Source organism: Leptolyngbya sp. CCY15150, from assembly GCF_016888135.1.
In the GTDB taxonomy this organism is placed as follows: Bacteria; Cyanobacteriota; Cyanobacteriia; order RECH01; family RECH01; genus RECH01.
The window spans coordinates 57672-115342 of sequence record NZ_JACSWB010000147.1; the positions used below are offsets into that span (position 1 = coordinate 57672).

A 57671-nucleotide genomic window follows, 5' to 3' on the forward strand; every position below is an offset into this window, starting at 1 on the left:
CGATGGCCGTACCTTGGCCAGCGGCGGCGATGACTGCACCATTAAGCTTTGGGATCTAAAAACTGGGCGGCTGCGCCATACCTTAGCGGGCTACTGTCATGGTCATCAAAAGGGCGTCAATGCCCTAGCGTTTAGCCGCGATAATCGTACCTTGATCAGCGGTAGTGGCGATCGCACCATCAAAATCTGGCGCTATCAGTAGGCGATTTCAGCAACCGATCTGAATTCCCTAGTTTCGCGGTTGTAGTCTTGAGGAGATATCGATATTGTGAGTCCGTTGAGATCTTGCCTATCATGACCATTGAAGCGTTTTACGTCCAGCTTGCAGACTTGCGCATTCCCATTGCCGTGCTGGTGTTTGCGGCCCCCTGGATCACCTATTTACTCTGCGTGGCGATTCCAGGTAAGACAGAAGAGCCTCTGCTGCTCAGCATCAATCTAGGGTTAGCGATCGCTGGCTTTTTATTGTTGATTGGCTATTTATCCTACGCGGTCAATATAGGCGGCTGGCGGCTGGTGGTGACGACGGCGGATCTGCTGCTCTTAGTGTTGCCGCTCTACCACATGCTGGTATCCCTATGGCTGTCGCGACGGCGCTTGCCCCTGCACCTCATCCCAGCCTTTCGTACCTTCCAGGGGTTGATCATGATGGCGGCAGCCTTTTTGTTCTTATCCTGGCTAGGAGCACGGATAAGAATTATCTTTTTCTCCTTTGTGCCATTTTCCACCTTCCTGGTTTTGCTAGCTATTGTGGTGGGCATTGGCTATGCTGGATATCGCAAAATCACCGACTAATATCAAGTCTTCAAAATGTTGCTTCTTCTAAATGTCGCTACATCGTTTAAGACGCCTCCAAGTCCCTCGCTCTCTGGAAGAGGGATTTAGGGTGAAGGTAACATGTAGCGGGCTATCCAAGAATTGCTATAACTTGCAGGGTACTGAGATCAATCTATGGTGACGGCGGCCTATTGCTATGGCGATCCCTATCTAGACTCGGCAGAGCAGCCCGATTGGCCCTGCCCCATTGATCGTCTCTATCAAGACTGGGGCGATCGCCTGCAGCTTGATCAATTATTCACCGATTGCCGCGCCGGTTTAATCACGTCAATTCTGGTGCGCCGTTTGGGAGAGTTAGGGGATTCTTTATCTGAAGTGAGCGATCGCCTCGTTGTGCTAGAACAGTTGGGGATTCCCCTCACGCCCCTAGACGATGATCAGCCTCATCCGGATAGCCTAGAGCGATCGCAGATGATCGACCTCTTTCGTCAGCTCCAGCAGCAGCAGCGTGGGCGAACGATTCAGCGGGGTCATGCCAAAAATCGGGTGAATGCCCTGCCGCCGCCTGGAAAAGCTCCCTATGGCTACCGGCGCGGCAAGGATCGCTACGTCATTGATCGCAGCACAGCTCCCATTGTCAAAGCCTTGGTGGAACACTTTTTGCTCTACGGCACCCTGCGGGGCAGTGTCCGTCAGATTAATCAACAGTTTGGTAAGAAATTTTCGGTATCCACCGGCCGCCGCTGGCTCACCAGTCCGATCTATCGCGGCGATTTGCAGTACCACACCGGGGATGTAATCTCCGATACCCACGCGCCGCTGATCTCCCGCGATGAAGCAGCCCAAATTGATCGCCTCATGCGTCGCAATCGCCGTTTGCCGCCCAAAACCGCCAGCGCCCCTCGTTCTCTGGCGGGCTTGGTGACCTGTCAGACCTGTCAGTCGGGAATGACCGTGACCCGCGTCAATCGGCGACAGAGCGCTACGGAATACCTCTATCTGCGCCCCATGGCTTGCCCGCGGCTATCGCTCAAGTGCAGCGCCATCGCCTACGGGGAGGTGTTAGACCAGGCTATTCAGCGGATTTGTCAGGATTTACCCAAGGCGATCGCTGCCCTAGAGTTGCCGGATATCGACGGACTGCAGCAGGCGATCGGTGGACAGATTGCCGTGAAGCAAGACATTCTACAGCGCCTACCCACCTTGGTGGAGCAGGGCATTCTTGATGACCAAACCGCTAGTCTGCGCAGCTATACGCTCAAAACCGAACTGTCGGCCCTGCGCGATCGCCAGGCCCAACTGCCGCCTGCCAATCTGAAGGCGATCGCCCAAACCCTGTCGATTCCCCAATTTTGGCATGATCTATCGGAGTCGGAGCGGCGGGTTTATTTTCGAGAGTTCATTGACCAAATCCACCTGATTCGCTCAGAAGAGGATCCCCAATCCTGGAGCCTGGATCTCGACTTCATTTTTCAGTCGCTGTATGGCGATCGCCCTCCTTCTTAGTCCGGACGGCTGTGGATCGTGACGGGTTGCGCTATGGGATCGGCCAGCTCAGCCCGAGCGGTAATCACCCCGTTCTTGCCCAACTCCCCCATAATGAAAACAGAGACAAACCAGGTGGAGAAAACGGCATGGATCGCTCAAAACTAGTTGCGATCGCCACGGGAGCGGTCGCTGTTTTGCTGAGTGTGGCCTATTTATTGATTGTGCAACTGCTCGATTTTCGGGGCGAGATGAAACCCGCCCCGATTACAGAAGAGTCCACCACGCCGGTGGCGATCGTTAGGCTGCCCCTAGTCTCGAATGCGCTCCAGCAGCACCCCTTGGCTATCCTTTAGCTCAAAAAGGCGCAGTTCGTCGGGGTCGCTGTCGTCGAGTTCTAGCCCTGGTGTAGCCAGAGCAATGCGCCATTCGCTGAGATCAAGCTGTAGCCAGTCGCCCAGGGTGACGTCAATAGGTTTGCCGCCCATATGGGTGACCAGCGCCACCTGCTCTAGCTCGTCATCACAGTCTGCACAGGTGCGCAGACCATAGAATACCGTGCGTTGTTTATCGCTAATTCGATTAAAGCGATCGCTGCCGCCGAGGTTTTCCGCTAGCCAGGGATGCTGATGCCGATAGTGTCGCACCTGCAGCCCAAAATGGGTTAAAACCGGATCGACGTCATCCATGTAATGTTTGATATTACAGATGTCGTGGGCATCTTCCATGAAGCCCATGGCGAAGGATTTAAGGGCAGGGACATCCACATGGTTGAGGAAGGGGGCGCGATCGGGATGTTGCAGATCATACATCGCCGATACTTCGCAGTAGTCGGGATTGTCGCCTAGGCAACGTTGACACATGCGCGCCACCGCGTCGAGGTCATAGTCTGTTTTCAGCAAGGCTTCGCTGAGGGCCGTGCAAAAGGTTTTCAGGGCTTTAAGATCCCTAAATCCTAGTGCCTTGAGCCGCAGGAAGGCCCAGGGTTGGTCATACAACTCGGGTTCAATCTGCCAATCCAAAAAGCCCACTTCCTCGGCTGCTACCTTGACGCCGTAGCGATCGTCGGTATTGCGGAAAAACAGCCAGGGAGCCCACATCATGGCGTTGATGAAATCCATGGGCAGCCCTGGACTAAAGCCATAGACCCAGAGTTTCACCGCTGGATTATCGTAGGCATTGCGCAGCACCTGGGGCAGGGTTTTGCCAAGATTCCAGTTGATCTTGGCATCCAGGAGAATTTGGTTACCGCGCCGCACGGTGTCGTGGTTGGCGCAGCCGGTAATCCAATGATCGCCTTGAATTAACACCTCACTCACCCGCTGCCATTTCTTATCCCAAAAGCCTTCTAGGGCTGGGGTATTGTGGGCAAAAATTAAGGGCCCCCATTGATAAGAGGCGGGCTGGAGTTCGATTAAGTCGCGGTAGGTGGAGGTTTCTTCCCACCCTTCTTGGGGCCAAGGACGACCATCTTCAAAAATGGTGAACATCAGGCGCTGACAGCCGTTGATTTCTTGCACCACATCGCTCATGGCTAGGAGATAAGCATCATCCTGTTCCACTAAGCCGGTGAGGGGATTGAACCAACGGAAATCCTGCCCGCCATCCACGCGAATACCGTCGGCTCCGGTGTTAATCTTGCGGCGCTGCATTTCCAGCAAAATAGCCCGTACGGTAGGAAGCTGGTGGTTCAGGTCTTGCCCGTACATATTGGGCCCTTTGAGAAACTGGCGGTTGAGCAATTCCTCGCCTTGGTTGTCGGCATGACCATAGACCAAGTCGTAGATCACCTGAATGGGCCCGGTGGAAAAGGTGTGTAGGGTGGTGATGAAGTCGATCATCTCGTCGGGGCGCAGGCTGCTGAGCAGGGCAGGATTAGTGGCTGCTGAGCCGAGGATGGGAACGTCATAGCCCCAGTTATGGGTGTTGGGTTTGCGCAGGGTGACTTGGCGCTGTTCTTGATCCTTGAAAATGGGATGCTGATCGGTGATCACCTGATCGGAGGTGAGGTCGATGGTCAGGTCGGGTTCATCGGAGTTGGTATTGGAGGCGATCGCAAAAAATTCGTGGGTGAAGTTATCGCCTTCAATACGGTATTCGATGGTAGGTTCGACGGGCAAAAGCTGCACGGCGTCGTAGCCAATGTAGTTCTCTTCTGCGCCGGTGAGCGGTAGCCCTTGGTCTAGCTTGTCGGAAATCTGACGATACAAGTCCGTCAACCCTGCTAGATAGCCGGTGGGGGAGGCGGTGGTGATGTGTAGTTGCAGGATATTACGGGGCGCTGGAACGCGGGGAATGGTGCCTTCTTCGTCACACTGAGAGGTGCGGCGCAGGTAGTCGAGATCGGCGCGCTGCTGCTGGATGGAATCCATGTCGTAGAGTTCCGCAGGCGCAAAGACACCGTAGGGCATGGAAACGGCCAGGGGATCGCGAATAATCCGCAGGTAGTGGTGGGGACTGAGGGCCCGTAGCCAGTAGAACGAGCCGGCCCGATCGCGCCGTCCAGGCTGCATTCCCGCCAACACGCCCCAAATGTATTCTCCCTGCTGCATCAGCGGGATGCGATCGCACTGGAAGCGTACGGTCTGTTCGGGGGCCTGAAAGTCGATGGCATCTAGGGGGGTGAATATTTCTAGAAAAATATCCCGTTCCGACTGGATGACTTCACTGGCGAGTCGCGGTGTCCAGAAGCCAATTTCGGTGAGACCGTCTGGTCGGTAATGGGCTCCCAGTCGCCGTGCCAACTGTTGACTTTTATGAAAATAGGTTTCATCCGAATCGTTAACGGCGATCGCCCAGTCGAGGAGGGCTTGGGTTTCGTCTTCAACTAAAGCAATCTGAGTGGCAGTGGTGACCATGAAGCAAAGTTCTGAAGAATGCGGGTAGCAACGTCTAAAAACTTGGAGCAGCCAATGCCCTTGCCCTGGCACTTCCTAAGTCTAGAACGTTGCTCTTGAGTGTACCCTGCTTGCTCCTATTTGCCCTCTATCCCGTGGGAGATGGTGTTCAGGAATTGTGCAAGGTGTGCAGATGCCACTGGGGTAATGTTGGTGACATGGGAGCCAAGAACCTCTCCCTGGGATGATGACAGGATGCGAAAGCGATCGGATGATACTGTTACGTCATCTGGTGCAAAAAAACGCTGAGGGGATACCAGATGAAACCGGTGTATCAGTTATCCATGTTCCGTTATGGTGCAGTCCAACCTAAGACCGGTTGACTACAATGACCCCCAAGAGTATCCGCTGGACGTCTGTTCGACGTCTATCGCTCGTGACTCTAGCAGCTTGACCATTTAGGAGAGAACTCCATGAAATCCTCCCTTGTGATTCTGTATCATCGTGAACCCTATGATGAGGTTTATGAGAATGGAACACTCCATTACCGCGAGAAGAAAAGCCCTAATGGCATTGTTCCTACCCTAAAAAGTTTCTTTGCCAACGCAGAGCGCAGCACTTGGGTTGCATGGAAGCAGGTCAACCCTCGCAAAAAAGAACCGTTTCAAGCTGAAATTAGCCCAGACGGAGCCAGCGATAGCTGTGTGGTGCGGCGGATTCCTCTGACGCCCGATCAGGTGAAAAACTTTTACCACATCACCTCGAAGGAAGCGTTTTGGCCGATTCTCCACTCCTTCCCCTGGCAGTTCACCTACGACTCATCGGATTGGGAGAACTTCCAGCACATTAACAAGCTTTTTGCCGATGCTGCCTGTGAAGACGCAGCAGAAGATGCCCTAATTTGGATCCACGACTATAACCTGTGGCTCACGCCGTACTACATTCGGCAGAAGATGCCCCACGCTAAGATTGCCTTCTTCCACCACACTCCCTTCCCTGCTGCGGATATTTTCAACATTCTGCCTTGGCGAGAAGCGATCGTCGATAGCCTGCTGTGCTGCGACCTGTGCGGCTTCCACATTCCTCGCTATGTCGAAAACTTTGTCAGCGCGGCCCGCAGTTTGCGTCCGGTTGAAATTACCCGCAGAGTGCCGGTGGATCAAGCCTTTACGCCCTTTGGCACAGCTCTGGCTGAACCCGAGGTGACGACTCAAGTTCGCTATGGCGATCGCTTGGTGAACTTAGATGCCTTCCCGGTGGGCACTAACCCGCAACTGATTCAGTCCATTTTACAAAAGCCAGAGACGGCTGAGCGAATTGCCAACATCCGCCGTGAGGTGGGCAATAACAAGCTGATTATGTCCGCAGGGCGGGTAGACTACGTGAAAGGTACCCGAGAAATGCTCTGGGCCTACGAACGACTGCTAGAGCGGCGATCGGATCTGCACGGCAAAATTAATCTGATCACCACGGCGGTGCAGCCTAACCAAGGAATGCGGGTGTACAAAACTGCCCAGGGACAGATTGAGCAGTTGGTGGGTAAGATTAACGGTCGGTTTGCCAAACTCAACTGGACGCCGATTATCCTGTTTACCACACCCATTCCCTTTGAAGAACTGATTGCCTATTTCAAGGCGGCGGATATTGCCTGGATTACGCCGCTGCGGGATGGTTTGAACCTGGTGGCCAAGGAATATGTGGTGGCCCATGAAGGCCAGGATGGTGTCTTGGTGCTGTCGGAGTTTACCGGTTCGGCGGTGGAACTACCTGACGCTGTTCTCACTAATCCCTACGCTTCTAGCCGCATGGATGAGTCGATTAACGAAGCGTTGGCGATGTCACCGGAGGAACAGAAGGTGCGCATGGGACGCATGTATCAGGCGATTAAACGCTACGACGTGCAGCAGTGGGCCAATCACCTATTCCGGGAAGCCCGAGCCACGGCGATTTTGGGTGAAGAGCCGGCGGAGCAAGAAGAGCCAGCTTTGGTCTAAAACCAATCTCTGAAGAGGCAAGGGTGGGCATTGTCCTGACATAGCCCACCCAGCGATATCGGTGACCAGGGCTGGGAGATCCGGTTACAGCGATTTAGACAGCCGGCATGGCTGAATCGATAGATGATTTGCCCTCATCCCCACCCCTTCTCCCTGGGGAGAAGGGGGCTAGAACTCTTGTCCCCTCTCCCTAGGGCTAGGGCTAGGGAGAGGGCGGACTGAGCCATTCATCCTTGTATTCAGCAACGCCAGATATCCCTTAATGCCATCAAAATACTCCTCTCAGTAGAGGACATTATAAAGTTAACGAGGTATGCTCAAGGGGCGGGACGCTAGAGTAGTGGATCCTATTCATTGCCAGAGTAAGGGTTGAGTAAACTCCCAGTTACGGGTCAATTGAATCAAGTATCATGCGCGATTTTCAAGCCATTCAGACTACAGCCTACGATATCGTCATCATTGGCGGCGGAATTAATGGAGCGGGTACGGCCCGAGATGCTGCCCTCCGGGGTCTCAAGCCGCTCCTGATTGAAAAAAATGACTTTGCTGGCGGCACCACCAGTTGGTCTACTCGGTTGGTGCATGGTGGATTAAGGTACTTAGAATATTTTGAGTTTCACCTAGTACGCGAATCGCTGCGGGAACGAGAAATCTTGCTGCAGGCGGCTCCCCACTTGGTGAAACCGATTCAAATGACCATTCCCATTTACCGTGATGGTTCGCGGCGCTACTGGGAAATTCAGGCGGGTATGTTACTCTATGACATTCTTAGTTTCGATAAGACACTGCTGTCCCATCGAATGTTATCTGCCACCAAGTTTCAGCAGCATTTTCGCACCGCCAGCTCCGATCAGCTAACGGGTGCGGCTCAATATTATGATGGGCAAGCTGAATATGCGGAGCGTCTTTGCTTAGAAAATATCCGTTCTGCAGCGGCAGCCGGTGCGACGGTGTTGAACTATGTCGCGGTGACGGCTATTCCCTGCAAGGGCGATCGCATTTCTGCCTTGACCTGTGAGGATCAGCTCACCGGCGAAACCTTTGATGTGCCCATTGGCCCGAAGACCGTGGTGGTGAATACCTCTGGGCCCTGGGTGGATCAGGTCTGTCAACTAGGTCGTCAGGGCGATCGCCCCCGACCGATGACCAAAGCACGCAAAATTGGCGGAACGAAGGGTAGCCATATTGTGGTTGATGCCTTTCCTGGCGCTCCAGATACGGCTTTTTATGTGGAAGCAAGGACGGATGGTCGTCCCTTCTTCATTGTGCCCTGGCTGGGAATGTATCTGATTGGTACGACCGATCTGCGCTATGAAGGTAATCTCGATCGGGTTAAAGCAGATAATGATGAAATTGATTATTTGCTTAACGAAACCAATCGAATTTTCCCCGTGGCTGATCTGTGTCGTGATGATGTGAAGTTCACCTACTCCGGTGTGCGTCCTTTACCTTATAAGGAAAGCAGCAAGGCGGGTAGCATCACGCGGGATCACATTTTATTCGATCACCAGGTCGATGGCATTCAGAATCTAATTTCCCTGATCGGCGGCAAGCTCACCACCTATCGCCAAGTGGGTGAAGAAATGGTGGATAAAGCCTGCCGTAAGCTACAGCGCAGCATTCCGCCTTCGCCCGCCCGCACGGTGCCCCTGCCGGGAGCTATCCGACCTCAGGATTCACGCATCGGCGAAGCGATCGCTCACTATGAAGCCTATGTATCCCGTGAGTCGATCCACCATCTCTTTAAGGTCTACGGCGCTTTGGCAACAGAGGTGCTAGCTCTGATCGATGATGCGCCAGATTTAGCTGAGCGCTTGATTCCCGAACTACCCGACATCCGTGCCCAGGCTGTCTATTCGGTGCAGGCTGAATATGCCCATACCCTGGTCGATATCTGCCGCCGTCGTACCACCTTGGCCATGCGCCACAACTACGGGTTTGATGTGTTGCCTGCCATAGTGGAAACCTTGATGACCCACTGCGGTTGGGATGATGATCGGTGTAATCAAGAGTTGGCCGACTATGCCACCTACATGACCGACAACTGCATTCCCGACTACGCGATCGCTGCCTCGGATCAGGCCCAGCTCCTCCCTTCACTGTCCATGGCTGACCGATCCTAGCTGCAGGTTAACCCAAGGGGTCACCATGAACCCCGCCTGACCTATTGAGTTCTAGAGGATAATTATCTATGAGTCACGAACCAACTTCGACTCACGCCGACGGTTTAGCCCACGAAGCACATCAGAAAATTAAGACCATGATCACAACGAAACCTGCTACGCTGACAGTCTTGGGAGCAGGAGCATGGGGATCGGCTTTGGCAACCCTGGCTCGCGAAAATGGCCATCAGGTTCGAGTTTGGTCACGGAGTTTAGACATCAGCTTAGAGGATGCGATCGCTGGCGCTGATATTATTCTCTCCGCCATCTCTATGAAGGGTGTGCCGACGATGATTGAGCGCTTAAAAGCGATGCAGTTGCCGGCCCATGTGGTGTTGGTGAGTGCGACGAAGGGGCTCGATCCCTCCACAACCCGTACCCCATCTCAACTGTTCCAAGATGCCTTTCCCCAGCATTCCATCGTCGTGCTGTCGGGGCCCAATCTGTCTAAGGAAATTGACGCAGGTCTACCGGCGGCCACTGTGGTCGCCAGTTCTGACACCGCAGCGGCGGAGCGGGCGCAGCAGCTCTTTTCCTCCGATCGCTTCCGGGTCTATACCAACAACGACCCGATTGGTACGGAGCTGGGCGGTACCCTGAAAAACGTGATTGCGATCGCGGTTGGGGTTTGTGATGGTTTGAACCTAGGCACCAATGCCAAGTCTGCCCTGATTACCCGCGCCTTGACCGAGGTGATTCGGGTGGGTACGCACCTAGGCGCACAGCCGGAAACCTTCTTTGGTCTCGCCGGCTTGGGCGATATGCTAGCCACCTGCTCTAGCCCCCTCAGCCGTAACTACCGCGTGGGTTATGGTCTCGCTGAAGGCAAAGCCCTAGAGCAAATTCTAGACGACTTGCACAGCACCGCAGAAGGGGTGAATACCACCAACGTGCTGATCGACCTAGCCAACCGCGAGATGATCCCAGTCCCCATTTCCCGGCAGGTCTATCGCCTGCTGAACGGGAAGATTACGCCCCAGCAAGCCGTGGAAGCGCTCATGGAGCGAGATCTGAAACCGGAAAGCTGCGATACCCTAGTCAATGCTTAGGCGATCGCTCCTCTCGTAGCCCGTCTAGGTGGAGATGGGTTGGCGATCAGAGCGGCGGGTGCTGGGCTGATCGCCGTATCGCTGCATGATGGTATCGTTTGTGTCTCAGTCTAATCGTCTCAATTTCTGGCAACTGTGGAATATGAGCGTTGGCTTCTTTGGCATCCAGTTCGGCTGGGGGCTACAGATGGCCAACACTAGCGCTATTTTTGAATACTTGGGAGCCAATGCTCACCAAATTCCCATCCTATGGTTGGCAGCTCCCCTCACGGGGCTGATTGTCCAGCCGATTATCGGCAACCTCAGCGACAATACCTGGTGCGCCCTAGGACGGCGACGCCCCTATTTTTTGGTGGGAGCCATTTTTAGCTCCATCGCCTTGATCGGGATGCCCAATGCATCCAGTCTGTGGATAGCAGCGGGAATGCTCTGGCTCTTGGATACGGCATCCAATGTCAGTATGGAACCGTTTCGGGCTTTTGTGGGGGATCTTTTGCCTGCCGATCAGCGTACCCAAGGCTTTGCGATGCAGAGTTTGTTTGTGGGGCTAGGAGCGGTGACGGCGTCGGCGTTGCCCTGGGTGTTGAGCCACGGGCTGCAGGTGATCAGTCCTCCAGAAAATCACGCCATTCCTCCCTCGGTGACCCTGTCGTTTTACATTGGGTCAGCAGTATTTTTGGGAACAGTGCTGTGGACGGTGTGCAGCACCACCGAGAAGCCACCGGTGGACATGGAAGCCTTTCAGCGTCAGCAGAAGCGCCGTCTTGGCGTCCTAAAAACCCTAATTTCCATCAAACGAGCGATCGCCCATATGCCCCAAACCATGCGCCAATTGGCCTGGGTGCAGTGCTTTAGCTGGTTGGGGATGTACTGCCTATTTCTCTACTTTCCGCCCGCCGTCGCCCACAATATTTTCGGCGCAGTAGACGAAGACTCGCTGCGCTATGCCGAAGGCATTGAATGGGCAGGGCTTTGTATGGCTGCCTACAATGCGGTGTGTGTGGGTATATCCTTTGCCCTACCTAAGATTGCTCGACAGATTGGTCGTCGCTTCACCCACGCCCTCTGTCTGCTCTGCGGGGCGATTGGTCTATTGTCGTTGATGTTCATTCACGATCAATATCTCCTACTGGCCTCGATGGTCGGCGTGGGCATTGCCTGGGCCAGTATGCTAGCCATGCCCTACGCCATGCTGGTGGGTTCCCTGCCGCCGCGTAAGGGGGGAATTTACATGGGAATTTTCAACTTTTTTATTGTCTTACCGGAAGTAGTAGCATCCCTAGGCTTTGGCTGGGTGATGGTCAATCTGCTCCACGAAAACCGCCTGTGGGCCGTTGTTGTCGGCGGTGGCTCGATGCTGATGGCGGCACTCTTGACCCTACGCGTCAAGGAAGAGCAGGCCCAGGAGCGATCGCCCCAGTCTTCTGAGCCTGCTAGTTCCTCGGCGCTGCGCCCTGCCAATATTGAATAACTCCAGGTTGACTGGAAGCCTTAGGACACGGCCATAGGCTGATAGCAAATGCCAGCGGCGGCAAAGCGATCGAGGGCTTCCTGAAGGCGATCGCACTCGGCGATGAGACTAATGCGCACATAGCCTTCTCCACCTTTACCAAAGGCATTCCCCGGCGTGACGACTACACCGGTTTGCTGCAGCACAGACAGGGCAAAATCGGTGGAGCTAATTCCCGGCGGGCAGGGTACCCAGAGGTACATGGTGCCTTTGGTTTTGGGGACTGACCAGCCTAGTTTTCCCAGACCTGCAATGAGGAAGTCGCGGCGGGTGCGGTAGCGGGTTTGCACCTCTTCTAGGTAGATATCCGGCAGTTGCAGGGCAGTTTCGGCAGCCCGCTGCAGGGCCGCAAAAATGCCGTAGTCTAGGTTGGTCTTGAGGGTGCGCAGCCCTTGGATGACGTGGCGGTTGCCGACGACAAAGCCGACCCGCCAGCCGGCCATGTTGTAGGTTTTGGAGAGGGTGTGGAACTCGACGCCGAGGTCTTTCGCACCGGGAATTTCTAGCAGGCTGGTGGGTTGATAGCCATCAAAGGCCAGCTCGGCATAGCAGAGGTCATGCACCAGCAGAATTTCGTAGTGGCGAGCAAAGGCGACGATCTCTTCAAAGAATTCGCGGGGGGCGGTTGCGGCTGTGGGGTTGCTGGGGTAGTTGAAATACAGAATCTTGGCCTGTCTGGCCACGTCTTCGGGAATAGCGGAGATATCGATCAGCCAATCCTTTTCGGCGGAGAGCATCAGGCTATGGATTTTGCCGCCAGCAATCAGGGGGCCGCGAAAGTGGGCGGGGTAGGCGGGGCTGGGCACCAGCACCAGGTCTCCAGGATTCACATAGGCGATCGCTAGGTGGGTTAACCCTTCTTTGGAACCCAGCAACGGCAAGGCCTCCCCATCGGGATCCAGCTCGACGTTGTAGCGGCGGTAGTACCAGTCTGTGATGGCGCGGCGAAAGCTGGCGGTGCCTTCAAAGGGAGGGTAGCCGTGATTGCTAACGTCTTGTAGGGCTGCCATGGCGGCTTCGACTACGGGCTGCGGTGTGGGGCCATCGGGGTTGCCCATCCCCAGATCAATCAAATCGAGACCCTGTTCCCGCGCCTTGGCTTTCAGCTCATCCAGTCGGGCAAATACGTAGGGCGGTAATGCACTGAGGCGATCGGCCTGATGAATCCAGTCTAAACCCACAACTGTCCCTCCTGCTCCGTATAACGTGGTTGATCTGTGGTGGGGCGATCGCCCTCTGGATGACGTACTTCCGAGATGGGCGTGGTGGTAGACACCATGGCCGCCATCAGTTGATCGGGGGTGACCGTAAACGGCAAGTGATGGATGTCAGACGCCTCAGCACAGGCCACCTCGGCTGCTTGGCGCAGGTCGGCAATGGTGATGGATTCTAGACCTAGGTCGTCCAAGGTTTGGGGGAGCCCGAGGGTGCTATAAAACTGCTGAAGCTGCTGGCGGGCTGAAGCTGCTAGGCGACTGCCCTGCACTAATTCCTCAAGGCGTAGCTGCACGAGGATGCCAAAGGCTACCTTCTCGCCGTGGAGGGTGCCGTGGCTTTGCAGGAGATGGGTAAGACCGTTGTGGACGGCATGGGCCGCCACGGTGCGACATTGGGCTCCGCCAATGCCACCGATGACGCCTGCCAGGAGAACCGTCGCATCCACCACGTCGCGCCACTCTTCACCGCCTGGATTCTCTAGGGCAGCGGCGGATTTTTGGAACAGCAGGTCGCGCAAGACCCGAGCTTGCTGCACCGCTGCCACAATCAAGGTTTGTTGGGAATGACCGCTGCTCACCGAGGCTTCATACCATTTGGCGATCGCATCCCCAATGCCGGCAACCAGGGTACGGCGCGGCGCAGTTTGCACCAGGTCGTAGTCCAGCAGCAGCAGATCGGGGCAGCGATCGAGGCTGACGTCGTAGAGAAATGCGCCTTGGTCAGAATAGACGTTGGACAGCGCTGTCCAAGCGGCACAGGTGGCGGCTGAGGTGGGAATCGTGACCACGGGTAAGCGGGCCTGATGGGCGACGAGTTTAGCGGCATCTAGGGCTTTGCCGCCGCCCACACCCAGAATCACATCGGCTTGATGCTGCTCACGGGCCTGGTGTAGATGGGCTAGGGCCGATTCGCTACAGTCGTCGCCATAGGCCGCCTCGGCGATCGCCAACCCCTGTTGGACGAGGCTTGGGTGTAGATCTGGAGCGACTAGGGCCAGGGTGCGATCGCCGCCAATGATCAGCGGCCGTTGACCGATCTGGGCCAGGATGGAGCCTGCCTCAGCCAAAAGACCTGCCCCACGCATAATACGGGCTGGGGCCACCATCAGGCTAGGAAAGATGGCTGGAGAAGAAGCGGATTGAGGCGATAGACGAGTCATAGACGGGATGGGGTCGTAGGAGACGGCTAAGATACCCTGCAGTGTGGGAGAGCGATGTCTCCCGCCAGGCTAGGGCGATCGCAATCAATGAAGGCAAGACTATCCATGGGGCGATGGATCCAGCGCAGGTTTGTGTACTGGATGACATCAGTCTCAAGTAAAGACCAATTTACTATACTCAATGGTTACTTGCGGAGACTTTCTTGGATTGGCAGCAAGGTTCAGCGGAATCGCTTAGGAGTCGGTGTTGGGTGCTGGCGGAATGGCGGCGAGGCGATCGCTGTAGATGGTGACGTCTAGGTTCTCATCGGTACGATCTCGGAGCGATCGCTTGATTTGTCCTAACACCAGCGGCTGGGAAACGCCTTCCTCAGGATGGAGCACCGTGCGGGCGAGGATGGTGAGCTGGCGATCGCCGCCGCGACCGAGGCGACCGGGGGAGAATAGGTTGCTGGCGGCCTGTTTGAGGGTGGCGTCCAGTTCCGTCTCGGTGATGGTGGCGGGAACAACAATCACCGCTTGGGTTGCACCGGAATCAAACACGGTGACGTAGCGCACCGCACCGGGCACGCTAGTCGGCACAATCGGCCCCAAACTGAGGGCGAAAAGCCCCCCCGTGAGAACGCCCATAAAGCCCGTAACCCCCACAAGACGAAAGCGAAACCCCCACTTGAAGGCAAAGCTCAAGAGCATCAAGCCTGCAAAGGCCAGGGTCGTGATGCCAAACCATTTCGCAATCACCAAAAAATCAGCCGTACTTAACATAAATCCTCACCCTATCCCACTAAAACTAATTGTTGATGGCGTTATTGCTCATGGCGCGATCGCCCCTAGAAGGTTCACCTACAGGTCAATACGGCCTGGAGCACCTTAAAGATCTTCGTTGCTGACAAACTCAACTGCCTCGGTCTGTCCTGCCTGTTCGAGGGCGGCCTTCAGGGTATGCCAACCCAGATTGGCGCATTTGATCCGCACTGGAAATTGCGCCACCCCCTGCATGACATTCAGCTTGCGCAACTCTTTTGGGAACTCCGCATCGCCTTTCATCATGGCTTGAAACGTTTGCACCATCTCCAGCGCTTCCTCACAGCTTTTGCCCCGCAGCGCCTCGGCCATGAGATCTACCGACGCCATGGAAATAGCGCAGCCTTCGCCCTCAAATTTCACATCGTCGATGGAGCCATCGGCCTCGTTGAGCTTAAGGCTGAGTTCGATGGTGTCGCCACAGGAGGGATTATGCCCGCGCTGGTGGCGATCGACGGGGCTGGTGGTGCCGCGATTGCGGGGTTTTTTGTACCGTTCCAAAATCACGGTTTGGTATAGATCCCGGAGATCATTCAATGCCATGGTTGCCTTGGGGGTGCTAGGATACCTGCTCTGATCCTATCAGGGTTACGAGCATTCGGGGGCCGGGGCGATCGCTCTCGGGGCGACTAATTGCCCTGCTGGGTAGGGCGCAGGAGAATATCGTGCACCTGCACATGGGGCGGCTGGGTGAGCAGATACTCTAGGGCATTGGCGATGTCGTTGGGGCTGAGCACTGGAAACTGGTCGTAGGTGGTTTGGGCTTTCTGAGCATCTTGGTAATACTTGGCCGCAAACTCCGTTTCCACATAGCCAGGGCTGATGGACGAGATGCGGATTGATGATCCGGCAGCCCGCAGTTCCTGCCGCAGACCCTCGGTGAGCGATCGCACCGCAAACTTGGTACCGGAATAGAGCCCGCTAATGCTGGGCACGCGATAGCCAGACATGGAGCTGATGTGGACAATATGGCCGCGATCGCCCCTGGCTTGCATATCCTGCAGGGCTTCCCGAGTGCAGATGCAGAGGGCCAGCACATTCACCTCCAGCATCTCTCGCCAGGCCTCGGTGTCGCCGGTCATCAAGGGCGCATTGTGCCCCAGACCAGCATTGTTCACCAAAATATCGACACCGCCCCACTGGCGGCGCAGACTGGCAAACATCTGGAGAATGTCCGACTCTTGGCGCAGGTCAACGGTCTGGGCTAACACCTCTGCTCCACCCTGCCGCAAGTCGCTTGCCAACTCATCTAAGCGATCGCTGCGCCGGGCACAGATCGCTACCCGACAGCCGGCCGCCGCCAACCGCCTTGCCAGCGCTGCGCCGATGCCGCTAGATGCACCGGTGACCAACGCCACTTGTCCTGCTAGAGATGACCCCATCCTGAACCTCCGATCCCACAAACCGGTATGGTAACAGGTTCATGGTTATCTGCGAATCCGCTAAGCGATCGCCACTCGGGTAATCCAAGACTCATACTGGGGATCCCGCCCTTCGGTGATGGCGGTGAGCTTGTCGCGCAGGAGGGTGGTGATGGGGCGATCGCTCGACAGCTCATAGTTTTCAATCCGGCGCACCGGGGTGACCTTGGCCGCCGTACCGCTGAGGAAGACTTCATCGGCAATCAGCAACTCGGTTTTATCGATTGCCCGTTCAATCACCGGAATGCCCAGATCCTGCGCCACCGTGAGCACGCTATCGCGGGTGATGCCTTCCAAAATATCTTGATCAAAGCCGGGGGTGATCAGCTTGCCCTGACGCACCATGAAAATATTCATCCCCGAGGCTTCACAGACCTTCCCCTGGGTGTTCATCAAAATGGCTTCGTCAAACCCTGCCGACACCGCTTCCGTTTTGGCCATAGACGAGGTGATGTAAGCGCCGCTAATTTTACCCCGTAGCGGCAGGCTGCGATCTTCCTGGCGATACCAGGAACTAATCCGGCAAGCCACCCCCTCCGGTGAGAGATAATCCCCCAGCTCTAGCCCATAGATAAAGAAGTCTTTTTCGACGTTATGCAGCCGAGGCGCAATACCGAGATCCGAGGTGTAGACAAAGGGGCGAATGTAGAAAGATGTGCCAGGCTGATTTTTTTGCACAAACTCCACGATGGTGGCGGCAATCTTGCTGGCGGGCAGGTCGTATTGCAGGAAACGGGCGCTATCGCTGAGGCGCTGGGCATGGCGATCCAGCCGGAATAGTAAGGCATGGCCGGGATGTTGAGGATCGGGGATGCCCCGCAGTCCGCCAAATGCCCCAGTTCCGTAGTGCAGCGCATGGGTGGCGATCGATAGGTTGGCGTCCGCAAAGGGAACAAACTCATTTTTAAAGTAGGCAACGGGCAGAAAGGTGTGCATGGCAACGACTATCCTCTAAACGATGGGCGAATGATCGACGGACATCGGTCAGCCGAAGCGCCGATCATTCTAGGAGCGATCGCTCTAAACTCCTTGGCTAGACACCCTGGGGCCGTGCAGCATGGAGACGGTCTCCGGAGCGACCAATGATGCAATTCTCTAACTAATCCTATCCTGAATCGTTGACTGGCAAGACTTGCGGTAGTGAGTATCTTATGAAGGAGATTCCGGTTAGCAGGGTCTAGGATGGAATTCCTTTGTGCCACCCCCAAAGGTTGTCTGTTGAGCCAGGGGTGATCCCAGGCGATCGCTCATCATGGAGAGAACCGGTTGGATCGGTGACTTGGATTCGGTGACTTGGATTCGGTGACTTAGATCAGTGACCCTGCCGAGTCTTCGGTGACCCTGCCGAGTCTCATGCCAAACCTCAAACGTTCTTAACATGTCCCACGACGGTTGACTCCTATGGCTTCCCTCGACTCTTCCTTAACGCTGCGTGATGGCTTGGAACGCTACTACCTCGCCAATCCGGATGTGCCCCGTGGCCAAGATATTCAAGTGGGCTGGCTGCATATTCCCTGGCAAGACCTGCAAAAGCACGACATCATGCATGTGGTTACCGGCTACAGTACGGCGCTCAAGGATGAGCTGCAGTTGATTGGCTTCTTGCTCACGGCGCTGACCTGGAAACGGCCTTGGTATTTCTACCTGCAAAGCTTGGGGGTATTTGCGGAACTGTTGGGGCGATCGCTCTTGGGGCGGCGCTATGGGGCAGATTACTACTGGCCCTGGCACGTCTGTCGTTACTACAGGCTGGGCATTCAGCAGGGGCTGAGGGTACGCAAAAAGATTGATGCTTACCTCGATCCGGATCTGATGATGGATCACAGTCTGGGTTCGTTGCGGCAGGAATATGGTATTCGCAATGCCGGAGCTTGGGACTAATCAACCAGCCGTCTTATGTTGACGATGTTGACGGGTAGCTTGTCCAATCTGCGCAACTCTGGATGGGAACGAGCTGCTCTAATAAGACGTGGTTGACCCTGTTTTCAACCAGCTTGGGCAAGATCTCCATCCTGAAAATGGCTGCTTATCAGCGCCATCCTACCCGTCGGGACAAAATCTCGGTACAATGCTGAGACTGAAAATTTTGCCGCCCATGCGGTGAACTGCCCCAAGGAAAGGGTCTATGCCGAATGCAGATGTGATTGGCTTGGGAAAATCAGGACTAGCGGCGGCGCGCTTGCTGGCTCGCCAAGGCTGGACGGTGACGCTCAGCGATGCCAAAACTTCCGATGCGCTGGAACAAACGCGATCGCTCCTCGCGGCGGAGGGCATCACGGTGCGCCTCAATCACCGTTTGGATCCCAGTCAATCCCAGAGCGATCGCATTGTCGTGAGTCCCGGTGTGCCCTGGGATCTGCCAATGCTCCAGCAGGCCAGGGATATGGGGATTGAAACCATGGGGGAGATGGAGCTAGCTTGGCGATCGCTCTCCGACCGTCCTTGGGTGGGCATCACGGGCACCAATGGTAAAACCACCACCACGGCGCTGGTGGCGGCGATTTTTCAAGCGGCGGGGTTCCATGCTCCAGCCTGCGGCAACATTGGCTATGCGGCCTGTGAGCTGGCTCTAGCGGAGAAACCGCCGGACTGGGTGATTGCGGAGGTGAGCAGCTATCAGATCGAATCCTCCCAAACCCTCGCCCCCCACATCGGCGTATGGACAACCTTCACCCCCGATCACCTCAGCCGCCACCATACGTTGGCCAACTACGACGCCATTAAAGCCAAGCTGCTGCACCAGTCCCATCATCAGGTGCTCAACGGCGATGATCCTTACCTACGACGCACCGGGGGCGATCGCTTTCCGTCGGCCTGTTGGACGAGTGTGCAGGGCAAGGCGCAGGTGGTCGCCCATCCCGAACGGGGAGTGTATCTAGATGACGGCTGGGTGATGGCTGGGGGGCAGCCCATCGTCCAAGCTAGCGATCTGCGCATGGTGGGATCCCATAATCTTCAGAATTTGCTGATGGCGGTGGCGGTGGCCTGGTTGGCGGAGATTGACCGGGAAGCGATCGCCCATGCCATCCAAACCTTCCCCGGTGTGCCCCATCGCTTGGAGCATATTGCGACCTGGCAGGGCATTGACTTTATCAATGACAGCAAAGCCACCAACTACGACGCAGCGGAGGTGGGCTTAGCGGCGGTGGCGGCTCCGGTGGTGTTGATTGCCGGTGGGGAGGCTAAGGCGGGGGAGGATGGCGCTTGGCTCCAGCGCATTCAGGACAAGGCCATTGCGGTGTTGCTGATTGGCGATGCGGCTCCGTCCTTTGCCGATCGCCTGCAGCAGGTGGGCTATGGTGCCTATGAGGTGGTGGGAACGATGGAGGCAGCGATCGCCCGGGCCAAGATCCTCGCGCCCCAAAGCGCGGCAAACACCGTACTGCTCTCCCCCGCCTGCGCCAGTTTTGACCAATATCCTAACTTTGAAGCCCGAGGCGATCACTTCCGCCAGCTCTGCCAGACCCATTTGTAGGTACGAACCCAGCGTCCTAACCAGTTAGCGATCGGGTGCGAACGATTGGAGATCTGACGGATCAGATCCATCCCGGAGTTCGGCTTTCCCTCCACCCTAGCTATTAGCACTCGCGACCCTAGAGTGCTAAATTCTACAGTGGAGAGCTACGAAAGAAATCACGTATGGTTAAGCTGGTTAAATTTAATGAAGCATCTCGTCAAGCCCTAGAACGAGGCGTAAATGCCTTGGCTGACGCAGTGCGGATTACCCTAGGGCCCAAGGGTCGCAATGTTGTATTAGAAAAACAGTACGGCGCACCCCAGATTGTCAATGATGGGATTACCATCGCGAAGGAAATTGAACTGGAGGACCCCTACGAAAATACCGGCGCTCGGCTGATTCGTGAGGTGGCCTCTAAAACCAAAGACTTGGCAGGAGACGGCACCACGACAGCGACGGTTCTAGCCCAAGCGATGATTCGCGAAGGTCTGCGCAATGTGGCAGCGGGCAGCAATCCTGTCAGCCTACGCCGGGGGATCGAGAAAACGGTCAACCACTTGGTGGCGGAAATTAGCAAAATCGCTAAACCCGTGGAAGGGAATGCGATCGCTCAAGTGGCTACGGTGTCGTCGGGAAGCGATGAAGAAATTGGTCGCATGATCGCTGACGCCATGGATAAAGTGGGTCGCGATGGTGTAATTACCGTCGAAGAATCGAAGTCTCTGGCCACGGAGATGGAAGTGGTGGAAGGGATGCAAATCGATCGCGGTTACATCTCCCCCTACTTCGTCACCGACCAAGAGCGGATGATCTGCGACATGGAAAATGTCCGCATCTTGATCACCGACAAGAAAATCAGCTCGATCCAAGACCTCGTCCCCATCCTGGAACGCATTGCCCGCGAAGGCAATCCTTTCTTGATCATTGCGGAAGATGTGGATGGAGAAGCGCTGGCGACCTTGGTGGTCAACCGTCTACGCGGCGTGCTCAACGGTGCTGCCATCAAAGCACCGGGCTTTGGCGAACGCCGGAAGGCCATGCTCCAAGATATCGCCATCCTCACCGGTGGTCAGATGATCTCCGAGGAGATTGGTCTGAGTCTTGATATGGCGTCGATGGAAATGCTGGGCGTGGCCCGTAAGGTGACCATCACCAAAGACACCACCACCATCGTGTCGGATGCCGGGAATGCATCGGATATTGAGAAGCGGGTGGGCCAACTGCGCAAGGAAATGGAGCTGGCCGACTCCGACTACGACAAAGAAAAGCTGCAGGAACGCTTGGCGAAACTCGCTGGCGGTGTGGCTGTGATCAAGGTGGGTGCGGCGACTGAAACCGAACTTAAGGATCGGAAGCTGCGCATTGAAGATGCGTTGAATGCAACCAAGGCTGCGGTGGAAGAAGGGATTGTTCCCGGTGGCGGCATTGTCCTGATTCACCTAGCTCAGCAACTCGGTGCCTTCAAGGCAACCCTCTCGGAAGATGAGCAGCTCGGTGCAGATATCGTTTGCCGCGCCCTAGAAGCTCCCCTGCGTCAGATTGCCGACAATGCGGGTGCAGAAGGCTCGGTGGTGGTTGAAAAGGCCAAGGAAACCGAGTTCAACGTGGGCTACAACGCCCTCACCGGTGTGTTTGAAGACCTCATCCAAGCAGGGATCGTGGATCCGGCGAAGGTGGTGCGCTCTGCTCTGCAGGATGCGGCTTCCATCGCGGGTATGGTGATCACCACGGAAGTGTTGATTGTTGAAAAACCTGAACCGGCTGCAGCAGCTCCCGATGGCGGCATGGGCGGCATGGGTGGCATGGGCGGCATGGGCGGTATGGGCATGGGCGGCATGGGCGGCATGGGCATGATGTAGTCCATGGCGGTCGAGTGACCCAGCAAGCGGAGGGGCGATCGCCCCTCCGTTTTGTGCTATCTACCCTTTTGCGGTATCTACAATCTGACAAGGCTTGATTACAATGGAAGCAGCACCCTATCAGAATGACTAAGCTCTTCTCGGGGCATTTCATTGCCCTGACCCTTGTCCATGCTATTGAAATTTCTCTAGGTCTATGACAGCTCAAATACTAGTTGAAAAAACAAAATTAGAAACGCCACCCCTGACCTTGCACTATCTGGGCGATCGCGTTCTGCGGCAGCCAGCCAAGCGGATTGCTAAGGTGGATGACTCTGTACGGCAATTGATCAAAGAGATGTTGCAGACCATGTACAGCGAAGATGGCATTGGTCTAGCGGCTCCTCAAGTGGGGGTGCATAAGCAACTGATTGTCGTGGATTGCGATCCAGAAAATGCAGCTTCGCCTCCCCTAGTGCTCATCAACCCGGTGATCAAGTCTTCATCCCCCGAAACCTGTGCCTACGAGGAAGGTTGTTTGAGTATTCCCGGTGTGTACCTCGGGGTGACGCGCCCGGAGGTGATCGAGGTGGCCTATAAAGATGAGAATGGTCGTCCTCAGCGGTTAAAAGCAAAAGGACTGCTGTCCCGCGCAATTCAACATGAAATCGATCACCTCAACGGTGTCATGTTTGTGGATCGGGTAGACAATGGTATTGCTTTGACCCAAGCTCTGGATAAGCAGGGTTTCTCGATCCAGGCAGTTCAGGCCATTTCGGCGTAGTTCCTGATGGTGGGTTGATACCTGAGTTGTCGCCTGAGTTGTCGTTGGTTGTTATATAAGGACAAGATCTGTTGTGACTCCAAAAAGTGGTGCGTTTTTAGCGGTATCCTGCGTGGCGGCGATCGCTGCGGTAGGTTCTGTGTTTGAACTATCGTCGGGTACTCCCCAACTAGGGGCTGCACCCACCTCGATTATCCTCGCCCTGAGCATTCCGCTAACCGTCGTTATGTTCTTGGCGGCCGTGCGCGACGCGAAAGCGAACCAGGGTTAGAACGCTAGTTGTCCCTAGACTAGGAGCCGACTAGGGTACCGACCAGTAAACCCATGACTGCCCCCGCTGGTACGAGCTGCCATGCGGGGGTTTTAAAGCGCAATAGGGCCACCAGGGCGGCGATCGCGATCGCGATGGTGATCCCGGACAGCACCACCGTGTCTTGGGTAAAGGCTGTTTGGGCTAAGGGCACCGATGCGGCGGCCACGGCCCCAATCACAGCGCTGGTCACTCCCCGCAAAAAGGCCCGCACCCAGGGACTGCGGCGGATGCGAGACAGGATGGGTGAAGCCAGCATAATGAAGGCGAAGGATGGCGTAAAGATGGCGATCGTGGCGATCAGGGCTCCCACAACCCCCGCCACTTTATAGCCCACAAAGGCTGCGGTGATCACCACGGGGCCGGGCGTAAGCTGACCAAGGGCAACACCGTTGATAAATTCAGTACGGGTGAGCCAATGGAGGTGATCCACCACCTCAGCTTCTAAGAGCGGAATGATCACGAGGCCGCCGCCAAAGATGAAGCTGCCCACCTGCAAGAAAAAGCTGGCTAGTGGCAGGGCATAGTCCTGCAAGCGCTCCAGACCCCAGAAACTAGATAGGGCTAAGACTTCCCCCGGAACGCCTACGGTTGCTAGGGTCAACGACATGGTGGGCAGGAGCGGCAGCAGCCAGGCCGAGTTGACGGGAGGATTGGGCGGTGTGCTCATTCTCGGGCCGTAGATCACCAATCCCAAAATGCCAGCGATGATGAACGTCAGCAGCACATTGATGGACAGGGCCAGCATAACCACGATGGTCGCGATCGCGATCGCCCCTCCTATCCAGTCCCGTAGGGTACGTTTGGCCAACTTCCAGCAAAAGCCGACGATGATGGCCACGACGACCGGGGAGATGCCTAAGAACAGATATTCTAGCTGGGGCAGGCTTTGAAACCGAAAGTACATCCAAGACAAAAACACCAGAATTAGAAACGCTGGCGTGATGAAGCATAGCCCGGCAATCAAGGCACCAAGCTGTCCGGCACGGACATAGCCGATGTAAATGCCTAGTTGGGTAGAGGCTGGCCCCGGCAGCATTTCACAAATCGCTAGCCCTTCCGAGAATTGCTCCGTCGTCAACCACTGCCGCTGCACTACCACTTCATCAAGCTGCATGGCGATGTGGGCTTGGGGGCCGCCAAACCCGGCTGCGCCCAAGCGCAGAAAGAGTTGAGCCAGGTCTCGGAGGCGATCGCGTTTCGTGTTCATGAAGTTTGTCGATAGGAAGATGGGGAATGCCGAGGTGATCATACCAGGGGTAGTTGTCCATGGCGGATCGTTAGCAATACAGTTGACTAAGAACTGGAATGGATGAGATAGCGCGTCGCCCTCTCGGCATGTTGCCGATGAACCCGCAATCTTTTGTCATCTAAATATCAACACATAGTCTTGATTCAGCGTTGCTCTTGATCATGACCCTAAAAGCCAGGATTGCCATGAGATGGGGCGATCGCGCTGATAGTTGATGGAGATCGCAGCAGATCCTGTCTGGAATCATCGTGAACCTTGTTGTAGATCACACTCAAGGCACCCTGAATCCCAGACAATGAAAATAGATTCATGTGGTAGCAATTGTAACGGTTAGCTTACAAATTACGGTTATATACCGAATGCGGATGCTAACAGCAAGCGCGATCGCCCCATGAAGCTAAGAGATTCAGGACTCTACACCCTCGTAGGAACCATCCAGTTCTCGCATTCTCGCTTCCTTGATTGCTCTCTTCATTCTGAGGCTGTCTCCGAAGCTCCCAGTTCGATAGGTTTAGGCTCTGAGGAGGATCCACCATGCATTCATCCACCCGTTCCATGCAAGCACCCGCTCCATTTCGCCGCATTCAAACTGCTCTACTGACAGCCGCTGTTAGTCTTGGGCTTGGAAGTGTGCTAGTAGGCCTTGCATCAAGTTCAAGCCATGCATCCGACCTGGTTCCATCCCAAGCCTTGGCGCAGGCGGGTGAGACGATTGTAGATGATGGCATTTATTTGTATGGACAGTCTGCAGAACCAGAGCAAGCAGGAGCTGCCTACATGGTCTTTGAGTCGCGCAGCGATCGCGTGGTGGGTGCTTTTTATATGCCCCATTCGTCCTTTGACTGTTTTTATGGCAGTGCAGAACCAGATCAGCTTGCCTTGATGGTTGTGAATAGCTACGAACAAGATGCAGCCTATCCCTTTGATGTGGCGTTACAGGGTAACAGCGATGTTGCCAGCAGTGTCGGTGGGGCGATCGCTCCCATCACCCTAGAAGGATTCCAACCGATCGCCACCCTCAGCGAGAATGATTATCGTATCTTAGAGGTCTGCCAATCCCAATATGGGGATCAAATTTAAGCTGTCTAGAACTGGAGCTTGGAGACTGCATAGGTTATTTTTGAGTCTGATTAGGTACCTTAGCTAACCCTTTCATGGCTCCTGTACCCATTTTTGCAGTTCCTCATCAGGTTCATTGAAGGCGCGATCTTTGACTAGATAGTTCGCGATCGCGCAGCAGATCCAGAGCTTTGATATGGACAGAATAGGTAGCCTTTCGAGGTATTTCTCTGCCCATCGCTGTTACCAATCATTTAGTACACATCGTCATGGGAACCAAGATTTAATAGCAGAATGGATTGCTCTTGCGTCTCTACGTCATTCACAAACTCAAACAAGACTCTCAGTTTGTAATCAATTGAAGCTGACCAAATTCCAGCCAAATCGCCTGTTAGTTTATGGGTTTGTAAGCTGGGATGAAACGGGTTCTCGGAAAGTTGATTCAGCGTTTGTTCAATTGCAGAGCGTAAATCTGGGTTACGTTTTACTAGACGCTTAAAAGCTCTCAACGATTTGGGAGTCCAGCCAATTTGTCTCATTGATCTAGCTCGGCCATAAAATCGGCAACAGAACCAAATTGCACTTGTCCCTGAGCATATTCTTGACGAACTTCAGCAATCTCACGCATTAGTATTTTTCGTCGCTGCTCGATGAGGCGCTTCTGAAGAAGTTCGAGTAGAGCTTCCTGATCATTTAGTGATAAGGTTTCGATTGTTTCAATTGCTCTCTGAAAAGTAGAAGATTGTTCCGTCATCGCGATACTCCAAAGTGGACTAAAGATTTTTACTGAATTGTATCTGAATCCTTACGATTTTTCCATTTGACTAACTGTTCCTGTGCCCATTCTCGCAATTGCTCATCGGGGTCATTGAGGGCGCGATCGTGTAACAGCCGCTCAGTTGTTTGCAAATTCATAGGATAGTGTGTAATCAAGGTCTCTATCGCCGTTAAAAGTATTAAACCTCTATAGTACCTATCCATCTCATCAGTCTGAGGAACTGGTATCTTCTCCTGTACAACTTCACACATAAAACGGAAGGTTTCAGGATGAGTTGGGAAACTCTCAGCAATTGTTTGTACAACTACAGACTTCATGAAAGCTTCAAAACACTCGCTTTGCTGGTGTTTGTAAAACTGTCCTCTAATAATGGAAAATATTTCAGGTGTGTTACTGTAAAACTTTCCCATAACTTCTAGAGCACGGCACTGTGCTTCTATCCACTCATCTTCTAGATTGCGCTGAAACCAGAATAATGTGTCGGGATTATCTCGATAATATTTTGCAATTACATGGTATGAAACCTGCAGAGTATCCTCACTATCTTGAGCATGTTTCTTTAACCAATCAATTGTGTCTGGGTGATCATGGAATCTGTGAGCAACTTCAGATATTACTGTTTGTGGAACAAGAGGGTAATCACTATTTACCTGAGATTTAAGCCATTCTAAAGTGCCTGGATCAGAATAAAAATTCTTGGAAATCGTTAATATAGCTGACATTGGTACATAACATAGTTTTTGTCCATAAATCTCTTTGAAGAGATCGTTTTTTTGAGGGTATTCTTCTTCGAGCGAGACTACCTCTGTCCAATCTAGTAATTCTTTGAGCCATGAGAGGCTATCAGAATAGTTTTTTCCAATTCGATGCAAGACTGCTTCTGCTGCATCCTGACTTAGTGGAGCATAAGGCTTTAGTATCGCACTCTTCATTCTCTGTAGTAAGTCTTGGCGTAATTCTTTCAATTCAGTATTTTTAGAAACTTCGGAGAGACAATCACAGGCTAAGGTCAAGTATCGTAAGTCATGAACTTTGACTTCTGATGCCTGTATACGCTCCGGCTTTTGAGTAAGTAAAAACTCAATTAGCTGCTTAGAGGAATTTGGATCAATTATGCTACACACTAAACGTAATGGCTCATCCCAGCTTTCATCTTGCCAGTGCTGCCCAAAAAACTTATCTCGAAGTTGCTCAAAGGTGAGGATGCCTTGTTTCTCAAAGCGATGAACAATTTCAACGGCACAAAAATACTCTAAAAAGGTGCGATGCATGAAGCCATAGGTGTCGGCTCCACGGTCGCAGAGGATGAAGTTGCGATCGCGCAGTTGTTGAATCAACCGATTAGCTTTTTCGCGGGGTTCACTGAAGCCCTGATCGCGCAAATAGTCGGTCAAAATGCGGGTGAGGCGATCGGCACTGATGAGATTTCCCCTCAGTCCGTCTTCTCCTGCCTGCATCTCATAGGCAATCAGGCGCAACATCTCCTGCTTTTCCCGTCGTCCGATCGCATCCATCGGAATCGGCAACCGCTTGTGATCCACATCCCAGTGGTAGAGCAATACTCGCGAAGCCTGGTCATAGAGGTCGGCGCGATCGCGGGGTAACTCCTGCCGCCGATTTAAAATTGCCATCATGGTCAGCAATAGCGGATTGTCTGCTAGGTTAGCGATCGCCCTAGAATTAGCAATAGCATCCTTCAATCGCTGTTTCAGCCGCACTTTGTCAGGATCGCTGCCCATCGACAGGTCATACCAGCGATCGATAAACTTGTGGACTTCGTCGGTATCTAGGGATTGAATTGTGAAGTGACGGAACTCGCTGTGCCGGAGGCGATCGGGGTTATAGCCGATGATGCGAGACGTGACTAACACCTGTGCGTTGGGATATTGCTGGGAAAAGCGAATGATGTCGTCGATGACGGTTGCTTGAGAGGTGCGATCAAATACCTCGTCCAGACCATTAAACATCACCAGCGTTGGGTTTTCTAACAAATGCTGATGCAGTTGATGTTGATCAAACTGCCAATCTACGCCCCGACCGCTATGGAGGAATTCAAGGAAGTCGGTCGATGGATTGAGGGCGAATTCTCGTAACTCGATCAATAGTGGCAATTTTTCGGTTTTGCCCTCGACCCATTCCAGGGCGAGATAGTGCAATAGGCTGGACTTGCCCGCTCCTGGGTCGCCTAAAATCACCGCCCGCTGAGAGTCGGCTACGGCTTCTAACACTTTTTGTGCAGGTTGCGTCAAGAAGTCGGAGTTCTCTGAGAACTCCGACTTCTGCCGGAGATCGAGTGGCAGGTCGTAGCGCATGGGAGGCAAGGCTTCCCGCACCGTTTGCTCAATGAACATTGCCCAGAGCTTGATGGCATCAACGCGATCGGTACTGTCGAGGGTGTAAAGCTTCAGATAGCCATAGCTGGCCTGCAAACTCGCTCGATAGGTCTCGATATCAAATCCGGGTGAACGTTGTGCGGTATTGCGGGCAATGTCTTCGAGTAGGTCAGAGTTCAGAATATCCCGCAACTCTGGACTCGCTTTAACAATGCCTTTGACCTCGTACATATATTCTTTGCAAACTCCCCGCCAATCAAACTCTTCTGATGGAAACTGCCATCCGGAGCCTTGATCCTGTTGGGCCCAAATTTGCTCTAGCTGGGCATCATCAATTTTTTTACAATCCTTTTCAAAGGCTTTTCCCAGGATGGGACGCACCGCTGGATCTTGCACAAATGTCTTGATTGTTGCCCGATAGTGATGATGAATACTGGTGTCAGGAACGTCGTTAAGCTGAAGCTCTTTAATGAAGCGCTTGATGAAATAGCCAATAGCTTCGTTCATAGGCGCTTTTAGTTCTGCGGCCTTGAGTCGGCTGACTCCGCCACTCAAGCAAGCCTTGAAGAAATCTTGAACATAGCTCTCTAGAGCAGGCTTGCCCAATTCTGCAAAGGCCCACTTACCCACTTCTATTGCTGGGACTGCCAACCATTCCAACATAGGGAGATGAAGCGACTGAACACTAGCTTTACTATGGCATCTATCGTATGGAGGTGTCAGTGATCGCAATCAAACCATGGTTAGCAGTCTTGTCCTGTGGCATTTTGCTAGCGCAGCCAGGTGGATGAAGCACAGGGGCATGGATTCAACCTATATGTAATAGCGATTCCCTACGGCTTTCATCTCGGTTTAGGGCAGGGTATCCGAGGGCTTAATGCAGCGATCGCATTTATTCAATGCAAAATCTGCATATCTTTAGCGAAAATGTAGTTAAGGTTACGAAACTTGTTTGGTTCTGCCTTTAACCTATCTACAACGTCATCACTAGCGTTTAGTCTTTCATTAGCCTAAATAGTGTGGTGGCACATGATTTAGTTCTTAATTACTTAACTTGTTTTGAGGGAGGCACTTGTCGTACATCTGCTTAAGTTTACGTTGACTATCAAGTCATCATGCCAGCATCATAAACTGAAGGGACAGGGCTCTAGGCTCACGTCTTGGATGTTTGATGACCGCTTGGTCATGCCACTGCGATAGAAACATTTTATGCAGTGCATTATTTAAAGTACGGCAGCCATGACCAATTTGTCTGTAGTTAGACAAAAAACGTTACACCGATCGCCATTGGCGTCCGTTTGGTGTTATTTACGAGGGCAACGTTGTGACCAACGTCATCGGCACATCCGTCCAAGAGACGGCCACACTGAATAAATTTGAAAAGCTGAAGGCCGAGAAAGATGGTTTGGCTGTCAAATCAGAATTAGGGCATTTTGCTCAGGTTGGCTGGGAAGCGATGGATAAAACCGATCGCGATCATCGGCTCAAGTGGCTGGGTGTGTTCTTCCGTCCAGTCACGCCAGGCAAGTTTATGCTGCGACTGCGGATGCCCCACGGGCTGATTACGAGTCAGCAGTTTCGGCTCTTAGGCGCGATTATCCAACGCTATGGAGATGACGGCAGTGGGGACATCACCACCCGTCAAAATATCCAGCTTCGCGGGATCGGCTTGGAAGATATTCCAGGTATCTTTGAGCAGCTTGAAGCGGCTGGACTCACCTCCGTACAGTCGGGTATGGATAATGTGCGCAATATCACCGGATCACCTGTTTCTGGCATTGATGCCCATGAGTTGATTGATACTCGGGACTTGGTGCAGCAGGTTCAGGATATGATCACCGATCGAGGTCAAGGAAATCCAGAGTTCACGAACCTTCCCCGTAAGTTCAATATTGCCATTGAAGGGGGTCGAGATAACTCGGTTCATGCTGAGATCAACGATATTGCCTGTGTGCCAGCCTATCGGGATGGGGTGTTGGGCTTCAATGTTTTGGTGGGAGGGTTTTTCTCCGCCAAGCGCTGTGAAGCGGCAATTCCTCTCGATGCTTGGGTGTCGCCGGAGGATGTGGTGGCGGTATGCCGTGCCATTTTGGAGGTATACCGGGATCACGGTCTGCGGGCCAATCGTCAAAAGTCGCGGCTTATGTGGCTGATTGATGATTGGGGGCTAGAGCGATTTCGGGCTGCGGTAGAGGAGCAGATGGGGCGATCGCTGCTTCCGGCTGCTCCTAAGGATGAGTTGGACTGGGATAAGCGCGACCATATTGGCGTCTATCCCCAAGCCCAAGCTGGTTTCAACTACCTGGGTATTCATATCCCTGTGGGTCGATTGTATGCCTCAGATATGAATGAGCTGGCTCGCTTGGCAGAGGTCTATGGAACGGGGGAACTGCGACTCACGGTGGAGCAGAATGTCATCATTCCCCATATCCCTGATTCTCGCCTAGAGGCTTGTTTAGCTGAACCTCTATTGAGCGATCGCTTTTCGGTGAATCCAACTCCTCTGATGCGATCGCTGGTCTCTTGCACTGGAGCCCAGTTCTGTAACTTTGCTCTGATTGAAACCAAAAGCCGAGCTGTTGCTCTGGTGCAGGAGCTAGAGGCCGAGCTAGAGATTCCTAAGTCGGTGCGGATGCACTGGACGGGGTGCCCCAACTCCTGCGGTCAACCGCAGGTTGCAGAGATCGGTTTGATGGGCACGAAAGCTCGGAAAAACGGTAAGGCAGTTGATGGTGTTGATATTTACATGGGTGGCAAAGTGGGTAAGGATGCCCACCTCGGCACCTGTGTGATGAAAGGAATTCCCTGTGAAGACCTCAAGCCTGTGTTGACGAAGATTCTGATGGATACCTTTGGTGCTCAACCTAAGGTGTCTGCCTAGCCGCTCTGTTCTAGGCAGTTCAGCACATCAGGCTTTTTCAGTGATCGGGCAGAAGGCGATCGCCCTTTCTCGATAGTTCTATTTCCATTATTTGATAACGAAGGATCAGGAAACCGCCCATGACTCGACTTTCTAGACGCAAGTTTATTTTGACCGCTAGCGCTACGGCTGCGGGTACATTTCTTCTTAACGCTTGCTCATCTGGATCCGATAGCGACACTTCGACGGTCGAGGCAGTAGATATCGATCCGGCTGATGCGCCAGAAGTAACCGCAGCAAAACTCGGCTTCATTGCCCTCACCGACTCGGCTCCCCTGATCATTGCTCAGGAAAAAGGTTTCTTTGCTAAATACGGCATGACCGAGGTATCGGTTGAAAAGCAGGCATCCTGGGGCACCACCCGTGACAACCTGGTGCTGGGGTCTGAAGGCGGCGGCATTGACGGAGCCCATATTCTCACCCCTATGCCTTACCTGATTTCTGAAGGTATTGTCACCGACGGGCGCAAGGTTCCCATGTATATCCTGGCTCGTTTGAATGTGAATGGTCAGGGAATTTCCTTATCCAATGACTATCTCGACTTGGAAGTTGGCGTTGATAGCAGCCCGCTGAAAGAGGTCTTTGCTGAACGGAAGGCAGCGGGACAAGAAGTTAAAGCAGCCATGACCTTCCCTGGCGGCACCCACGATCTGTGGATCCGCTATTGGCTAGCGGCAGGCGGTATTGATCCCGATAACGATGTCTCCACCATTGTGGTGCCACCTCCGCAAATGGTTGCCAATGTGAAAGTGGGCAACATGGATGCTTTCTGTGTGGGAGAACCTTGGCCCTTGCAAACGGTTAACCAAGAGATTGGCTATAATGCCCTCACCACGGGTGAACTCTGGAAAGATCACCCAGAAAAGGCGTTCGGTATGAGAGCTGACTGGGTGGATCAGAACCCCAATGCCGCTAAGGCTCTGCTGAAGGCTACCTTAGAAGCTCAAATTTGGTGTAGCCAGGCAGAAAATAAAGAGGAGATGTGTCAAATCTTGTCCAAGCGGGCCTGGTTTAACGTACCCTACGATGACATCATCGATCGCTCTGTGGGTACCTTTGACTACGGTACGGGCAAGGTACTCGACCAACCTGACCTGATGCAGAAGTATTGGGAAGATAATGCGTCTTATCCTTACAAGAGTCATGACCTTTGGTTCCTCACCGAAAATATCCGCTGGGGTTACCTGCCGCCGGATACGGACACCGCTGCTATGGTTGATGCCGTGAACCGCGAAGATCTATGGCGGGAAGCAGCGATCGCCATTGGACAAGAATCGGCGATTCCGGCTGACCCCTCTCGTGGCCTTGAAACCTTCTTTGACGGCATTCAGTTTGATCCAGCCGATCCACAGGCTTATCTCGATAGCCTAGCCATTAAACGAGTGTAGCTCTCCAGCCCCCTAGGGCGATCGCATCGTTCTAGGGGCTGCTTCTTTATCAGCCCTTGGTTTGAGTTTGGATTCCGACGCCTAGTTCTACCCAACGTGTTTTAACTTCGAGAGGTATCTGTGATGACTGCACCTGTAAGCATGAAGCGCCGACGATCTAAATTTGCTTTTCAACCGCTTGTTCAGTGGGCCTATAAACGACTCAAGGACTTGGTTCCCCCAGCGATCGCCGTGGTGATCTTTTTGGTTGTGTGGCAACTGTTAACCATGAGTCCAGATGCTAATCTTCCCAGCCCGGTTCGCACCTTAGAAGATACCTGGGAGCTAATTGTCGATCCCTTCTTCGATAACGGTGGAATTGATAAAGGTCTGTTTTGGCAAATTCTGACCAGCCTGCAGCGGGTTGCCCTAGGGTTTTCCTTGGCGGCGGTAGTGGGTATTGGGCTAGGCATTCTGGTCGGCACCAATAAGTTAATGTATCAAGCCCTGGATCCCATTTTCCAGGTGCTGAGAACCGTTCCGCCCTTGGCCTGGCTGCCGATTTCCTTGGCAGGGTTTCAGCAGGCGAATCCCTCGGCAATTTTTGTCATCTTTATTACCGCCATCTGGCCAATTATTATCAACACCACGGAAGGGGTGCTGCAAATTCCCCAAGACTACAACAACGTCTCTCGGGTTTTGCGCCTGAGCCGCACCACCTACTTTTTCAAGGTGCTCTTTCCGTCCACCGTTCCCTATATTTTTACCGGGCTGAAAATTGGCATTGGTCTTTCCTGGCTCGCCATTATTGCTGCAGAGATGCTGATTGGTGGCGTTGGTATTGGTTTCTTTATCTGGGATGCTTGGAACAGCTCTCGGGTCAGCGACATTATCATCGCGATTATCTACGTGGGTATTGTGGGACTCTTGCTGGATAAATTCATCACCTATCTCAGTAAACTAGTTGTTCCTGAAGAGCAGAAAAGCTAAGCGATCGCCTGTTTGATGGATCTGGCTGTTCTCAGTAGTTCAGATTCCACGAACGGTAAAGCTAGTTGTTCTCAAGCTTATATCTCCAGTACCACGAAGCTTTGCGTATTCAACCGTTTCTCTATGGCTGAGGCCGAGTATCAACCATGTCTATTTTCGTTGAAATTGACCACGTCGATCGCACCTTTTCCCTGCCAGACGGTGGGCAATACATCGCCCTCAAAAATATTGAACTGAAGATCCAAAAAGGGGAATTTGTCTCCCTGGTGGGGCATTCGGGCTGCGGCAAGTCTACTCTGCTCAATATCCTGGCGGGTCTTGATCAACCTAGCCAAGGTGGCGTCATCCTCGAAGGACGGCAGGTGACGTCGCCGGGCCCCGATCGCATGGTGGTCTTCCAAAACTATTCCCTCTTACCCTGGCTGACGGTTCGCGAAAACATTGCCTTGGCGGTGGATGAGGTGATGAGCCACTTGCCCAAGGGTGAACGGCGTGGCATTGTCGAACATCATATTGACCTGGTGGGCTTACGGGCTGCGTCGGATAAGCGCCCCACCCAAATTTCTGGCGGTATGAAGCAACGGGTGGCGATCGCCCGCGCCTTGGCGATTCGTCCGAAACTGCTCTTGTTGGATGAACCCTTTGGTGCCCTAGATGCTCTGACGCGGGGCGGCTTGCAGGAACAGTTGATGCGCATCTGTGAAGAGAGTCAGGTCACCTGTGTCATGGTCACCCACGATGTTGATGAAGCGCTGCTGCTGTCGGATCGGGTGGTGCTGCTGACCAATGGCCCGGAAGCCCATATCGGGCAGATGATTGAAGTACCGTTCCCCCGTCCTCGCAGCCGCATGGATGTGGTCAACCATCCTAACTACTACAGTCTGCGCGGTGAAATTGTCTATTTCCTCAATCAGCAGAAGCGGGCCAAGCAGCGCCGGGCTCAGCCAGCGGTGGCGATCGCTTCCAATGGTCTAGAAAAGGTCAACCTCGATCTAGGCTTCATTCCCCTCACCGACTGCGCGCCCCTGGTGGTGGCTAAGGAAAAGGGATTCTTTGAGAAGCATGGCCTCACCCAGGTGACCCTAAACCGTGAACCGAGCTGGAAAGCGATCGCCGAGGGCGTTGGCAGCGGTCGTTTAGATGCGGCTCAGATGGTGGCGGGTATGCCCCTAGGGTTGACCTTGGGGATGAACGGTCAGCCGCGCCTACCGGTGGTGACGGCGATGACCCTGTCTCGCAACGGGAATGCCATTATTTTGAGCAAGTCCTTCTTGGATGAAGGCGTGCGCAGTCTTAGCGACTTTAGGGAAGCGATCGCCCGCACCCCCGATCGCACCCATACCTTGGGCGTGGTGCATGGCTCCTCCATGCACAACCTGATGCTGCGCTATTGGCTAGCCTCTGGCGGCATTGATCCCGATCGCGATGTGGGCCTGGTGGTCATTCCGCCGGCGCAGATGATCTCGAATTTGAAGACTGGCAATATTGATGGCTATTCCGCTGGAGAACCTTGGAACTCCCGCGCTATTCAGGAAGGGCTGGGGTATGCCATTCAGGTAGACTCGGAAATTTTGCCCGAGCATACTGAAAAGGTGCTGGGTGTGCGGGAAGATTGGGCCAACCGCTACCCGGAAACCCATCTTGCGTTGGTGAAAGCGCTGCTGGAAGCCTGCGACTACTGCGACGATCGCCGCAACCGCGAAGAAATCCTAGAGCTGTTGAGCCAGCCAGACTACATTGGGGCAGACCCGATGCATATCCGTCCTGGCTTCCTAGATCCCTACGATCGCGGCATGGGCGAGGATCCCCAACTGATTTTGAACTACAACCAGTTTTCGGTGCGGAAAACCAACTATCCTGACGAAGTGGAAGCCCTGTGGACGCTCACCCAGATGGCCCGTTGGGGCATCGTGCCCTTCCCTCGTAACTGGATCGAAGTGCTCGCTCGCACCCGTCGCATTGACGTGTTTGGCCAGGCTGCTCGTGAAGTAGGACTGCTGGATATTGGGCGCGATCGCAATCCACTACATCTGTTTGATGAATCAACCTTTGACCCCGATAACCCCATCGATTACCTCAAGAGTTTTGCTATCAAGCGTGACCTACAAATCGAAGAGATCGCCTTAGATCAACTGACGTCAGTGTCCTAGACGTTCTGTTTACCGGGCTGGAGGGATGGGTTCTATCCATGCTCCTCCAGCTCTCTAGTGTTCTCAAGCCCTTAATCCTTCAATCCTCATGCAAATGTTAGATAGTGCGGTTCGTAGCTCCAACCCTTCTCAACAAACAGAACCTTATTTGGTCTTGGATAAGATCACCAAAATCTATCCGACGGCCAATGGCCCTTACGTAGTTCTGGATGGTATCGATCTAACGGTGAAGGAAGGGGAGTTTGTTTGTCTCATTGGCCATTCCGGCTGTGGTAAATCCACTCTGCTGGATATGGTGGCAGGCTTCCGGACGCCATCCTCCGGGGAGGTGCGGTTGCAAGATCAGCCAATTACCGAACCTGGCCCCGATCGCATGGTGGTGTTTCAAAACTACTCCCTCCTGCCTTGGTTAACCGCCTATGAAAATATTTATCTAGGCGTCGATTCTGTCTTTCCAGATAAATCTAAGGCAGAAAAGTCCCAGATTGTCCATGAACACCTAGCCATGGTGGGTCTTGATGAGGCGGCTAACAAAAAGCCTAGCGCCCTGTCTGGCGGTATGAAGCAACGGGTCTGCATTGCCCGAGCCCTGGCTCTGCGTCCGAAGGTGCTGATCTTGGACGAACCCTTTGGCGCGCTGGATCCGATTACCCGCGAAGAATTGCAGGAAGAGCTGCTGAAAATCTGGCATGCCCATCGCACCACCGTGTTGATGATTACCCACGATATTGATGAAGCGCTGTTCTTGGGCGATCGCTTAGTCATGATGACCAACGGCCCCGCCGCCCGGATTGGCGAGGTCTTGGATATTCCCTTCGAACGCCCTCGCGATCGCGGCCGTTTGATGGAAGCACCAGACTACTACGAGTTGCGCAACCACGCCCTCGACTTCCTCTATCGTCGTTATGCCCACGATGATACCGAATAGCTAGGGCGAGAGTCGGTCGGGTTGAGTCACCCTTGGCTCCCGACCGATGCTCCCTAGCTCGGGTGTATGTCTAGAAACCTTGAGCGTTGGCAGAACGGAGAGAATCACGGGTGGCAGATTGTGTGAAAACGTTATGTCCTTACTGTGGTGTGGGTTGTGGCCTGGAAGTGGTGCCGTCCCCTGGCGGTGTGGGTAAGGTCAGGGGCGATCGCTCTCATCCATCGAGCTTGGGACAGGTATGCGTGAAAGGGGCGACGGTGGCGGAATCGTTGGATTGCGATCGCTTGCTCTACCCGATGATGCGCGAATCTCTGGATCAGCCATTCCGGCGCGTCAGTTGGGATGATGCTTACCAGCGAATTGTCGATCATATCCAAACCCTGCAGCGCACGGTCGGCAGTGATGCGATCTGTATGTATGGGTCGGGACAGTTCCACACGGAGGACTACTACACGGCCCAGAAGCTGATCAAAGGCTGTTTGGGTACCAATAATTTTGATGCTAATTCGCGACTCTGTATGTCCTCGGCTGTGGCGGGCTATACCTATAGTTTGGGCTCGGATGGCCCGCCCTGTTGCTATGAGGATTTAGAGGAAACCGACTGTGCGTTTCTGATCGGCACCAACACCGCCGAATGCCACCCGATTGTGTTCAACCGTCTGCGCAAGCACCACAAGCGCAACAAGCATGTCAAGCTGATTGTGGTCGATCCGCGCCGCACTCCCACCGCCGAGGCAGCGGATCTGCACCTAGCCATTCGCCCCGGCACTGATATTGACCTGATGCATGGCATTGCCCATCTGCTGCTGCAGCGCGGCGATTTAGACGTACCGTTTATCGATGAATGCACCAGCGGCTTTTCCCAGTATGCCGACGTACTGCGCCATTATCCGCCCGAGCGCGTAGCCGCCACCTGCGGTATTCCTTTGGACGATCTCCAGCAAGCGGCTGATTACTGGGGGCAGGCGAAACGGGTGCTGTCGCTCTGGTCAATGGGGCTCAACCAGTATGCCGAAGGCACGGCTAAGGTGTGCAGCCTGATTAATCTACACCTGATGACCGGCAATATTGGCAAGCCGGGCACCGGCCCCTTCTCGCTAACGGGGCAGCCCAACGCTATGGGGGGGCGCGAAGCCGGTGGCCTATCGCACCTGTTGCCAGGCTACCGCTCGGTGAAAAATCCCGACCATCGCCGCCAGGTTGAACAGCATTGGCAGGTGCCGGAAGGGCAGATATCTCCCACACCGGGCCGTTCCGCCTGGGAGATGATTCGCGGCCTGGAAAGCGGCGCGGTGAAGATGCTCTGGGTTGCGGCGACCAACCTGGCCGTGAGTATGCCCGACCTGCAGCGCACCCATGCCGCCTTGAAGCGATCGCCCTTCACGGTCTATCAAGATGCCTACTATCCCACGGAAACGGCAGCCTACGCCCATGTGCTCCTACCGGCGGCCCAGTGGGGCGAAAAAACGGGCACCATGACCAACTCCGAGCGACGGGTCACCCTTTGTTCTGCTGTACGTTTGCCGGTGGGTGAAGCCAAGGCTGATTGGGAAATTTTTGCCGAGGTGGGTCGCCGTCTAGGATTTGAGCAGCAGTTTTCTGCGACTACGTCGTCCGAGGTGTATGCCGAGTTTGTGCAACTCACCGGCGATCGCCTCTGTGATATGACCGGCATCAGCCACGATCGCCTGCTGGAGCAAGGGCCCGTGCAATGGCCCTATTCCCAGCAATCCACCGACTGGCAGAAAAGCGATCGCCGCCTCTATACCGATCGGCATTTTCCCACCCCCGACGGTCGGGCCCGATTTGCGGCGGTTCATGCTCGCGGTCTGTCAGAACCCAGCGATCCTGACTATCCCCTCGTGCTCACCAACGGTCGCCTCTACGGCCATTGGCATACCCAGACCCGCACCGGTCGGATTGCGAAAACCGCCGCCATGCACCCGGCTCCGTTCCTAGAAATTCACCCCAAAGATGCAGCTCCTTTCGATCTACAGGAAGGCGATTGGGTGGAGGTGCGATCGCGGCGCGGCTTGGTTCGCCTGCCGGTGACGATTACGAAAGCGATCGCCCCCGGTACGGTCTTCATGCCCATGCACTGGGGCGCAATCTGGGCCGATGATGCCGAGGTGAATGCCCTAACTCACGCGGCCCTCTGCCCCACCTCCCTGCAGCCAGAACTGAAGGCCTGTGCGGTGAACCTTATCCCTGTGCGTCTCGTGGAGGAGGCGATCGATCAGCAACGTATTCCCCAACCCTCACCGTTACTGAATTGCTGAGCTCCAGTCCGGCTCTGCACCCCCTGAACCTCTGATCCATTGGGTGCCCAATCTACTGTTTATGGCAGATGATGGGACGATGGATAAAATACTTATTGCTGACTCATCACAGCCCATGTTGTCCAATCTAGAGCATCCCTTCAAGGTGAATAGCGCCGCCCAAACTCCAAACCCCTCTCCTGAGGGGAGAAGGGCTAAGATCAGTGGGTGGTCTAATTTGGAAGAGCGCTAGCGGGAGATATGCTGCAACTCTTTTGTGATGGTGGGATATTCTGACGAACACTCGCCAGACTAGCTAACTATACTGATGAGAGAATTAGGGCTTAATCTCCTTGATATCGTCACCCATGGGACGATGACTCTATTAGTAATGGGGTTGACGCGGCCCGATGACCGAAAGGTTGAGACCATTGGTGAAAATATCCTCGGCAATCTTGATGCCCAGGGGCATTCCTCCAATATTTTGAGATGGATCGGGGTTGCCAGAACTATCGACGGCAAAGGCATCAAACATCCAATGCACACCGATATAAACTCGGCTGAGTCCATTTTCCACAATCATCTGCCATAGACCATCTGGAAAGCTGCGTACATGGCGAGGACGCACCGTACCTTGACTATCCGTGGTTATGCCATTGAATTCCTCGGAGACAAAGGTTAATCCATCAAACAGGTTGTCGCTACCGCAGCCGGTAGTGCCGTAGAATAATCGAGTCATCTGTAGCGCCGCTGCTCCAAAGGTAGCATGACCTGAGGGATAGGCAGGAAAGTTAGGCGTGAAATTGTTGGTGGGTGTGGGTGCATTGCTGCGAGGCGCGCCTAGGGGTAGCCATGATGGATCAGCATTCTCAGATAACTCACCGCTTTGCCCGGTGCCACTGGGGCCTAGGGAGCGATCGCCCTCTCGAATGCCCACAATAGGACGCCATAGGTCATGGATATATTTTTGATCCCAAGCTAAGATGCCGGCATCGCCCATAGCCACGTTCACCAAGGCAAAGAGCCGCGCATTTTGGTCTACAGTATTGCCGCGAGCGATCGCGACCTTACGAACAATCTGGTTATAGAGCCGAGGTGGAGTACCTAGCTCAGCTGCACCGTCGTAGCCCCAGTAGACACCAATCAGCGTTTCGTTCGGCGTGCGTGGTTCCAGATCATTGGGTAGAGTGCCCATCAAGTCTGGTGCAATACCCTTGCCCCGTACTTGCCGTAGGGCTTGGCGATAGTCATCACTGTCTAAGGCTGGGGGAGCGTCTAATTCGTGGCGATTGGTAACTGCAAAGCATCGGGATTCTGCACCGTAAAAGGGTGCATGGAAACCTTGGGTTAGGTTATCTGGATCCAGGCGATGGGCACCGGGGACTAACGATGCGGTGTAATTGGCATCGCTAGAGCTTGGATCCTCCTGCCGTTTTTCTAGAATCTTCTGGGCTACAAGGCGTCCATAATCATAGCCATCTTGCAGATTGTCGCCGCTTAGATCAGCCTGCGCTAATTTGGTGTCAAAAAAGGCTTTTTGGCTGGGAAATAATAGAGATAAGGTTGTGTGGGCAGCCATGGCAACCGCAGCATCGGCAGAAGCATTGGCCTGAGGCTTAGGCAAACCAGGTAGGTAGGGAGATAGATTGACGGGAGCATGGGGATTGCCGCGTACGCCAGCATAGGCATCATACATGGCTAAGTGGACAATGGCTAAGGCTCGTGAACTGAGCGTGGGGCCGGTTTGCTCCCCTGCTCCATTGGTGTGGCTGACACGATTGGCTTCAAGGGCAACGTCATTCCAATATAAAATTGGATCCATTGTAGTTCTCCTGGACATTAGTAAAGGGGGCGTTGATTCAAGACCACGAGGGCGGATGAGATGATGCAAAAACCGGCCCAGGTAAGCGGCGATCGCTGGTAGGTTGAGCATACGTACCTGGGCGATGTGAGGTGCTAACCGTGGACGACGGCGATCCTGTTGAACGATATGCAAGCTGCGACCTCCAGCAATCCTTGCCTGGACTCTTCAACGATAGAAACGCGACCTAGGGGTTGGCAGTACCCCCAGGGGTACTCTTTCGCTTCTGAAGGGACAGCCTGAACCTAGACAGCAAGAAACGGGTGGTGGAATTGTCCAGCCATCAGTACAGTGAGGGTGATAGAGAGCGGCACTAGACGACACTATGACCTCTTCAGCGGATACCAAGCTCAATCAGCAGGACACTTACGAACGCATCGCGGCGGCGATCGCGTTCCTGCGGCAACACCATGCCGAACAGCCTGACCTGAAGGCGATCGCTGCTCATCTACATCTCAGTGAATCTCACGTTCAGCGCTTATTCACCCAATGGGTTGGCATCAGTCCTAAACGATTTTTACAATATCTGACGGTGGGCTATGCTAAGTCAAAGATTCAGACCAGCAAAAATTTGCTAGATCTCACCCTTGATGCTGGCTTATCGAGTCCGGGACGCCTGCATGATTTATTTGTCAACCTAGAGGCTATGTCTCCTGGAGAATATAAGTCTGGCGGTCGTGGCTTGCAGATTCGCTATGGTATCCATGGGACACCGTTTGGTTACGCCTTAATTGCTCTCACCCATCGAGGGATATGTAATCTGATATTCTTAGAAGAGAGTGATGTAGATGCGGCCATATCGTATTTGCAGACAGAATGGCCAGCCGCAGAACTGATTCTGGATCCGGCAACGACGCAGGAGGTGAGCGATCGCATTTTTACCCCCCTTGCAACTCATCCTACGCCTTTGACGGCCCATGTGAAAGGCACCAATTTTCAGATTCAGGTCTGGCGATCGCTCCTGATGATTCCTCCGGGCGGCTTAGCAACCTATGGTGGGATGGCTAAGATCCTGGGTCGTCCTACCGCAGCAAGGGCAGTGGGGACAGCGATCGGGCGGAATCCTGTGGGCTATCTAATTCCTTGCCATCGAGTGATTCGTGAGTCGGGAGACTTAGGTGGCTATCGGTGGGGGCTGGAGCGCAAGGCGGCATTGCTGGGCTGGGAAGCTAGCCGCCTGTGATGATGATGCAAGCTGCAGTTGTTGCGATCGCTGCTCCAGCTACTGTGGACGCAGGCGGAACGCTATGGCTTGATAGATACTATCGCTGTTCGGCGACCTGTGAGGCGATGAAACCGCAGAATAGAAATTAGACCAGCAACTGCAACGCCGATTGACTGCCCAATCCATAATCCCACTCCTTCAAATCCTAGGATAAACCCAAGACCATAGCCGCTTGTGAGACCCACACCCCAAAAAGCTAGACCGCTGATCAGCATAGGAATACGGGTGTCTTGAAGTCCATGGAGCGCTCCCATGGCTACGCGCTGGATGCCGTCTAACAGTTGGGCGATGGATGAAACAAATAACATCGGTATCGCTAAGGCGAGAACCCGAGCATTATCTGGATGATCGATGTCGATATAGATGCCAATCACCTGCCGACGATAGATCACTAAAGCGATCGCTGTGACGAACATAAATAATCCGGCAATCACCATACCAACATAGCCCGCTCGGCGCACGCCCTTCATATCCTTCTGCCCCAGCCACTGACCTACACGGGCTGTCACGGCGTAGGACATTCCTAGGGGAACCATGAAGATAATATACATGGTTTGGTAGACGGTTTGATGGGCGGCAAGGATATCGGTTCCTAGGATACCCATGAGGAAGGTGACGGTGGCAAATAAGCCATATTCTAGAGCAATGGTGATGGCGATCGCTCCTCCTATGGTGGTTAGCTTCTGGAGAATTTTGAGGTTGACGTGATGGAAGTTTTGCAGAAATCGATAGTTTTTGAGCTGCGGATGCTTGAGAGTATAGATGAGAAATAGGATAAACATAAACCAAAAGCTAAGCCCACTGGAAAGCCCTAGTCCAGCTAATTCCATGCGGGGAAAGCCAAGTTTACCAAACCCCAGCACATAATTACCCGTAATATTGACCAGGGTGCCGATGATCACAATAATGATCACAACATTGGCTTGGGACAGGGCTGACGCATAGCCTCGCAGCATAGCAAAGCCCAACGCTGGAAAAATTCCCCAGACAATAAACCTGAAGTAGGGAGCAGCACGGGTGGCGATCGCTTCCGGTTGTCCAAGGGCCAGCAAACCTGCATCCAAGTGACTGATGATTATCATTAAGGGCAGGGTGAGGATGATGGCCAGCCACAGTCCTTGGCGAGCAATATGTTCGACTCGTGCTGGTTGTCCGGCTCCATAGGCCTCGGCAACTAGGGGACTGACTGCCATCACGATACCGCTGACCGTCGTTAGGCAAAACTGGAACATGGTGGATGCCAGCCCTCCCGCTGCAAGGCTTTCGGTGCCTAAACGCCCCATCATGATCGTATCCACCAGACCAACCGTGGCCTGGGCGACCTGGGCACTGGCTAGCGGAATAGCCAGCATGAAAAATCCTCCTATATCCTTGCCAAGGGGCGATTGTTTGACTGCGTTAGCGATCATGTCCTAGCTCATGCTACAAAATGTATCAATGTCTTACACTCTAGTGAACATTGGCGACATTAGACGACCCTTGCTGTCTAAAGTGCTTGTCCATAATGCTGACACCAAAACAGGAGGCGATCGCCTTAGTAGAAATTGAGGATTATCCTGTAGCTATGGCTTACACTCTGCGCTATGGCCCTAGTCAGGCAAACCTAGATCGGGACTGGGGCTGCTGAACATACCCAACCACCACGGAACGAGAAAGACTAGGCCGCTGGCGGTGAATAATAGTCCCAAAACAAGCGGGACATAGGTGGCTCGGTTGACCCCCGGATGCAGCAAGGCCTTCTCAGGATCATGGGGATCGTAGTAAACATCGATGGGTTGACCCAGCTTGTAGTCCTGTCGGGCGGCGTTTCTAGCCTCTTCCCTTTGGCCATAATAGCGTGAACTTGCATTGACGCCCGTCCCCAAAGAATAGCGATCGCTTGTGTAGTCCTGTCCCTCAACGTGATAGGTATATCGAATGGTGTAGTGGTATTGTTTGCGTGCCGTTGCTCCTTGACCAGAAAGGCGACCAACCACCTGAATGCTGTTTACCTTACCCTGCACCGATGGCCAATCTTGACTAAGACGGGCTTCTTTCAAGAAAAAAATGCCGAATCCAAGGAGCGTAACACCGAGCAGCGTAATGCCCCCAAACGTACCAGGGATGATCCAGGCATCACTCATGGTTGATTCTCTCCCGCCGGTATGGTTGTCATAGTATTCTCAGTCTTAAATAGGTTTTTGTTGAATCATAGCCCAGTAGGTATCGGGCCCGGCTGGCACCTGAAAGGAAATATCCCGCAGTTCCAGGATCTGAAAACCCGTGCGCTGAATTAGCGATCGCCACGCACTTTTGCCTAGGGTACTGTAGTGATTTTGATTATCCTGATGACGACAGCTTGTATCAGGAGCTGGGACTTCAATATAGAGATAGGCACCGGGTTTCATCACCCGAAAGATTTCGCTCAGGGTGAAATAAGGAAAAATGCTGTGCTCTAGGCAATGACGGCACCAGATAAAATCAAAGGTGGCATCGGGAAAGTCTAGGAACGATTGATCCATCTCATAGACCTCGTACCCTTTGTCTTGACAAACGGCGACATCTTTAGGGTTCAGCGTAATGCCGACAGGTTTGAGATTTCGCTGTAAAAATAGCTCTAGCGCCACCCCTTGACCACAGCCAATATCCAGTACCGCTGCCCCGTCGGGTAAGGTGTATTGGCTGAATACTTCATCAATCATCCGCTGGGTGATCGCCGTATGTAGCCCACTGGGCGGTTCTGGATAGGTATCCGACTTAATTTTGTCGAAAAACTGCTCTAGCTTTTCAATGTCCGAGGGGTTTAGCTTCATGGTTTCTGAATCAGGCAGCACATCTAGGGTAGCTGACATAGATGTCGGGGTGGGGTGACAACGTAAATCTGGGGGCGATCGCCCTTCAATGGTACGATACTATCCAAGAAGCTAGGGGTGCCTAGGGCGCAAGTCCGGGCTGAGATTACACCCTCAGAACCTGAGTCTGGGTAATACCAGCGGAGGGAAGTGTGGATTGTGATGGTTTGTAACGTCAACCGTGTCGTCGGTGGTTCATGACGTCACCGGTAGACAGCCTAGAACAGCGACCCAGTCTCTAGACAGGGTGGGTGCATTCCACGTTGTAGCCCTCATCCTAAATCCCCAGAGCGGGAGAGGGACTTTGAATCCAGCTCTCCTTTTCTCTTTTTGGGAGAAGGGGTTGGGGGATGAGGGCCAACAGGTACCCCTAGCGTCCTGTTGTGTCGTTTTTGAGAGGGTTCGTGGGATGTCCATTGGGGCGATCGCACTGGTCGTTACGCTGGTGACGACGGCGGTTTTTTCGTTAATTGGCATTGTTAATGCCAGTCGGCACCGCATTAATTTGGAAGACTATATGGTGAGCCGCAATCGCTTTGGCGGTTGGATGGCCTTTGCGACGGTGGTCGCGTCCACCATGGGCGCATGGATTTTGTTCAGCCCCCCCGAGGTGGGAGCCACTAGCGGCGTAGCGGGGATTGCCGGCTATTGTATTGGGCAGGCTGTCCCGTCGATTGGCTTCGTGTGGATTGGGCCGCGCATCCGCCAGCTCATGCCCCAAGGCCATTCGCTGAATGAATATGTGCTCCACCGTTTTGGCAATGCCATGTATGCCCTAACGCTGCTGATCATTGCCTTTTATATGCTGGTCTACCTGGTGGCAGAATTAACAGCGATCGCCAAGGCGGTGAATATCCTGGCTGATGTACCGCTGGGATGGACAGCCTTGGTGGTGATCACCGCCACCTTTGTCTACACCACCTATGGCGGGCTAGGAGCCACCATTTTCACCGATGCTATTCAGTTTGTGATCATCACGCCCTTGCTGTTGATTGTGCTGGCGATCGCGGTGGGCAACCTCGGCGGCATCACAGCAGCGTTAGAACCAGTGCGCCTCAATGCTCCAGAACTGTTGAGCTTCAGCAACGGCCCAGCCATCAAGTTTGGTCTGACTTTGGTGATTGCCATCATCTCTGCGGAAATGTTTAACCAAGGTAACTGGCAACGTATCTATGCCTGTCGCACCGACAATACCGTGCGGCGATCGTTTTTGGCATCAGGGCTGGTGATCTTACCCATGCTTTGCATTTCAGGGTTGCTGGGCATCTTGGCCATGCATTTTGGCTTCAACAGCGACATTGCCTTCTTCTCCCTGCTGCAGGAGTTAGCAATTCCTATCTGGGCGATCGCCCTCGTGCTGATCTTAGCCTTAGCCTTGGTGATGAGCAGTCTCGATAGCTTACTGAATGGCCTCATCAGCGTATTGATTCTGGATCTACGGCGGCTGTTGCCCCAAAGCAATGAGAATGGCCTACTGCGCCTCTCGCGGATTTTGACCGTAGCCATTAGTATTCCCGTCATTTTGGTGGCTGCCCAGGGCTATAACGTGCTTTATTTATTCCTGCTCGCCGATTTGGTCTGTGCTGGAGCCTTGTTCCCAGTCTTGTATGGTCTCTATAACCGCAGGATTAATGGGATGACTGCCTTGGTGAGCAGCGTGGCGGGAATTGGCGTGGGTGCTATCTTTTTCCCGAAACCCGACTTTAGCCCTTGGAACAATGTGCCTTTTGCCGGTGACTTGCTTGTCAGTTTCTCAGCACCGATTGTGGTCTCTGTGGCTGTGGTGTTGATCTGGAATGCGATCGCCCCTCAATCAGACACCGCAGCGGACTTTGAATTTAGCCGCCTGAAAACCGATGTCAAGGCCTACTCTGAGGTTCTGCCAACCCAGGACTAAGATCTAACTGAAGGGGCAATTTCCACCGCAGATTGCTAGATGATGGATAGGCGTTGCTGACTCATACCCTGATCCAGCAGCGTCTCTAAATTGATTGACAATAATATGCTAAAAATGGCATATTTGAGGTATGAGTGCATCGTTAAAGCCAATTGAATGGGTTGGACGTTCTCTTGAGGATTTGAAAAGATTCCCAGAGGATGTTCGGCAAACTGTTGGGTACGCCTTGTATTTAGCCCAAAGTGGTGAAAAGTATCCCTCAGCCAAGCCACTTAAAGGATTTAAGGGGGCTGGAGTATTGGAGGTTGTAGAAGATTTTGACGGAGATACTTATCGAGCTGTCTACACGGTGAAACTTGCTGGTGTGATCTACGTCCTACACGCGTTTCAGAAAAAATCAAAGCAAGGCATTGCTACTCCTAAACAGGATATTGAGTTGATCGAAGCACGGCTGAAACGAGCCAGAGAACATTACTCGCAGAATTATAATCAACAGCAAGGAGAGTAAGATATGACTCAAGAAATTGGAGTACAAGCCAGCAGTGGTAACGTGTTTGCAGATTTGAGTTTGGAGAACGCTGATGAATTGCTGGTCAAAGCAGAACTTGCTCGTAGGATCAGCAGCATTATTACGAAGCAGCAGATGACTCAAGCTGAGGCAGCGGAGATGTTAGGAATTGACCAACCTAAAATCTCAGCATTAGTCAACGGAAAGTTAGCGGGCTTTTCGACTGCACGATTGTTTCGCTTCCTAAATGCATTGGGGCAAGATGTGGAAATTGTAGTGAAACCTAAGTCTCATGCCCAAGCTCAAACCCGCGTTGTTGTTTCGTGCTTTTGAATACTAACAGATAACCTTTTGGTGGTCGGTGTGCATGGGCAATGTTAGACTGCTATCGCTTGCTTCGAGGAATTTATGAACATGGTGCGTTCCCAAAATCTATACGGTTGGGTAGTAAGGTTTGCAATAGGGAACTAACCCTACAAGATCGGTGATCGCACTAACGCTCAGGTTGAGCAGCGGCAGATAACCTTGAACTTAGCACCAAACACTTCCAATCATCCGCTGCATTTGAATTGTTAGCCTATTCTAATCTAGATGAGTATGCAGCCGTTATATCTAATCAGATTCAGGAAAGTAGTCTTCTTTAGCTTTATCTGTAAGTTTGTAAACTCGCTGACCAGTTTCGCTCTCTCTTGAAATTAAGCCCCTTACTTCATCTAATTTCTTGGCTCTCCAGCCAACTAATTGATGAGAACAATCAAGCTCCTCAGCTATTTCTTTCGGCTTGGGTGAGTTCTCTGATTTGTGAATTTCGTAGAGAATTCCAAGTTCCACATCAGGTAAAAGTTTAGCATTATCTACCCTCGAAAGCTCTGCTTCTATAGTTTCAGAGTTAGCAACAACTCTTACTGGATTTTGGCAATCTGGGCACTTCATATTAGTAAATTCAAGAAACTGAAGCTGATCAAATGGAAAGTTGCGGTTGCATTCAGGATTAATACAAATAATCCGTTTTGATGTTCTTAAAAAACTTTCAATTATGTTATTAAAATCGAATGGTCTAGAAATTAAATATTTCCTATGTTCAGCTCCTTTAGGATAACCCCACCTCAATCTGTACTTAACGCACAAGCCATAATTTAAGCAGTAGACAGATTGCTTTCCACGATCTCTACCGCTCATCTCATTATACTTGCTTACGAAAAAGTTTAACTCTAATGTTTTGAGAAATTGTTCGTGTATTGGATTAAAAATAAAATGACTTGTGTATGGATTAGTTCTGACTACTTCATAAATAACTCCTGATAGTTCATTGGTTCTTATCTTGCTCTGAATGGTTTTTAATTCTTCTACAAAGATTAGTAACAACTCTCTCAGTTGAAGTATAGATATTTTCTCCTCAAATGACTTAAGAGAATAAGTCGTATTATGAAAAAATGGTTCGATTGTTAGCTCATAATATTTTTCGGCAGCATCTTCTAAAGATGCCTTGGTGATAGGATTACCATAAGCAACTTTACTCTCATAGCAGTAGTAAAGAATGTAGCCAATAATTCTTGGTACATTCATCGAAACCTGAAATATACAACCATAATATTCTTCAATGCCTTCCTTCCTAGTATCAAAAAAATATTCGACAGGTTGATTGGTAAAATGCTCTACCCGCCTCTCAATGAGCCTTCGAGTAAAATCAATAGACTTCTCTTCCATAACACTCTTGTTGACTCTAGTAGAGTAAAGATCATAGAAATCAAGGCTTATTTTATCAATTTTTCCTTGGTCAATTTTTCCAAAGTAAACCCTGTTGGGATACGCTGCTACTTTGAACTTGATAAACTCCTCTGACCAATTGTTCAGAGGTGCCAAAATAACGTCTACAAAAACTCGCATGGAGTGGTCAGGAATCTCTGAGAAATCGTCAAGGAGAATTACAAGGCTCCGAATTTCTAGCAAAGAAAGTATATCTTTAAGTTGATTTATAAAATTTTTAATTTGAAAAACCTTTAGAAAGACATCGGAGAATTGCTCTTCTAACTCAGACAAATTCTTCCTGGAATCTTTAGTAGTTCGACTAATCGAAGAAGAAGCATCAATTCCCAAGTCTGTTGGACTTGCCGTTCCCATAAGCCTGCTGTCTTTGCTTGATGCTATTTCATTTGCTTTCTCAGCAGATAACTTTCTACTAATCGATATTTGTTGTAGAGATGGAACTTCAATCAATTTAAGATGATCATTGTTGTCAATAATCTCGTTCAATTTTTTTAGTTTCTCTGTGACATTTCGCACTCCTCCAATTCCTAAGGCTTGCTTTATTTTTTCCAAAAAGCTATCTGATTTCTTTTTGATTTCTTCCAGCAAAGAACGCAAAATGCTTTGAATAAAATTTCTTTCAAGAATATACTTGCTTAATGCATCATCTGATATAGTTCCATCTAAATGCTCTATATTAATAAAGTCAGTCTGAGAAGACTCAAAAACAGTTTTTGCGTCAATGTAGCAGGATAGAATGTTGCTTTTCTTCCTGTACTCTCTTTGTAGCTTCAGAAAAATTGTAGATTTACCAGTTCCTTTTCTTCCAATTAGAAAGGTTGTATTGTCTGTTAAACACGCTTTCAAAATTTGCTCATTTGGCAGTAAGTCAGTATAAAGAGTCTCAACAAGATCTTTTCCTGCTTCGTCAGTTATTTCAGCTCTTCTATACTTCTTTAGCGAATTTACTGCCGCAAAAAAATTGTCTTTATCAGTTTTAGAGTAAGACATGCTTCCTTGTTTGCCCAAAGTCGTTGATAGCAGCTATAGCATTTACTGTAAAGCATCATCTATAGGTTCCAAGCCGCTCATGTGCCTACTACTATGTGAATAGGCATAGCATTTGCCGTCTAATGGCTCTCTGAGGGTAGATAGACTACGAATACCCTGCATAATAGCCCTTTGTAGGGTAGATAGACAGCAAAGATCCGTAAATCTTCCATTTTGCTGTTAAAGGTACATATGTATTGTTAACACTGTATTGGATACTTGTCTGTGGAGTTGTCATGGCGCATCGTCGTTCTAGGAAGATGTTAGACCAAGTGCGTGAAGCCATGCGTCTGAAGCACTACTCTTGTCGAACAGAGCAAACCCACATAGCTTGAATCTGTTCTAACCCATTTGGCCGTCGATAGACAAGTATTCTGATGGTTTGGCCCATCTCTGGGAACCCCTGATCTCTCGTTGGAAATCTTGCTCAAAAGCTCATTCAACTAGACCTTCACCACGGGAGCAACCAGCTCATAGATCTTGGTAGATCTCGATGGTTATAGACCCTGCCCGAGGACTTCACAAGAGACAGGTGCACTTCGACCCTACTTAGAGTAGGGTTAGAGCATAGCTCATCATCATTGAGGAAGATGTTGCCCCAGTCCCCGTTGATCAAGCCTGCATCCTCCTCCCTATAAGGCAGTCTGCCGTTCGTGCATTGTGTTCTGAGTCCGGTCTAGGGTAGCCTAGCCTAGCCTAGCCTCCTAAGCCACGATGAGACTCGTCTCTGAATGGTTCAATCCCTTTATGACATCCCCTGTTTTATGGAATGGCACATTACAGATGCTCAAAGCCTGAGAATTATTGATCAAGAGATTGGCGATCATCCCTTCTCTCCATCGGAGTATGAGGTGGTGCGCCGTGTCATCTATGCCACGGCAGATTTTGACTATGCGTCGTTGATTCACTTCTCCCACCAAGCTTTACAGGCGGGGGCAGCAGCTTTGGCGGCCCGGAGCACCGTGATTGTGGATGTACCCATGGTGCAGGTTGGCATCATGCCCAATATTCAAGCCAGTTTTGCCAACCCCGTGTATTGCAGCATGGAAGCAATTACACGGCCGCAGCGGGACAAAACTCAGGCTGCTTGGGGCATTGAGACCCTGGCGCGGCGATACCCGGAAGGCATTTTTGTGGTGGGTCAGGCCCAGACGGCCCTGTCTGCCATTGTGGGGCTGTTGGAAGCGGGGGATATCAAGCCAGCGTTGGTGGTGGGTACGCCAGCGGGCTTTGTGGGATTGGAAGACATGAGCGATCGCCTCTCCCAAACCCAAATTCCTCACATTCTCATCCGTGGGCGCAAGGGAAGCTCGGTGGTGGCGGCGGCGATCGTCAATGGTTTGGCGGCGCTGGCTTGGCAGGCCTATGGCCACACATCCAATGGCGTTGGCTAACAAGGCCAGTTGGCTGAGGCCTGCGTTAACCTAGGAGTCGATGTCATGCAATCGGGTGCATCATGGTGATCACGAATAGCCCATGATTGAAACTATGCCGACCTATGCCGACCCAGCCAGCTCGTTCTGATGGAAGGGGCGATCGCCCAGCAGCGACGACCCATCGAGAAAGCACCATTCTCTCCGTATCTCAGTGGACACGCTGGGGGCGCTATGGGTTTGCGGGGGCGATCGCTGTCTTGGCGGCGGGCTTAACGGCATTGGATGTGGGGCTGGTGCAGGCGTTGGAGCGGCAGGCCCAGTCGTTTTACTTTGAGCTACGCGGCCCCGTGCCTCCGCCGGATGATGTGGTGATTTTGGCCATTGATGAAGCCTCGTTGTCCCAGGGTGAATTTTATAACAGTGATCCCAAACGCTACGCTCACCTAGAGGTTTTGCAGAGTTGGCCCTGGCCACGGACAGCCTATGCCATTGCCATCGAGAAAATTTTAGATGCGGGCGGGCAGGCTGTTGCTCTCGATATTGTGTTTTCGTCGCCGAGTAGTTACGGGGCTGAGGATGATCAGCGCTTTGCGGAGGCGCTGACGAACCACGCTAGCCAGGTGGCTCTCGCGGCGCAATATACCCAAACCGATAGTGCGCAGGGGATGGTCACCCAATTGACGATGCCGCTTCCAGCGCTGCGATCGCCCCAATCGGTGCTCGGTTCGATCAATTTTTACCTGGAACCCAACGGGCAAATTCATCGCTTTGGTGAACAGTTTTTAACGGAGCTAATTCGTAACTCACCCCCGGCACAGCAAGCCGCCTATCGCCAACTGGGCAGCACCCTGCCAACCTTGGCAGAGGCGACGGTGCAGGCATCCCAACGATCTTATTTATCTTCCCATGGCGATACGCTGTTCTTTTATGGGCCAGCTCAAACCTTTACCCACATCCCGTTTTGGTATGTGCTGGATCCAGATACCTGGGATACCTATCTGCAAGGTGGTAACTACTTTAACGACAAGATTGTGATTGTGGGCTCCACGGCAGCGATTCATCAAGATTTTTATCCCACCCCGTTTAGTGAAAGCTGGTTCTATCGCCAAGCTATGCCGGGGGTGGAGATTCATGCCAATGCGATCGCTGCCTTGGTAGAAGGGCGGACGTTGCGATCGGCTATTCCTCAGGCACCGTTGCGGGGGATGGTGGTTTTGCTGGGGATCGTCGGCGCGGGATTCCTCGTCATCCAACGGCGGCAGCCGCTGTCGGGGTGGGGCGTTGCCATGGGGCTGGCGATCGCTTGGTGGATCACGGGTTATATGGTGTTTGTTCATGGGCAGTTGATTGTGCCAACGGCGGTTCCTGTGGGGGCGATCGCCTTGATTGGGTTTGGGCAACTGCTGTCGGGAACTGCCCAAGAACAGCTACGCAAGCAGCAACTGCGCAATACCCTCAAGCAATATTCTGCATCGCCGATTGTGCAGGAAATTATCAGTCAGCAGGATGATTTGCAAGACCTGCTGCGGGAACGAGAGCGAGAGCTGGCTGGAAAAGTGCTGGGCAGCCGCTATCAAATTGTTAACGTTTTAGGATCGGGTGGCTTCAGTGAAACCTACACGGCGCGGGATATGCAACGCCCAGGAAATCCGATCTGTGTGGTGAAGCAGCTTCAGGTGAAAACAGATAATCCTAAAACGATCCGTCTTGCTCGGCGCTTGTTTAGTACAGAGGCGGAGACCTTAGAAAAGCTAGGGCACCATGATCAAATTCCGCAACTGATGGCTTTCTTTGAGGAAGCTGGAGATTTTTATCTGATTCAAGAGTTTATTGCAGGGCGATCGCTGGCTGAGGAGTTTCGCCAGCGGCATAGTTTTCCTGAGTTTTATGTGGTAGATATGATCACCGATCTGCTGCGCATTCTAGACTATGTGCATCAGCAGGATGTGATCCATCGAGACTTAAAACCGTCTAATATTATCCGTCGCCAGTCGGATCAGCGCTTGGTGCTCATTGATTTTGGGGTTGCCAAAAAAATATCCACCCAATTAGCTGAAAGCAGCAGCGATACTAAATTTACGGTTGCAGTGGGCACTCCCGGCTATATGCCTGGCGAACAATCGGCTGGCCGTCCCCATTTTAATAGCGATATCTATGCCCTAGGCGTCATTGCTATCGAAGCTCTGACAGGGCAAAATCCCCGGATGCTGCACCATGATTCTAAAACAGGTACGATCCTTTGGAAGCACCGCGTGCCAGGGCTGACGCCAGCATTAGCTACAATCGTTGATCGTATGGTACATCATGATTTTACGCAGCGCTATAAGACTGCTCAAGAGGTGCAGGCAGCGATCGCTCCCATGATTTCAGATATGAGTGACGTGATTTTAGGGGAGTCTGAGGACGATGATCATCTATCCTTACCGCCTCATAGCTCGAAGCGATCGCTCCATCCATCCCAGCTTCAAACTGTGATAGCTGACTATAGTCAAGATAACCTATTGGCGTTTGATAGTGAAGGAACCACTATTTTTCCCGACCAGACGGTGACCCTAGAGGACGGTTCGGAGGAGCCGGTTCCACTTGATAAGGGGGTAACAGATCATGTTGTAACAGAACCGTTAACAGGGCCCTATGCTTCAACGGAGCCATCTGCACCCTATCTGAATCAAACGGTGGATCAGCAGGATACGCAAGTCGATGATGAAGATCTCCATCTTTAGTGCCGCCCACTCTGCTGACCAAGTGCTTCCTTTGGCCCCTTCGGCGTTCCTACAGAGTAAGATTCCGCCCCGGAGGACTAGCGTGTTAGGTCAGCGATCGCTTTAGGAACTCCAGACGTCAACACCTCATGCCCCGTTTCGGTGATCACGAGATCGTCTTCAATGCGAATGCCGATGCCGCGCCAGGGTTCGGGCACCTCGGGCTGTCCTTCGGCGAGCTGGATGGTGGGTGAGACATAAATGCCTGGCTCCACGGTGAACACCTGCCCTGGTTCGAGCTGATGGGACGTTTCCCCATGCTGATAAATGCCCACATCATGGACATCGAGCCCTAGCCAATGTCCAGTACGGTGCATGTAAAACGGCTTATAGGTTTCTTCTGCAATTAAGGTATCGCGATCGCCCACCAGCAGACCCAGATCAAGTAAGCCGTCTACAATCACCCGCACGGCGGTTTCATGCATCGCCTGGTAGGGTTGACCGGGTTGGGCCAGGGCGATCGCCTGCATCTGTGCTTCTAGGACAATTTCGTAGAGCAGGCGCTGTTCATCGCTGAAGCGGCCGCCTACGGGAAAGGTGCGGGTGATGTCAGCGTTGTAGTAATCCACCGCGCAGCCAGCATCAATCAGCAGCAGGTCGCCATCTTGCATCTGGCGTTTGTTTTCGGTGTAGTGCAAAATGCAGGCGTTGTCTCCCGATGCCACGATGGAGGGATAGGCGGGCCCCATGGCTCCTGCCAGGCGGAAGCTATGCTCAATTTCTGCCTGCACCTGATATTCGTAGCACCCGCCTCGGGCATAGTCCATGGCCCGACAGTGGGCCGCGGCGGAAATGGTGGCAGCCTGGTGCATCAGGTTTAGCTCTTGCGGATCTTTGATCTGCCGCATTCCGTGGACGATGGGGCCCGGATCTTCGAGTGCAATGGGCCCCTGACCCGTGCGAGGATATCGCCGCAGACAGTGCTGCCAAAGCTTCAACATTTTGGTATTGAAGCTCTGATCGCGTCCGAGGTGGTAATAGATGCGATCGGCCTTTTCCACATATTGAGTTAGCTTGTCCGACAGCTCGGTGATGGAATAGACCTCATCGGCCCCGTAGCGCTCTTTGGCCGCTTCCACGCCGACGCGATAGCCCGTCCAGGTTTCCCGCTCCGGATCCTTAGGTTGCACAAACAGCACGTAGCGATGCTGATCGTGGTGGGGCGCAAGGACGGCCACCGCCTCTGGTTCGTTGAAGCCGGTGAGATAGTAAAAGTCGCTATCTTGACGGAAGTTGTACTCCACATCGTTGTGCATGACGGCCATGGGCGCACTGCAAAAGATGGCGGTGCCCTGCCCGATTTTGTCCATCAGGCGATCGCGTCGTTGGCGGCATTCGGCTTGGGTCATGGGTGGTGCTGGGAAAACTGGCTGAAATTTATACGCAATAGCCTAGCGCAAGAACCCCGGTTCGGGCAGATTCGTCCGGCGATGGGGGATGAGTTCAATCGCAGAGCGATCAAAGCTACAGAAACCTGGAGGGCGATCGCTCCCCAAGGACTCAAACTACGGTTTGCCGGTCGGGATACGAGGGTTTATAATCAGAGCACTAGAGCGAGGTGCGTTAACTCGCTATCATAGGCTATCAAGCAACCGCCTAGCGTTCGTGGCAAACGTCTAGTTTAGATGGGGCTCGGCGGTTGAATGCTCGAAACTCAGTCTCCCCTTACCCTATCCGCAGCTATGCAATACCCATCTGAGCGTGATGAGAGTCATCCTGTACCCATGACCAGGGATGCATTTTTCTACTACTTTGCCTACGGATCCTGCATGTGCCCGGTGGATCTCAAGCGATCGCTGGGAGAATCAACCCATGCCTATGTGCTCGGCCCTGCGGTTCTTCAGGGCTATCGGCTAGGCTTTTTCCGGCGATCGCGTCTGCGTAACTGCGGTGTGCTGGACGTAGTGCCTGATGCTAGCGCCACCGTGGAGGGCGTGCTCTATCGGCTGCCCATGCATCTAAGCGATCGCCTCGATGAACGGGAAGAGGGCTATCAGCAAGCTACTGTGGCCATTCACCAAGGCGATCGCATTTACCCTCACGTGCGCACTTACAGTGTGATCGAGAAGTTAACCGAAGAGCACGCTCCCAACGATTGGTACTTCAACGTAGTCTTGCGGGGCGCGGTGACCTGCGGTCTATCGGAGCAATATTGCTGGCGTTTATTCCACCACATGCACCACCTGCAGCAATCTCAAGTGACTCTGCGGTCGGCCTGATTCCCCAAGAGCGTCAAGAGTCTTGGTAGAATCATCCCAGAGTTGATGAACCCTGTGACCCAAGCGAAATCTAGCCTGCCGCCTTTACTTCAGCGAGCGATCGCCCCCAGCCTCTCCACCCGGTTCATGTGGGCGGGGATTGTGATTACGACCTTCTTTGTGGTCATTGCCCTGCTGGCCCCTTGGTTTCAAGACTGGGGTCTGCTGCAGGATCCCTTCAAGGTGCCCCTAGAAAATCCGATCCATTCGCCTCCCTCCGCCGACCATTGGTTTGGCACCGATCGCAAGGGATATGATGTGTTTTCCCGTACCCTGTTTGGCACCCGAGCGGCGCTGCACGTGGTCTTGCTGGCGACAACGCTCAGTTTGTTGGTGGGTGTGCCCCTGGGCATGGTCAGCGGCTATCTGGGAGGCCGGGTAGACCGGGTGATGCTCTTCTTCATGGACACGCTCTACACCTTGCCAGGGCTACTGCTGTCTGTGACCTTAGCCTTTATGGTAGGACGGGGGGTGTTGAATGCAGCGATCGCCCTCAGTATTGCCTATGTGCCCCAGTACTACCGCGTGGTGCGCAATCACACCGTGAGCGTCAAGACGGAGCTGTTTATCGAAGCTGCCCAGGCCATGGGGGCTTCCACCTGGACGGTGCTGTCTCGCTACCTGGCTCTAAACGTGATTCAAAGTGTGCCGGTGCTGTTCACCCTCAATGCGGCGGATGCGGTGCTGGTGCTGGGGGGGCTAGGCTTCCTCGGCCTAGGGCTGCCGGAGCAAACGCCAGAATGGGGCCAGGATCTGCGGCAGGCCCTAGATGCTCTGCCCACCGGCATCTGGTGGACGGCTATGTTTCCAGGGCTAGCGATGACCAGTCTGGTGGTAGGCCTATCGCTGGTGGGCGAAGGGCTGAATGACTGGATCAATCCCCTGGTACGCCGCGAGCGCTAGACTGCTGATTCATGTTTCCCCAATCAAGGAGAAGGTAGGGGATCGGCAGGCTACGTCGGGATAGCCGCGATCGGTGGCTTGTCCTGATTGGACTCCTAATTCCAGCCCACCGTGGGCCATATCCAGCAACGACAACGAGGAAAACTGTGGGGCAAACGTCATCTATTCAACAGGTGTTCGGTATTGACTTGGGCGGCACCGCCATTAAGCTAGGCTGTTTTGATCGCCAAGGAACCTGCGATCGCTCGCTTACGATTCCCACGCCCCAACCGGCGACGCCTGAGGCGGTGCTGGAAGCCTTGCTGGGGGCGATCGCGACCCTAGATCCCGACTATCACTGTGGGGCGATCGGTTTAGGTACACCGGGGCCGGCCGATGCGGCAGGACGGGTGGCTAAGGTGGCGATTAATCTAA

Annotated in this window: 47 protein-coding genes and 1 riboswitch (2 of these 48 cut by a window edge); of the genes, 29 read left to right on the forward strand and 18 right to left on the reverse strand. The window is 53.0% G+C overall.

From position 1 onward, the window contains the following. From JUJ53_RS05825 to JUJ53_RS05840, 4 genes are all read left to right on the forward strand, one after another. Positions 1 to 202 carry the final stretch of a serine/threonine-protein kinase gene (locus JUJ53_RS05825; protein ID WP_204151047.1) on the forward strand. The gene continues 1736 nt to the left of window position 1, outside the view, so the window shows 202 of its 1938 coding nt (coding positions 1737–1938); its start codon lies off the left edge, out of view; it ends in the stop codon at positions 200 to 202. Between the two features lie 92 nt (positions 203 to 294). Continuing rightward, entirely contained in the window at positions 295 to 795 is a 501-nt protein-coding gene (locus tag JUJ53_RS05830; protein WP_204151048.1) for a hypothetical protein, read from the forward strand. Between the two features lie 156 nt (positions 796 to 951). Beyond that, on the forward strand, positions 952 to 2283 hold the full coding sequence (locus JUJ53_RS05835) for a recombinase family protein (RefSeq protein WP_204151049.1): 1332 nt from the start codon (positions 952 to 954) through the stop codon (positions 2281 to 2283). 128 nt (positions 2284 to 2411) lie between these two features. Beyond that, positions 2412 to 2618: a hypothetical protein gene (locus tag JUJ53_RS05840; RefSeq protein WP_204151050.1), complete on the forward strand. Its 207-nt coding sequence runs from the start codon at positions 2412 to 2414 to the stop codon at positions 2616 to 2618. On the opposite strand, the gene gghA is transcribed toward JUJ53_RS05840, so the two are convergent. Next, positions 2574 to 5120, reverse strand: coding sequence for a glucosylglycerol hydrolase (gghA, locus tag JUJ53_RS05845; protein WP_204151051.1), 2547 nt, complete (start codon positions 5118 to 5120; stop codon positions 2574 to 2576). The genes JUJ53_RS05840 and gghA overlap by 45 nt on opposite strands. Before the next feature lie 452 nt (positions 5121 to 5572). On the opposite strand from gghA, the gene ggpS reads away from it, so the two are divergent. The 4 genes from ggpS to JUJ53_RS05865 all read left to right on the forward strand — a co-directional run bounded on the left by ggpS (position 5573) and on the right by JUJ53_RS05865 (position 11775). Then, on the forward strand, positions 5573 to 7093 hold the full coding sequence (ggpS, locus tag JUJ53_RS05850; RefSeq protein WP_204151052.1) for a glucosylglycerol-phosphate synthase: 1521 nt from the start codon (positions 5573 to 5575) through the stop codon (positions 7091 to 7093). 410 nt (positions 7094 to 7503) lie between these two features. Beyond that, positions 7504 to 9216, forward strand: coding sequence for a glycerol-3-phosphate dehydrogenase (gene glpD / locus JUJ53_RS05855; protein WP_204151053.1), 1713 nt, complete (start codon positions 7504 to 7506; stop codon positions 9214 to 9216). Positions 9217 to 9353: 137 nt separating this feature from the next. After that, positions 9354 to 10304 carry an NAD(P)H-dependent glycerol-3-phosphate dehydrogenase gene (locus JUJ53_RS05860; RefSeq protein WP_204151054.1) on the forward strand — a complete coding sequence of 317 codons (951 nt, stop codon included), beginning with the start codon at positions 9354 to 9356 and terminating at the stop codon, positions 10302 to 10304. Between the two features lie 142 nt (positions 10305 to 10446). Continuing rightward, positions 10447 to 11775 carry an MFS transporter gene (locus tag JUJ53_RS05865; protein ID WP_204151225.1) on the forward strand — a complete coding sequence of 443 codons (1329 nt, stop codon included), beginning with the start codon at positions 10447 to 10449 and terminating at the stop codon, positions 11773 to 11775. Positions 11776 to 11795: 20 nt separating this feature from the next. Here the strand turns inward: JUJ53_RS05865 and JUJ53_RS05870 are convergent, their stop codons facing one another. The 6 genes from JUJ53_RS05870 to JUJ53_RS05895 all read right to left on the reverse strand — a co-directional run bounded on the left by JUJ53_RS05870 (position 11796) and on the right by JUJ53_RS05895 (position 17352). Then, complete coding sequence (locus JUJ53_RS05870) at positions 11796 to 12995, reverse strand: aspartate aminotransferase (RefSeq protein ID WP_204151055.1); 1200 nt, start codon at positions 12993 to 12995, stop codon at positions 11796 to 11798. After that, positions 12986 to 14191, reverse strand: coding sequence for an iron-containing alcohol dehydrogenase family protein (locus tag JUJ53_RS05875; protein ID WP_204151056.1), 1206 nt, complete (start codon positions 14189 to 14191; stop codon positions 12986 to 12988). The genes JUJ53_RS05870 and JUJ53_RS05875 overlap by 10 nt, the downstream gene beginning before the upstream one ends. A gap of 234 nt (positions 14192 to 14425) precedes the next feature. Continuing rightward, the gene (locus JUJ53_RS05880; protein ID WP_204151057.1) at positions 14426 to 14956 is read right to left on the reverse strand and encodes a Ycf51 family protein; all 531 of its coding nucleotides are present in this window, start codon (positions 14954 to 14956) and stop codon (positions 14426 to 14428) included. A gap of 105 nt (positions 14957 to 15061) precedes the next feature. Then, positions 15062 to 15538: a Fe-S cluster assembly sulfur transfer protein SufU gene (gene sufU / locus JUJ53_RS05885; RefSeq protein WP_204151058.1), complete on the reverse strand. Its 477-nt coding sequence runs from the start codon at positions 15536 to 15538 to the stop codon at positions 15062 to 15064. 86 nt (positions 15539 to 15624) lie between these two features. Then, on the reverse strand, positions 15625 to 16377 hold the full coding sequence (locus JUJ53_RS05890; protein ID WP_204151059.1) for an SDR family NAD(P)-dependent oxidoreductase: 753 nt from the start codon (positions 16375 to 16377) through the stop codon (positions 15625 to 15627). A 60-nt stretch (positions 16378 to 16437) separates the two neighbouring features. Then, the gene (locus tag JUJ53_RS05895) at positions 16438 to 17352 is read right to left on the reverse strand and encodes a branched-chain amino acid transaminase (protein WP_204151060.1); all 915 of its coding nucleotides are present in this window, start codon (positions 17350 to 17352) and stop codon (positions 16438 to 16440) included. 465 nt (positions 17353 to 17817) lie between these two features. Here JUJ53_RS05895 and JUJ53_RS05900 point away from each other — a divergent pair, with 465 nt between their 5' ends. The 5 genes from JUJ53_RS05900 (at position 17818) to JUJ53_RS05920 (ending at position 22766) form a co-directional block, all read left to right on the forward strand. Next, complete coding sequence (locus tag JUJ53_RS05900; RefSeq protein WP_204151061.1) at positions 17818 to 18297, forward strand: hypothetical protein; 480 nt, start codon at positions 17818 to 17820, stop codon at positions 18295 to 18297. Positions 18298 to 18541: 244 nt separating this feature from the next. Next, positions 18542 to 19891: a UDP-N-acetylmuramoyl-L-alanine--D-glutamate ligase gene (gene murD / locus JUJ53_RS05905; protein WP_204151062.1), complete on the forward strand. Its 1350-nt coding sequence runs from the start codon at positions 18542 to 18544 to the stop codon at positions 19889 to 19891. Positions 19892 to 20055: 164 nt separating this feature from the next. Next, a complete protein-coding gene (gene groL, locus JUJ53_RS05910) occupies positions 20056 to 21732 on the forward strand; it encodes a chaperonin GroEL (protein WP_204151063.1) in 1677 nt (558 codons plus the stop codon). 196 nt (positions 21733 to 21928) lie between these two features. Beyond that, positions 21929 to 22495: a peptide deformylase gene (gene def, locus JUJ53_RS05915; protein ID WP_204151064.1), complete on the forward strand. Its 567-nt coding sequence runs from the start codon at positions 21929 to 21931 to the stop codon at positions 22493 to 22495. A gap of 73 nt (positions 22496 to 22568) precedes the next feature. Next, positions 22569 to 22766 carry a hypothetical protein gene (locus tag JUJ53_RS05920; protein ID WP_204151065.1) on the forward strand — a complete coding sequence of 66 codons (198 nt, stop codon included), beginning with the start codon at positions 22569 to 22571 and terminating at the stop codon, positions 22764 to 22766. A gap of 19 nt (positions 22767 to 22785) precedes the next feature. Here JUJ53_RS05920 and chrA read toward each other — a convergent pair whose 3' ends face one another. Continuing rightward, the gene (chrA, locus tag JUJ53_RS05925; RefSeq protein WP_204151066.1) at positions 22786 to 24015 is read right to left on the reverse strand and encodes a chromate efflux transporter; all 1230 of its coding nucleotides are present in this window, start codon (positions 24013 to 24015) and stop codon (positions 22786 to 22788) included. 576 nt (positions 24016 to 24591) lie between these two features. Here chrA and JUJ53_RS05930 point away from each other — a divergent pair. Then, positions 24592 to 25137 (forward strand): hypothetical protein, encoded by a 546-nt coding sequence (locus JUJ53_RS05930; RefSeq protein WP_204151067.1) that lies wholly within the window; start codon positions 24592 to 24594, stop codon positions 25135 to 25137. A 233-nt stretch (positions 25138 to 25370) separates the two neighbouring features. Here the strand turns inward: JUJ53_RS05930 and JUJ53_RS05935 are convergent, their stop codons facing one another. From JUJ53_RS05935 to JUJ53_RS05945, 3 genes are read right to left on the reverse strand one after another with little or no spacing between them, the layout of a single operon-like run. Beyond that, positions 25371 to 25655 (reverse strand): type II toxin-antitoxin system mRNA interferase toxin, RelE/StbE family, encoded by a 285-nt coding sequence (locus JUJ53_RS05935; RefSeq protein ID WP_204151068.1) that lies wholly within the window; start codon positions 25653 to 25655, stop codon positions 25371 to 25373. After that, complete coding sequence (locus JUJ53_RS05940) at positions 25652 to 25870, reverse strand: hypothetical protein (protein WP_204151069.1); 219 nt, start codon at positions 25868 to 25870, stop codon at positions 25652 to 25654. Before JUJ53_RS05940 ends, JUJ53_RS05935 begins: the two co-directional genes overlap by 4 nt. A 29-nt stretch (positions 25871 to 25899) precedes the next feature. Continuing rightward, the gene (locus JUJ53_RS05945) at positions 25900 to 28890 is read right to left on the reverse strand and encodes an NACHT domain-containing protein (RefSeq protein ID WP_204151070.1); all 2991 of its coding nucleotides are present in this window, start codon (positions 28888 to 28890) and stop codon (positions 25900 to 25902) included. Positions 28891 to 29551: 661 nt separating this feature from the next. Between JUJ53_RS05945 and JUJ53_RS05950 the strand changes: the two genes are divergently transcribed. From JUJ53_RS05950 to JUJ53_RS05975, 6 genes are all read left to right on the forward strand, one after another. Continuing rightward, positions 29552 to 31108, forward strand: coding sequence for a ferredoxin--nitrite reductase (locus JUJ53_RS05950; RefSeq protein ID WP_343327896.1), 1557 nt, complete (start codon positions 29552 to 29554; stop codon positions 31106 to 31108). 119 nt (positions 31109 to 31227) lie between these two features. After that, positions 31228 to 32535 (forward strand): CmpA/NrtA family ABC transporter substrate-binding protein, encoded by a 1308-nt coding sequence (locus JUJ53_RS05955; protein WP_204151071.1) that lies wholly within the window; start codon positions 31228 to 31230, stop codon positions 32533 to 32535. Positions 32536 to 32658: 123 nt separating this feature from the next. Further along, positions 32659 to 33504, forward strand: coding sequence for a nitrate ABC transporter permease (gene ntrB / locus JUJ53_RS05960; protein ID WP_204151072.1), 846 nt, complete (start codon positions 32659 to 32661; stop codon positions 33502 to 33504). Between the two features lie 146 nt (positions 33505 to 33650). Next, entirely contained in the window at positions 33651 to 35654 is a 2004-nt protein-coding gene (locus tag JUJ53_RS05965; RefSeq protein ID WP_204151073.1) for a nitrate ABC transporter ATP-binding protein, read from the forward strand. A gap of 88 nt (positions 35655 to 35742) precedes the next feature. Continuing rightward, positions 35743 to 36582, forward strand: coding sequence for a nitrate ABC transporter ATP-binding protein (locus JUJ53_RS05970; protein ID WP_204151074.1), 840 nt, complete (start codon positions 35743 to 35745; stop codon positions 36580 to 36582). Between the two features lie 110 nt (positions 36583 to 36692). Then, a complete protein-coding gene (locus tag JUJ53_RS05975) occupies positions 36693 to 38861 on the forward strand; it encodes a nitrate reductase (RefSeq protein WP_204151075.1) in 2169 nt (722 codons plus the stop codon). Between the two features lie 364 nt (positions 38862 to 39225). Here the strand turns inward: JUJ53_RS05975 and JUJ53_RS05980 are convergent, their stop codons facing one another. Beyond that, entirely contained in the window at positions 39226 to 40662 is a 1437-nt protein-coding gene (locus JUJ53_RS05980; protein WP_204151076.1) for a vanadium-dependent haloperoxidase, read from the reverse strand. 364 nt (positions 40663 to 41026) lie between these two features. Between JUJ53_RS05980 and JUJ53_RS05985 the strand changes: the two genes are divergently transcribed. Beyond that, positions 41027 to 41884, forward strand: coding sequence for a methylated-DNA--[protein]-cysteine S-methyltransferase (locus JUJ53_RS05985; protein ID WP_204151077.1), 858 nt, complete (start codon positions 41027 to 41029; stop codon positions 41882 to 41884). Positions 41885 to 41946: 62 nt separating this feature from the next. Here the strand turns inward: JUJ53_RS05985 and JUJ53_RS05990 are convergent, their stop codons facing one another. From JUJ53_RS05990 to JUJ53_RS06000, 3 genes are all read right to left on the reverse strand, one after another. Next, positions 41947 to 43278 carry an MATE family efflux transporter gene (locus JUJ53_RS05990; RefSeq protein WP_239124813.1) on the reverse strand — a complete coding sequence of 444 codons (1332 nt, stop codon included), beginning with the start codon at positions 43276 to 43278 and terminating at the stop codon, positions 41947 to 41949. A 237-nt stretch (positions 43279 to 43515) separates the two neighbouring features. After that, positions 43516 to 44049, reverse strand: coding sequence for a DUF3592 domain-containing protein (locus JUJ53_RS05995; RefSeq protein ID WP_204151079.1), 534 nt, complete (start codon positions 44047 to 44049; stop codon positions 43516 to 43518). Between the two features lie 45 nt (positions 44050 to 44094). Further along, complete coding sequence (locus tag JUJ53_RS06000) at positions 44095 to 44757, reverse strand: class I SAM-dependent methyltransferase (RefSeq protein WP_204151080.1); 663 nt, start codon at positions 44755 to 44757, stop codon at positions 44095 to 44097. Between the two features lie 64 nt (positions 44758 to 44821). Next, a riboswitch (TPP riboswitch) is annotated at positions 44822 to 44923 on the forward strand. A 243-nt stretch (positions 44924 to 45166) separates the two neighbouring features. Here JUJ53_RS06000 and JUJ53_RS06005 point away from each other — a divergent pair. The 3 genes from JUJ53_RS06005 to JUJ53_RS06015 all read left to right on the forward strand — a co-directional run bounded on the left by JUJ53_RS06005 (position 45167) and on the right by JUJ53_RS06015 (position 47495). Then, on the forward strand, positions 45167 to 46654 hold the full coding sequence (locus JUJ53_RS06005; protein ID WP_204151081.1) for a Na+/proline symporter: 1488 nt from the start codon (positions 45167 to 45169) through the stop codon (positions 46652 to 46654). Positions 46655 to 46784: 130 nt separating this feature from the next. Then, a complete protein-coding gene (locus tag JUJ53_RS06010) occupies positions 46785 to 47162 on the forward strand; it encodes a type II toxin-antitoxin system RelE/ParE family toxin (protein WP_204151082.1) in 378 nt (125 codons plus the stop codon). A gap of 3 nt (positions 47163 to 47165) precedes the next feature. Further along, the gene (locus JUJ53_RS06015; RefSeq protein WP_204151083.1) at positions 47166 to 47495 is read left to right on the forward strand and encodes a helix-turn-helix transcriptional regulator; all 330 of its coding nucleotides are present in this window, start codon (positions 47166 to 47168) and stop codon (positions 47493 to 47495) included. Between the two features lie 279 nt (positions 47496 to 47774). On the opposite strand, the gene JUJ53_RS06020 is transcribed toward JUJ53_RS06015, so the two are convergent. Next, on the reverse strand, positions 47775 to 49919 hold the full coding sequence (locus JUJ53_RS06020) for a MarR family transcriptional regulator (RefSeq protein WP_204151084.1): 2145 nt from the start codon (positions 49917 to 49919) through the stop codon (positions 47775 to 47777). Positions 49920 to 50722: 803 nt separating this feature from the next. Here JUJ53_RS06020 and JUJ53_RS06025 point away from each other — a divergent pair. Together JUJ53_RS06025 and JUJ53_RS06030 are read left to right on the forward strand one after the other, a co-directional pair. Next, complete coding sequence (locus JUJ53_RS06025; RefSeq protein WP_204151227.1) at positions 50723 to 51352, forward strand: precorrin-8X methylmutase; 630 nt, start codon at positions 50723 to 50725, stop codon at positions 51350 to 51352. A gap of 104 nt (positions 51353 to 51456) precedes the next feature. Then, complete coding sequence (locus JUJ53_RS06030; RefSeq protein WP_204151085.1) at positions 51457 to 54057, forward strand: serine/threonine-protein kinase; 2601 nt, start codon at positions 51457 to 51459, stop codon at positions 54055 to 54057. A 77-nt stretch (positions 54058 to 54134) separates the two neighbouring features. Here the strand turns inward: JUJ53_RS06030 and JUJ53_RS06035 are convergent, their stop codons facing one another. Further along, on the reverse strand, positions 54135 to 55445 hold the full coding sequence (locus JUJ53_RS06035) for an aminopeptidase P N-terminal domain-containing protein (RefSeq protein WP_204151086.1): 1311 nt from the start codon (positions 55443 to 55445) through the stop codon (positions 54135 to 54137). A 375-nt stretch (positions 55446 to 55820) separates the two neighbouring features. Between JUJ53_RS06035 and JUJ53_RS06040 the strand changes: the two genes are divergently transcribed. Both JUJ53_RS06040 and JUJ53_RS06045 read left to right on the forward strand, forming a co-directional pair. After that, positions 55821 to 56315 carry a gamma-glutamylcyclotransferase gene (locus JUJ53_RS06040; protein ID WP_343327897.1) on the forward strand — a complete coding sequence of 165 codons (495 nt, stop codon included), beginning with the start codon at positions 55821 to 55823 and terminating at the stop codon, positions 56313 to 56315. 54 nt (positions 56316 to 56369) lie between these two features. Then, the gene (locus JUJ53_RS06045) at positions 56370 to 57257 is read left to right on the forward strand and encodes an ABC transporter permease (RefSeq protein WP_343327898.1); all 888 of its coding nucleotides are present in this window, start codon (positions 56370 to 56372) and stop codon (positions 57255 to 57257) included. Positions 57258 to 57266: 9 nt separating this feature from the next. Here JUJ53_RS06045 and JUJ53_RS06050 read toward each other — a convergent pair whose 3' ends face one another. After that, positions 57267 to 57419, reverse strand: a complete 153-nt coding sequence (locus JUJ53_RS06050) for a hypothetical protein (RefSeq protein WP_204151089.1) — start codon at positions 57417 to 57419, stop codon at positions 57267 to 57269. Between JUJ53_RS06050 and JUJ53_RS06055 the strand changes: the two genes are divergently transcribed. After that, on the forward strand, positions 57404 to 57671 hold the start of the coding sequence (locus JUJ53_RS06055; RefSeq protein WP_343327899.1) for an ROK family protein. The gene runs 641 nt beyond the window's last position; the window shows 268 of its 909 coding nt (coding positions 1–268); it begins with the start codon at positions 57404 to 57406; its stop codon lies beyond the right edge, outside the window. The genes JUJ53_RS06050 and JUJ53_RS06055 overlap by 16 nt on opposite strands.

Coding starts and splice junctions, on each gene's coding strand:
- JUJ53_RS05965 (WP_204151073.1), top strand. CDS start 33,651: ATGTCTATTTTCGTTGAAATTGACCACGTCGATCGCACCTTTTCCCTG.
- JUJ53_RS05830 (WP_204151048.1), top strand. CDS start 295: ATGACCATTGAAGCGTTTTACGTCCAGCTTGCAGACTTGCGCATTCCC.
- glpD (WP_204151053.1), top strand. CDS start 7,504: ATGCGCGATTTTCAAGCCATTCAGACTACAGCCTACGATATCGTCATC.
- JUJ53_RS05980 (WP_204151076.1), bottom strand. CDS start 40,662: ATGGATCCAATTTTATATTGGAATGACGTTGCCCTTGAAGCCAATCGT.
- JUJ53_RS05860 (WP_204151054.1), top strand. CDS start 9,354: ATGATCACAACGAAACCTGCTACGCTGACAGTCTTGGGAGCAGGAGCA.
- JUJ53_RS05940 (WP_204151069.1), bottom strand. CDS start 25,870: ATGACGGAACAATCTTCTACTTTTCAGAGAGCAATTGAAACAATCGAA.
- murD (WP_204151062.1), top strand. CDS start 18,542: ATGCCGAATGCAGATGTGATTGGCTTGGGAAAATCAGGACTAGCGGCG.
- JUJ53_RS05875 (WP_204151056.1), bottom strand. CDS start 14,191: ATGACTCGTCTATCGCCTCAATCCGCTTCTTCTCCAGCCATCTTTCCT.
- JUJ53_RS05945 (WP_204151070.1), bottom strand. CDS start 28,890: ATGTTGGAATGGTTGGCAGTCCCAGCAATAGAAGTGGGTAAGTGGGCC.
- JUJ53_RS05955 (WP_204151071.1), top strand. CDS start 31,228: ATGACTCGACTTTCTAGACGCAAGTTTATTTTGACCGCTAGCGCTACG.
- JUJ53_RS06030 (WP_204151085.1), top strand. CDS start 51,457: ATGCCGACCCAGCCAGCTCGTTCTGATGGAAGGGGCGATCGCCCAGCA.
- JUJ53_RS05935 (WP_204151068.1), bottom strand. CDS start 25,655: ATGAGACAAATTGGCTGGACTCCCAAATCGTTGAGAGCTTTTAAGCGT.
- JUJ53_RS06000 (WP_204151080.1), bottom strand. CDS start 44,757: ATGTCAGCTACCCTAGATGTGCTGCCTGATTCAGAAACCATGAAGCTA.
- JUJ53_RS05995 (WP_204151079.1), bottom strand. CDS start 44,049: ATGAGTGATGCCTGGATCATCCCTGGTACGTTTGGGGGCATTACGCTG.
- JUJ53_RS06020 (WP_204151084.1), bottom strand. CDS start 49,919: ATGTCTTACTCTAAAACTGATAAAGACAATTTTTTTGCGGCAGTAAAT.
- gghA (WP_204151051.1), bottom strand. CDS start 5,120: ATGGTCACCACTGCCACTCAGATTGCTTTAGTTGAAGACGAAACCCAA.
- ntrB (WP_204151072.1), top strand. CDS start 32,659: ATGACTGCACCTGTAAGCATGAAGCGCCGACGATCTAAATTTGCTTTT.
- JUJ53_RS05895 (WP_204151060.1), bottom strand. CDS start 17,352: ATGCACACCTTTCTGCCCGTTGCCTACTTTAAAAATGAGTTTGTTCCC.
- JUJ53_RS05840 (WP_204151050.1), top strand. CDS start 2,412: ATGGATCGCTCAAAACTAGTTGCGATCGCCACGGGAGCGGTCGCTGTT.
- JUJ53_RS05835 (WP_204151049.1), top strand. CDS start 952: ATGGTGACGGCGGCCTATTGCTATGGCGATCCCTATCTAGACTCGGCA.
- JUJ53_RS05900 (WP_204151061.1), top strand. CDS start 17,818: ATGGCTTCCCTCGACTCTTCCTTAACGCTGCGTGATGGCTTGGAACGC.
- JUJ53_RS05880 (WP_204151057.1), bottom strand. CDS start 14,956: ATGTTAAGTACGGCTGATTTTTTGGTGATTGCGAAATGGTTTGGCATC.
- chrA (WP_204151066.1), bottom strand. CDS start 24,015: ATGAACACGAAACGCGATCGCCTCCGAGACCTGGCTCAACTCTTTCTG.
- JUJ53_RS06010 (WP_204151082.1), top strand. CDS start 46,785: ATGAGTGCATCGTTAAAGCCAATTGAATGGGTTGGACGTTCTCTTGAG.
- ggpS (WP_204151052.1), top strand. CDS start 5,573: ATGAAATCCTCCCTTGTGATTCTGTATCATCGTGAACCCTATGATGAG.
- JUJ53_RS05985 (WP_204151077.1), top strand. CDS start 41,027: ATGACCTCTTCAGCGGATACCAAGCTCAATCAGCAGGACACTTACGAA.
- JUJ53_RS05930 (WP_204151067.1), top strand. CDS start 24,592: ATGCATTCATCCACCCGTTCCATGCAAGCACCCGCTCCATTTCGCCGC.
- JUJ53_RS06050 (WP_204151089.1), bottom strand. CDS start 57,419: ATGACGTTTGCCCCACAGTTTTCCTCGTTGTCGTTGCTGGATATGGCC.
- JUJ53_RS06040 (WP_343327897.1), top strand. CDS start 55,821: ATGACCAGGGATGCATTTTTCTACTACTTTGCCTACGGATCCTGCATG.
- JUJ53_RS06035 (WP_204151086.1), bottom strand. CDS start 55,445: ATGACCCAAGCCGAATGCCGCCAACGACGCGATCGCCTGATGGACAAA.
- JUJ53_RS05970 (WP_204151074.1), top strand. CDS start 35,743: ATGCAAATGTTAGATAGTGCGGTTCGTAGCTCCAACCCTTCTCAACAA.
- JUJ53_RS05990 (WP_239124813.1), bottom strand. CDS start 43,278: ATGCTGGCTATTCCGCTAGCCAGTGCCCAGGTCGCCCAGGCCACGGTT.
- JUJ53_RS06025 (WP_204151227.1), top strand. CDS start 50,723: ATGGAATGGCACATTACAGATGCTCAAAGCCTGAGAATTATTGATCAA.
- JUJ53_RS05890 (WP_204151059.1), bottom strand. CDS start 16,377: ATGGGGTCATCTCTAGCAGGACAAGTGGCGTTGGTCACCGGTGCATCT.
- groL (WP_204151063.1), top strand. CDS start 20,056: ATGGTTAAGCTGGTTAAATTTAATGAAGCATCTCGTCAAGCCCTAGAA.
- JUJ53_RS06015 (WP_204151083.1), top strand. CDS start 47,166: ATGACTCAAGAAATTGGAGTACAAGCCAGCAGTGGTAACGTGTTTGCA.
- JUJ53_RS06005 (WP_204151081.1), top strand. CDS start 45,167: ATGTCCATTGGGGCGATCGCACTGGTCGTTACGCTGGTGACGACGGCG.
- JUJ53_RS05865 (WP_204151225.1), top strand. CDS start 10,447: ATGAGCGTTGGCTTCTTTGGCATCCAGTTCGGCTGGGGGCTACAGATG.
- sufU (WP_204151058.1), bottom strand. CDS start 15,538: ATGGCATTGAATGATCTCCGGGATCTATACCAAACCGTGATTTTGGAA.
- def (WP_204151064.1), top strand. CDS start 21,929: ATGACAGCTCAAATACTAGTTGAAAAAACAAAATTAGAAACGCCACCC.